Source organism: Polynucleobacter yangtzensis (assembly GCF_001595965.1).
GTDB lineage: Bacteria > Pseudomonadota > Gammaproteobacteria > Burkholderiales > Burkholderiaceae > Polynucleobacter > Polynucleobacter yangtzensis.
In genome coordinates this window covers 1-56,138 of the sequence record NZ_LOJI01000005.1, presented here as the reverse complement: position 1 = coordinate 56,138, position 56,138 = coordinate 1, and the positions used below count along the sequence as shown (strand labels likewise).

Below are 56,138 nucleotides of genomic sequence, written 5' to 3'. Positions count from 1 at the left end.
CCGTTCTGGATATTGGTGCAGCGGGTGCAGGACGAGCCGTATTTACTGGTGGGGCTGAAGGTGATGAAGGCGCTGGAGATGAACTACCCCCTCCACCACTGCCCGGACGAAACGCCAACATGCGCAAGAGCGTCATGGCAAAACCAGTTTGCTCATCTGGTGCGAGTGATAAATCTGGGCGGCTAGTAATCGTAATTTGATAAAAGAGTTGCGCTTCTTCTTTTGTTAATTGAGTGGCCAAGCGACGAATCTCGCCTGCTTCTGGCCAATCATCCAATACAGACTCTGGAACAACTTGTGCTGCTGCAATCTTTTGCAACAAGCTGGAGAGATCTTGCAATGCCAATGAGAAAGACATGCTGCGCTCACCCATTTCATTTGCAACAGAGAGAAGGCTTGCGCCATCTTTAGCAATCAAACAATCCAGAATGCGAATGAGATAAGCATCATCTAATGTGCCAAGCATGCCGCGCACAGACTCTTCAGTTACTTTGCCAGCGGCATAAGCAATAGCTTGGTCTGTGAGTGACAAGGCATCGCGCATAGAGCCTTGAGCCGCTTTAGCTAAAACACGCAAGGCATTGACTTCGTATTCGACTTTTTCTGAGGCAAGTACTTTTTCTAGATGCTCAACGATGAGCGGTACTGGCATTTGCTTGAGGTTGAACTGCAAGCAACGAGACAAAATAGTTACCGGGATCTTTTGCGGATCGGTTGTTGCCAGGATAAATTTGACGTGCTCTGGAGGTTCTTCCAAAGTTTTGAGCATGGCATTAAAGGCATGATTGGTGAGCATGTGCACCTCGTCAATCATATAAACCTTATAGCGGCCATTGCTTGGTGCGTAAGCTGCTTTTTCTAGAAGTGCAGCAATATCATCTACACCACGATTACTTGCAGCATCCATCTCAATATAGTCAACAAAGCGACCAGCATCGATTTCCATGCAGGCTGGGCATTTTCCGCAAGGCTCTGAAGTCATCTTGCCAGTACCATCGGATCCCGTGCAATTGAGGGCTTTGGCCATAATTCGGGCAATGGTGGTCTTACCTACCCCACGGGTACCCGTAAATAACCATGCATGGTGCAGGCGACCCTGATCCAAAGCATGGGTTAAAGCCTTAACCACATGGTCTTGGCCGACTAATTCAGAGAAGGTTTTGGGGCGCCACGAACGGGCCAATGCCAATGCTGTCATGTCTTACATTCTAACAAGCTAAAATGGAATTGGATGGGCCTCCCCGCATGGTGGGTTGGATAACCTGGTCAGGTCGGGAACGAAGCAGCCAAACCCAATTTCTACCAGTGCCGGGGGTTTGGCTCATCCACCCTACTTCAGTTAAGCGGAAGCGTTAATTTCGGCTGATTTAGCTTCACTGACTTGATCTCTTTAGCGTTGACGTCCAACTTTTTAAAGTCAAATACATAGATATTGGTGTTTTCATACATCTTGACGCTGTAAGTCATGTTCTTATTGTTGGCCACTACGCTCCATTCGGTTACTTCGTAACCACCAAGACCACCACCGTAAGGATTGCTTGCTGGCAATGTTACTGAGCCAGGTGGAATATCAAAACTTCCCAGAATGTGCCAAGCTGCATCACCCATTTGCGCAGTTGTAAAACTGGTTGGTACTGAATTAGATAAAAACAGTGCGCGAATAAAACGACTAGTGCTTAAGAAATCACCAGGCATCCCATGCAAGCCAGTGCCTGAGCTCGGCGCATCGAAAGTCGCACCACGAATTTTCATTGGCGGTTTCTCAACATTAGAAAGATTGACATAGTTACCAATATCACGCAGGTGGTACTCAAACGGTGGATCATTAGTCATGACGGTTGTTGGATTATCAAAAATCGTCAATTGGCCCTTAACGTATTCCACCACGATGCTTTTGCCATTGGCGTCATGGAAGGTGTAATGCACTAGTGGGGTGGCATTTCCATAGATTGCAAGCTTGGCACCATTGACTTTAATCTGCTGTAAGCCCGCCTTAATCTCATCTACAGTTGCAAAATTAGACAACGCATAAGTAAGCACTTGAACTGAGTTAATGCTGTTCGCTGACTCAGCAGAAGAAACTGCTTGGTATTGAGCGCTATTCGGAAGATTGAGTACGCCACCCATCAGACCTTTTTCATTCATACCATCAACCAACTCTGGCAGACCTAATGGATTCATTCCAGCGACAGCATATTTAGTAGTCCAGCTACGACCAGAACCATATTGACCATCAGCACCAATTCCCTTTAATGCGTAGTTCTTTGGAATCGTAATGAGCTCAGACTTGAGTGGCATACCAAATTCAAGGGTGCGACCATACACAGAGCCGCCATCACTACCCTTGAGCATGAAGCTAGTGCATGCATTGCTAATTAGTGGTGTAAATGCCAATGTGGCAGAAACTGAAGCAGCAAGAATTTGCTTAGTCCATGAATGTCTCATGTAATTCCCTTTATATATAGACTGATATCTCAGGAAATTCTAACTGAATAGCCAAGCAAAAGAACCCTACTATTTAGAAGATTTTCAAAATCCTGAAAATTCCCCAAATCATCCAAATAATGAGCAAAACCAGGACAGTTCGTGCGTCCAAAGAAATTCTAAATAGTTGTAATTGCTTATGAGAACACTCAATTGACACTCGCAAAGCAAGCCCTCCTCTATATAGAAGAGTTCAGCGTAGCACCTTAAGATCCGATCGAGTAGGGATTTATGATGATTTAAATGTAAGTAAGTTGGTAGACCAGGCACAATAGATCTACTCAATCTTTTCAAAGTCCCTATGCCCCAAGCCATTATTTTTGATGTAGAAGCAACCGATAAGAACGATGCCGTCATTATTGAAGCTGCTTCTTTGGATGTAACTTCGATCAATCCATTTGAAGTGAGTAATCCCTGGGTGCAGCGCTACAACCCAGGTAAACCGATTAGCTTGGGCGCTCTTGCTACACATCACATCATGGATGAAGAATTGGTCAATTGCCCTGCAAGCAGCTCTTTCCGATTGCCTGCTGGTACCAAATATTTAATTGGTCACAATATTGATTTTGATTGGATTGCCATTGGCAAACCAGAAGTGAAGCGTATCTGCACCTTGGCGCTTGCTCGCAGCCTTTGGCCTGAACTCGATAGCCATACTCAAAGCGCCCTGCTCTATCACTTTGAACGGAGTACGGCTAGAGATCAGCTGCGGAATGCCCATAGCGCATTATCTGATGTGTGGATTTGCTCAAAGATTGTTGGGCAAATCATTGATAAGCTTCATCCCATCTCTTTGGATGCTTTTTGGGAAATGTCTGAGAAAGCTCGCATTCCGAAGGTGATGCCCTATGGCAAACACAAAGGCGAACTGATTAGCCAAATGCCTGCTGACTACAAGCAATGGATGTTGCGTCAAGACAATGTCTCTGAATATCTACGCAAAGCCTTAGAAGCTAAATAGCCGGCAATCCTTGTTGCTTTTTCTGTTTTGCAATCTGCTGTAGTTTTTGACACTCCTCATTGATGCTTCCGTCTTCATTGAGAACGTCAAATGATCTGCACGTGCTCGAGCGCTGCCCGTAGATAGAACAGCGATAACCTTCTTCATGGGTATGGCGAAGAGCGATGCATGGTGCATGACCCTTCTCTGTGCCTTTCATACAAACCAGATGTGTAGAAACCCTGGTGGTTAACTCCTCTGGAACCGTTCCAGAGCCATTACCGGCAAGTTCTCCATGGTAAAAACTGACCCGGAAATACTGGCAGCACATGCCGCAATCAAAACAGGGATTTGTTAAATCCATCTAAATGAGAGAAAAAACTCTTCGGCCATTAATGCGGCTTATGTGCTGCGGTCACTATTTTTTCAGTATAGGCAATCGCTACAGCTGAAAGCACAAAGGTAATGTGAATTAAGGTTTGCCACATCAAGGTTTTTTCATCATAGGATGCCGCATTGATGAACGTCTTGAGCAAATGAATTGATGAAATACCAATAATCGCAGTTGCTAGCTTTACCTTGAGGACCCCTGCATTTACATGAGAGAGCCATTCAGGCTGATCGGGGTGATTCTCCAGTTCCAGGCGTGAGACAAATGTTTCCCAGCCACCAACAATAACCATGACCAATAAATTGGAGATCATGACGACGTCGATCAATCCTAAAACTACCAGCATCAAGGCAGTTTCAGTCATCGACTTATCTGCCATCATCGTAATGAGGTGAACTAGCTCTATCCAGAACTGCCAAACGTATACACCCTGGGCAACAATCAATCCCAAATAGAGTGGCGCCTGCAACCAGCGGGACATAAATATCCAACGCGGCAAAGGACGTAATTTTTTATCTAAGAAGGTTTCTTTATCTGGATTCATATCCGAATCTTAACCACTTTTTAGGGGTATTAAAGACTTAACAACCCTAGGGGAATTATCTACTCGCCCCTACTATGCAATAGGGAATAAGGAATCCGTGATTTCCTTATTCCCCCTCTGCCTACTGCTTATTTTCTACTCGCTGCTACCGCAATGTTCTTTACTGATACTTGCGATTAAAGATCTGCTTTGTTTCAACATCGTGACGCTTTGTATTTTTCAACACTGCGCAATAGGACAGGATCATGATCACTGCCAATGAGATGCCGTTAAAGTTATTCATCAAGTTGCTGATTGTGTTCATTTGCTTCTCCTTAATATGTTGTTGCGTGTTACTTATTTGTGAATACTTGCTGCTGAATTTCTTTATCTAACCACCGGCAACTCATCCCAGCGGGTGGTGTAGTTCGGCGATCTATTGTTTGATCTCATTTGCCACTCTTGTTTAGTGCTATTGGTTCCTGAAGCTGCGGATCTAATGGCCGCATTACCAAAGCGCGTATTGATTTCATCAACTGCTTTCATGAGATGAGCAGATTTGCCTTTGGTTTCGATATCGTCAAACAAGGATTGCTGGGCTGTGGGCTTATCGCCAATCAAATTGAGAATGACGCCTGCTTTCTTATAACGAAAGCTCGCTTGATAGATTTGCTTCAAGCCTGCCAGTGCAGCATTCGTTAATGTCAGTGTGTTATCTGTTGGGTCTGCCAGTGGAATCGTGACGCTTTGATGGTGTTGCGGTTCGTTTTTCTTAAACGGATTAGTCTGTATAAATACTGTGAGCGCACCCGTAGCGCTGTTTTGCGCTCTGAGCTTTTCAGCTGCACGGGCCACATGAGTGGCAACCGACTGCGCAAGCTCAGCTTGGCTAGTCACGGGTTTACCAAAGCTACGTGAGGCAATGATTTGTTGTTTGGCTGGCGCCACTTCTTCTAACTGCAGACAAGATGTGCCGCGTAGTTCGTAGCAAAGACGCTCCATAACTACACCAAACTGCTGACGCATTGCTTGTGGTGAAGCTTGCAAGAGATCAAATACGCTTTGAATATTCTGAGCTTTGAGTTTCTTGGCGATTTGTTTACCTACGCCCCAAACCTCGCCCACGTCAGTTTCACTCATCCACTGATAGAGCTCTTCTTTGGCCATCGCATTGACATCGCATACACCAGCAAACTGCTTGTGCTTTTTAGCCAAGTGATTGGCTAGCTTGGCTAAGGTCTTGCTAGCGCCAATACCTACACAGACTGGTAAGCCAGTAGTGTCTTTAACTTGTTGCTTGATCTTCTGACCCAACTCAATGGTGTCTTGGTATTGCTTGAGGACAGTTTCGATTTGCAAGAAGCTCTCATCGATGCTGTAGACCTCTAAGTTAGGTGTAAATGTTCTGAGTACCTGAACTACTCGGCTACTCATATCCCCATACAGCGTGTAGTTGGATGATTGAGCCAGGATGCCATGCTTCTTGGCAAGATCTTTCATCTGAAACCAAGGTGTACCCATCTTCACGCCAAGTGCTTTAACTTCAGCGCTACGCGCTACAGCACAGCCATCGTTATTCGAGAGCACCACCATTGGCACATCTTCTAGCTTAGGCTGGAATACGCGCTCGCAAGAAACATAGAAATTATTTACATCTACGAGTGCAAAGAGCGAATTTGATGAGCTTGATGTAGTTTGTGAATGGAGATTCATATCACTTGCCCTCTTTGCTGTATCTAGTGCTGGCGTTGCTGTACTTGCGCACCACTCCAACAACCACGCCCCAGATTTGCAACTCACTACCTTCGTTAAAGGTGATGGGTTGGTAATTGGGGTTTTCTGGTTGGAGCTCAATGCGACCGCGTAACTGATAGAGGCGCTTGATGGTGTATTCACCATCGACGACAGCCACAACAATGTCTTTGTGTTTTGGTTTGAGCGCTTTATCAACAACCACCTTGTCACCATCGCAAATGCCTGCGCCCAGCATGGAATCGCCCTTCACGGTGAACATGAAGGTGGCTGGCTTGTTCTGAACGAGGTAATGGTTCAAATCCAGGCCGTCCTCAGCGTAATCTGCTGCTGGACTAGGGAATCCAGCTGAAATCCGGTGACTTAGGAGCTTAAGCTCATAGACAGCAAAATGCCCCGCCAAGGCTTGTGGTGCCTGGCTTAGAGTTACTTTTGCGGGGTTCATTACTTGCGTCATAGTCATTAATATACTGTATGTTTATACAGTATATGTAAAAACTGTAAAAACAGGGCTATTTTTGTTGTTTTGGGGCTATTTGCTCAAAATTTAGGCAACAAAAAACCACCCGTAGGTGGCTTTCTCGATCTCATTCACTCTTAACAAAAAACAAAGGCGAGTATCGCCGGGTCATCCGCAAAGGCATTGGACAGATAAATACTAGCTCGATAAAACCAAGGCTGAGCAGTCTCTACGAATTCGACAATGATAGGGAAGCGTTCCATGCCTAAATGATAGTGCCTTATGCACTACTTCACTTCAACCATCTCACCCTTAGATGAAATCAAGTAAGCCTTGTTTGGCTTGTCTTCTCGGATGCGCGCAAGTTCGGCTTGGTAGCCTTGTAACTGCTTGCGATACTTTTCATATTTCTCGCTACCCACTTCTGGAATCGTGAGCTTGTAATCGATGATGACTAAATGATCATCCAGCTCCACTAAGCGATCCATGCGATAGCTCTTGCCATCTTCGCTAGCGATATCAAGCTCATTCCAGGCTTGAACCCATTCGCCTGATGTCAGATAGCGCTGGAGTTCTGGAGTGTCCAAGACTGTTTTAGTGCGAGTCAGTAGTGTTTTCGCATGCTCTTCATCCACACCCAACCAATTCATGAGCTCTTGCTCGCTTGGCATGGGTAGCTTTACTTGATTGCTAGAGTCTGGAGTAAGGAACTCGAGAAGCTTGTGGAAGTTTGTACCCTCTTCCAGAATTTCTAGGTCAGGCTCTGCTTTATCTTGTTCTAAGACTTTTTCTGCAAGCTCCTGCGCCAGGACTCCACTCTCAATCTTAGCAATTGAGTCTTGATAATTGCTCTTAGCTTGATCCCATGCAATCTGAAAGTGATCAATCTTAAATGGCGCACTTCCAAGCTCTAGCTGCATATCGCGCTGCTCTATTAGTATGTCTTTAAGGTCGAGGGTATTGAGATCTAGCACGGGAACACCTGCAGCCAGAGCTCTACCGTACCAAGAGCGCTCATTCAGTCCGGTCTTACTACTGCTAGCTGCGCCGCTAAGCCATAAGCCCTGCTTCGCTCTAGTCATAGCAACGTAGAGGAGATTCCAATTTTCATTCTGACTAACCTCATTCTCTTTTTTGAAGATAAGACTACGCTCGCCAGTGAGTGTCTTAGAGGTATACAAAGAGAGATGTGTCGGGCTGTCATGCTCTGGCGACCAATCTAACAGAACACCTCGATGCGGTGCACGCCACTCCGTATTATTTGCATCAAGCATGATGACAAAAGGTGACTCCAAGCCTTTAGCTCCATGTATTGTCATTAAGCGTACGCGCTGATGACGATCCTCCTCCGACATCTCGCTTTGCTCATCCAACTCACCAATATCTTCATTTGCCTCAGCCTCAACATCGCCCTCATCTGGCGTTTCATCATCATCGCCACGACGCATTGCATTCATCTCATCAATGAAGCGGCTTAAGCTGGGATAGCGACCGCCATCCTGATTTAAAGCGAGCTCCAGAAAAGCATCTAGATTCGCCAAGACTTGCGCCCTGGCTAGATTTTGAGCGGCAACGGCATAACTCACTCGCAAATTACTCTCGTGATAAATCAAATCCAGCAAATCATGAACTGGTAATACCTCGCCTAACCCACGCCAATGCTCTAAATACCTTGCCGCCTTCTGGGTTTGCGGGTTTTGACTAGCCTGTAATGCATCCCACCAGGAGCGATAACCTTGGCCATTGCCGCCAATACTCATACTGAGTTCTTGCATCTGCTGCTCGGTAAAACTAAAGATTGGACTACGTAAAATCTGGGCCAACGGCAAATCATGGCGAGGAGAAACCAATACTGTTAGTAATGCAATAAGGTCATCGATTTCTAATGTATTGAGAAGACCACCCAGGCGAGTACTGTCATAAGCCAAACCCGCTTCACGAAGAGCTCTTTCAAACTGCGGCAAATATTTACGACGCTTTACCAGCAAGATGAAGTCACTTGCTCTTGCAGGGCGCCAATAATCTTTGCCGTCTTTTTTATCCATCACTTGGCGCGTTGCAATTACATGATGAATTAATCGACTAACTTGCTTACCCTCTTCATAGCGCTGCTGCACATCGCTGGTTTGACCAGAATCTCGAATCGCAACATCAAAAGCTGAGCCATAACGTTCTGGCTGCTCGTTCTCCACTCGCTCAATGAGGGGCAATAATTTTGTCTCACCATCTACTGCATACGCTTCCGCTGGCATGCCTTGCTGCAGAGGCTTCCAGGCTGTAGCTTGCTTGGCGTATTGATAACTCTCCGGTAAAGCGCCTGCCAAGAACACCCCATTCACCGCATCATTAATAGCCGGCGCATTTCTGCGGGTGGTATTTTGCGATAAGGCAGCTGCATTTAGCTTTCTCACCAGAAAATCTCTAGCACTATCAAATAGTCTTGGATCAGCACGACGAAAACGATAAATCGATTGCTTAGGATCGCCAACAATAAAAACGCTTGGCATCGAACTATCATCGCCATAGCCATCCAACCATGAGCGTAATATTTGCCACTGCAATGGGTTAGTGTCCTGAAACTCGTCGATCAGAATATGTTTGTACTTTGCATCCAAGCGAGCCTGCAAATAAGAGGCATTGGCAGAGCTAGTCATTAATTGACTCACACCAATTTCTAAATCATCAAAGTCCCTCACACGCATGGACTCTTTGGCTTTTTCCATATGGGCAAGCATCGCCTCACTCATGGCAAACCATGCAATATTAAGATCTCGAATGAGGTGTTCGCTTTGCCATGCAAATAAGTCTTGATAAGCATCTACCCAGCCATTACGAATCTTCGCAATCTCTGTGGGCTCAATATTCTTTGCATTTAAATACTTGAGCATTGGGGCTGAAGTCTTAGCAATATCTGCTAAAGGAGTCCGTGCTTGAGTCAAAAAATAAGCTTGAAACTCATTGGCGATATCCATCACCGAGCCATTGGCGTCATGATGTTCAATCACTTGCTTTAAATACGCTGCTTTACCTACTTGGGTTGGGGTGCCATTTTGAAAACACTCATAGAGCATTTCTAGATCTTTTTTGGTGCCGGGAAGCTTCCAAAAAACTTCAAGTGGATTACTCTTGGCAAGGTGGGGCAAGATCTTTTTCAAACAATCTGCTGGCTGAGTATTTTTAGCAATACAAGTGTCTCGAAAGAAAGTCCATGCGCCTCTTTGTTTGAAGAGACTGTAATTCCCCATCAAGAACTTTTGAGTCTCACTCGCACCAAACTCTGCTAGCAATACGTCATAGTGCTTTTTTAAATCCTCTGGCAGATTGCCCCACCAATCACCCATACACTCTTCTTGTAGGCGCTTAGCATCTTCTCGCAAATTAAAGCCAGGCTGCACCTCTGCAGATACTGGAGCTGCGCCAAGCAAACGCCCAAACCAACCATGGAAGGTGTCAATCACGATAGCCTGCGGGCTAGATAGAACCTTGATGTATAGGGCTCTAGCCTGGGGTAACAATTGAATAGCCTCTTCTTTCGTTAGCCCTCTCATTTGCAATTCATGTGTAAGCGTTGCGTCATCTGCAGTGGAAAACTCTTCCAATAAACCGTAGAGGCGATCACGCATTTCTTGTGCGGCTTTACGCGTAAAAGTCAACGCCAAGATCTCTTGAGGCTTTGCACTGGCTAACAACAACCTGATCATACGAGCCACCAATAGCCAAGTCTTACCGCTACCCGCACAAGCAGAGACGATTACCGATCTTTCTGGATTACAGGCCAAGGAGTAATTGAACTCTTCGCTCACCACATCCCCTTTCTGCAAATGCCTCTAGCTTCGCAGTATTGACATACGCTATCTGGTGCAAATGCTTGCATAGGCTTACGCGCCCATAAGGTATTTAAATCTTGGGTGATCTGCTCTGAAAACTCTGCCATCAGTTCCGGCATGTTTTCTACTGCATACGCTCGGATACTTTTATCCCCCCCTTTATCTAAATCAGCCCTGAGACTTACCCATTCAGCCTGACTCACTATACGACCTAGGATATGAGCTGCAACCGCGTTTTCACTGGCAGCACGGGCATAGATTAAAAGCTGTGGGTCATCCAAGATATTCTCAGCACGATCCACAATCTTTTTCATCTTTTGATTTTTATAGTCAATCACCGCTGCCGCATTGCTATCAGACTGGTGAATATCAAATCGATCAGCGCGCCCTGCAATACGGATATCTCTTTGCACGCCATCGGGATCACTCAAACTTAATGTAAAGCCAACCGTTAGCTCGGCATCGTGATAACGCCAGCCCTCGTTTTCTCTTTGAATTTGCCAATCCACAAAACTAGGAATTTGTTTTTGCCAATCCCTTAGAGTTCCAAGCACTCTTGCATCGCCTGCAATGAGGCGCTCAAACTCATTCTCAGAACATTTCATTAAATGCTCGATCATCCATTGACGGCGCCCGTCTGCACCGTCATGAATGGGCGAGTGAGATTTTTCGTCTTCTGTTTTCAGCGCTTGAAAAAAGGTTTTGAGCAAAGCATGCAAAGTTTGACCCGCAAGAGAGGCATCAAAGCCTTCTTCGAATTCTTTTGCCTTGCGCAATCCCAATAAGCTGCTAACGTAATAGCGGTAAGGACAATCCCTCAAAGCCTTATAAGCGCTGGGCGAGACCGTTACCGGAATCGCTAAATCTTTATCGGGCACGCTCACCGACATTTGCAGTGGTTGAGATTTGCCTTCATAGGTCTCCGGCTTTACCTCTATCGCTTTCCAGTCTTTTAATTGGGTCTGTAAACGCTGAATCCATGCCGATGGACGTAGAGGTTCACCGCTTTTACTTTTACTTTGCCAGAGAAGATCTACTTGCTCACAGGAGACAAGCAACTGAGAGAGGTCTCTAGCCTGCTGTACGTACTGAGCTGCAAATGTAGAAGACTTGAGATAGCGGTTCAGCGTGTCCGAGAAAAATAATGGAGGCTCAGAAAATGCTGGTAGCTGCTGCTCATCACACCCAACCAACACTACCGCATCAAATTGTCGTAAGCGTGTCGAACTCAGAGGCAAGATGCTCAGGGTTGCTTGCGCCTCTTTACCAGCTTCCTCATAAGTTGCTTCTTCGATAACAGTTTTTAGCAAGCTTAACCACTCTGGTAGGCGCATCTTCAAATTTCTATAGACGCCACTACTGAGATTAAAACTATCGAGAACTTCTAACAGCTGCTTACCAGCAGCATCACTCTCTAGGCGCCCCGCCATACCTGTCTCTTTCAGGTTTTTCTGCAAAAGATCGTATGCACTAGAACAATCCACCGATAAGTGCTGCCAAGCGATGTGGAGGCGCCTTACAAACTTGATGAGGTCGATTAAATGCTCGTTGGGTGAGCCGCCATTTGACGCAGCATACTTATTGGCTCGCTCAATCGCCATGAGAAAAGTTTCCCACCCAGACTTGGCTTGACTCGCAATCAAAATATCTTCAAGTTGAGCAAGCAGTCCAATGCATGCCTCAGGGGGTTTATTCAGACTATACGGAAGATCAAAATAAGGGTTTTGTAAAAACTCCAACAATGCGCTTGCGCTTGGACCTTCTTTTGGTGCGCGTATCAACTCAAGCCAACCATCAAATGCAGCTGCGGCTCTAGTAGTTGATAACTTCCAACCGGTTTCATCCCGAATCCGTAGTGCGCTGCCTAGGCGACTTAATAAAGCTCGTGTCCTTCGAGCTGCTAAACGATCTTGTGCAACCAAGGCAATATTTTTCTTGCCAGCAATAAGATGGGACTCAATCGATTTCGTTGCAGCCCATGCCAACTCTTCAAAACGTCTTGCTGCTAGCAAGCGCCAATCATCATTTCTATTGGCTTGAATATTGCTACTCACTTGAGAATCTTCTGCAGGGTTTGCAGATGCGATATGTCCATCAGCATCAAGCCCACAAAGCGCCTCAGACCACAGAGCCACTGAACCCCAGTCTAAATCTCCACGCACCACTGGAGCGTATTGAGCATATTCATTAAGGTAGCGATCAATTAACTCTTGATCTACCGGCTTCGGATCCGCCGTCTGCACCCAAATGAATGGACGTACATTGCTATGCTGATTTTCTGCATTGGACTTTGCCAATTGCATATGTGCAGCCATTGCCAAATGTTTGCGTACAACTGGATCGCCAACGCTGCTTAAATAACGCCAGAAAGTGAGTAGCACTGCAGACTCTTCATCTACAACATTGCGCGAGAGTCCTACATAAGCTTTAGCAATCGCCTGATCTAAAACAAGCTCTACTTTTTTAAGCCAAGTCTCTGTATCCAAGTCATGCGTCTGTAGCAATTCATTTAACTCGCCTTGCAATTGCGGAATAACTGCCTCAGATAATGTGTCGCACGCATCGATGACTGCCTGCGCCAATCCCCATGCCCCTGCTTCGCTTTCTGCTTTAAACCATGCTTGTAAGGTTTTGTGTTTGCGCAAATTGACAAACACCGATAACCATCTCTCTAAATCTGTTTGCTTCTTTGGAAATTTCCATGCGCCTGGTGCTGCTTCTAGCCAATCCGTAAAACTAATGACTTGGGGCAAGAAGGCAATACTGCTCGGTAAGTCTTTGGGTCTGTTTTGCTCTAAAGCTGCCCTCACCCCAACTAGAGGCCCTGCGGTGCTGAGCACCACTAAGGGGCGCTGATTGGTTTGCACTGCACAATCCCAGATGCCTTTTGCCAATTGGGCAAGCGCTTGGCTATTAGGCGTGATTGCCCAAGCTTGCGGCTGCTTTTGGTCAGAAATGGTTGGGAAAGACTGAGACATGAAGTGTGTATTTATCTATTTTGAGCAGAACGTTCCGCTTATTGCTAATATAAGCGTTGTAACGACATAATTAAATAACTCGCTAAATAAGTCTAAATAAGGAATTTTCATGAGTGCCGGCATTAAATATGTAACTGACGCCTCTTTCGAACAAGACGTCCTCAAGTCCGATAAACCTGTTCTGCTCGACTTCTGGGCTGAGTGGTGTGGTCCTTGCAAAATGATTGGTCCGATCCTGGAAGAGCTCGCTGGCGAATACGGCGATAAGCTACAGATCGCAAAAATGAACGTGGATGAGAACCAAGGCGTACCTGCCCAGTTCAATATTCGCGGCATTCCTACCCTGATCCTTTTCAAAAATGGCACTGTGGCTGCTCAAAAAGTAGGCGCTTTGGCCAAATCTCAGTTGACTGCATTTATTGATAGTCATCTGTAAATAGTCTCAGACCACAGGTTCACCCGCTGAGCCTGTGGTTTTTACCGATTTACCGTAGTTGTCAGACCCGTTTTTTAGTGTAGTATTACTCAAACGCACTAATCAGTGCTCCGATTTCCAGCAATTTACCTCCCCCTTCTTTTAGCAAATTCCAAAATTCTGTTTTTCCACATCTGCGTGATCTTGATCAGCGCAGCGATACCTCAAAACAAATTTCCCTAATTCATTTTTATCTTTACCAACACCCGAGAACCACATGCAATTAACTGAACTCAAAGTCCTCCACGTATCCGCTCTGCTAGAAATGGCAGCTAGCTTGGAGATTGAAAACACACAACGGATGCGCAAACAAGAATTGATGTTTGCCATTCTGAAAAAACGTGCGAAGGCTGGTGAAACAGTATTCGGCGACGGCACTTTGGAAGTATTGCCTGATGGCTTTGGTTTCTTGCGCTCACCTGAAGCCTCTTATATGGCTTCTCCAGATGACATCTATATCTCACCTGCGCAGATCCGCCGCTTTAACTTGCACACTGGTGATAGCGTTGAAGGTGAAGTACGTACACCGAAAGATGGTGAGCGTTACTTTGCATTGGTAAAGGTCGACAAGATCAACGGTTTGGCTCCAGAGGCTCTCAAGAACCGCATCATGTTCGAGAACTTAACACCTTTGCATCCGAACCGCGTGATCAGCCTAGAGCGTGATATCAAGGCGGAAGAGAATTTAACTGGCCGCATTATCGATATGATCTCCCCTATTGGTTACGGCCAACGTGGCTTGATCGTAGCGTCACCCAAATCCGGTAAGACTGTGATGATGCAGCACATTGCTCACGCAATCTCTGCAAACAATCCCGATGCCATTCTCATCGTGTTGCTCGTTGACGAGCGCCCTGAAGAAGTTACTGAAATGCAACGCTCTGTTCGCGGTGAAGTAGTTGCCTCTACTTTTGATGAGCCAGCTGTGCGTCACGTTCAAGTTGCCGAGATGGTGATTGAAAAAGCAAAACGTTTAGTAGAGATGGGTAAAGATGTGATCATCTTGCTTGACTCGATTACTCGTCTTGCTCGCGCATACAACACGGTAGTTCCTTCATCAGGCAAAGTACTTTCTGGTGGTGTGGACGCAAATGCATTGCAACGCCCTAAGCGCTTCTTCGGTGCCGCACGTAATATTGAAGAAGGTGGTTCATTGACCATCATCGCTACTGCCCTGATTGAAACTGGTAGCCGCATGGATGACCTCATCTATGAAGAGTTCAAAGGTACCGGCAATATGGAAGTTCACCTTGAGCGTCGTTTGGCCGAGCGTCGTGTTTACCCATCTATTAACCTCAATAAATCTGGCACCCGCCGTGAAGAGTTGCTGGTTAAAGCTGAAAACCTCCAGAAGATCTGGGTATTGCGTAAATTACTGGCCGATATGGACGATATCGAAGCGATGAACTTCATCGTAGATAAGCTCAAATCCACCAAAAATAATGGCGAATTCTTCGACTTAATGCGTCGCGGAGGCTAATTTAGGGGTCCAGAGGGCTTTTTGGCCCTTTTTGGACCTCCAAAATGCGCTTTGTTGTTGATTTCATGGCATAATTTCGCCTTTACTGCTTTTAAAACCTGGGAAAGTATTTAAGTCAATTTGGCTCAAACGGCTACCCGCTCATAGGACTCATAATGAAACCTGGCATTCACCCCGAATATCGTGAAATCGTCTTTGTAGACGTTTCTAACAACTTCAGCTTCAAGACTCGCTCCACAATGGCTACTAAAGAGACCATTAAGTGGGAAGATGGCAATGAATATCCATTGGCCAAGATCGAGACTTCATCTGAATCACACCCTTTCTACACTGGTACCCAGAAAATTATGGATACCGCTGGTCGTGTTGAGAAATTCCGTCAGAAATTCGGTACCAAGGCTGTTGCTAAGGCATCCGGTGATGGCGCTGCTAAAACAGCTGAGAAAAAAGCTGCTGCTGCAGAAGCTAAAGCTGCTGAAAAGCCAGCTAAGAAGAAGGCTTAATACACTTCTATTCGCAGGGTATGTGAAATACCTGCTCTGCGAGATAATCAAGGCAGCGTTTGCTGCCTTTTTTATTTTGAACTGCACACATGGTCAAACTTACCGCCGCTGCCACTAAATCCATTCCGCGCATTATTATTTTTGCGCTGACTTTGGTTTATGGTTTTGCTGGCCTCTTCTTTCGGGATCCCTGGAAAAACGAAGATGCTATTGGCTTTGGTGGCATGTGGACACTCTTTCGCGGCGACTCTATCGACTGGATAGTCCCGCATTTAGCTGGTCGCGACATCTCACTTGGTACACCACTGCCCTACTGGATTGGGGCAACCCTCATTAAATGGTTTGGTCCGCTCATTGGCGCTGCTAATGCTGCTCGTTTGTATTCCGCAATCTGCTTCTTTGCTGCTGCATTAGCTATTTGGTATGCAACCTATTTATTAGGTCGTCGTCGTGAAGTGCAACCAATGGCGCTAGCTGTTGGCGGTCAGCCAGATTTGAAGAGCTACGGCATGACCTTGGCCGATGGCGCTCTACTCATCTTCTTAGCTTGCGTAGGTCTAGCTCAGCGTGCCCACGAGACAACGCCAATGATGGCGCAACTGATGGGTATCAGTATTGTTCTTTATGGGACTGTGCGTGGCTTAGATAAACCATGGCAAGGTGGTTTATGGACTGGTCTTGGTATTGCCATCGTCGCACTATCAAGCAACCTTACCTTGAGCTTAATCATTGTTAGCTCAACTATTATTGCGGTCATTGCTAGCAATGCAAAGTTGCGCTTTCGCTGGACACTTACTAGCACTGTCTTAGGTTTAATTGGTTTTGCAATTTGGCCTTTGGTTTGGTACTTAAGTGATCTTTCACCACAGTGGCGACATATTGCTGAAGAAGGTTGGCGCAACATGCCAGAAATGCGCGCTACTCCATCTATCGAATCTCTAGGATTCTTAAGCGTGAACTTCTGGGCTTACGCTTGGCCTGTCTGGCCACTTGCAATCGTTTCACTTGCTCACTGGGGTCGCACTAAAGAAGCCGGTGCCTGGCGCGCTCCACACCTCGCCATCCCATTGAGTTTATTTATTGGTAGCTTGATTTATGTTCTATTCCGCCTAGAGGCGAATGAGCATGACTTGATGATCTTAATTCCGAGTCTTTCTATCATTGCTGCATTTAGCCTACCCGTTCTGAAGCGTAGCGTGATTAGCTTTATTGATTGGTTTGCGATGTTTAGCTTTACGCTCATCGCTCTAGCCATCTGGATTATTTGGTTGGCAAAAGTCACTGGGTATCCAGAATCTACTGCGGCAAATATTGCGCGCCTACTACCGGGATTTGAGAGTCAATTTAATGTTCTGGCATTCATTGTGGCGCTCGTTATTACAGGCGTCTGGCTTGTAGTTGTTCGCTGGAGAACTTCTCGCGCTCCAAAAGAAATTTGGCGCTGCCTCATTATCTCAGCATCAGGCACAACACTCATGTGGGTCTTATTAATGACTCTCTGGCTACCCACCATTAACTATGCTAAAACCTATCGTCATGTTTCTGCGCGTTTAGTGCAAATGGTTCCTTCAGGGGGCGGCTGCGTTGATACCAGCAATCTCGGTTTTGCTCAGCTAGCCTCTTTTGAATACTTCTCCAAACTAAACCTGCGCGATGATCCGAATTGCCCTTGGATGCTAACCCACAGCCAATCCGAGGCAAAAGCCTACGCTCAATTGAACAATAAGAAGCTCACTCTACTATGGGAAGATCGTCGTGCCGCTGACCGCGACGAGCGCTTGCGTCTTTACGAAGTTATCCCAGAATAAATCGTGCTGCATTTTAAGTTATCGCGCCTGCGCGAGGATATCCCCTCCTTACTAAAACTGGCTGGACCATTACTTATTGGGCAACTAGCAGTTATTGCTTTTGGCGTTCTAGATACGGCAATGACAGCGCGCTACTCAGCTGATGACTTAGCAGCACTCGCAATGGCTTCGGCCATCTTCATTAGTATTTATGTTGGCTTAACGGGTGTGATTTCTGCACTTGCACCAATTGCAGGTCAACTATTCGGCGCTAAACGGTTTTCAGAAATCGGCGAAGAGGTTCGTCAAGCAACCTGGCTCGCTTTAGGGCTGAGCGTTTTAGGTTGCTTCATTTTGCTCAATGCAGATCATTTACTTGCTATCTCGCAGATGAATGCTGCCATTGAAGGCAAGGCAAAGCTATATCTCAATATCTTGGCAATCGGCTTACCTGCCAGCATGGGAATGCGCGTCCTGATGGCGCTTCACAATGCAGTGTCTCGCCCTACCGTGATTACAGTAGTGCAAATCATCGGCCTAGCACTTAAATTACCCCTCAATCTGCTCTTTATTTATGGCGGCTTAGGTATTGAGGGCATGGGTGGTCCTGGTTGCGCAGTTGCCACTGTAATCATCAATTGGTCATGGCTACTCATGACTTTAGGCTTTGTATTGTTTGACCGCTTTTACAAGCCATTTAAGATCTTTACGCGCTTTAGCTTGCCTAACTGGCACCGTATCTGGACTTTACTGAAACTCGGTGCGCCCATTGGCTTTAGCTACTTAATTGAGGTGACTTCATTCACCTTCATGTCTCTATTTATCGCTCGCCTTGGAACTACCGCATTGGCTGGTCATCAAATTGTGGCGAATATGGGGACCGTTATTTATATGGTGCCACTTTCCCTCTCGATTGCAACGATGACGCTAGTATCTCAATCCATTGGCGCCAATAAACCTGAGCGCGCTGAAGAGATCGGCTGGTCTTCCGTCTTCTTCACAACTGCACTATGCATCAGCATTGGCATTGCCGTTTGGATCTTAAGAGTTCAACTGCTCGATTTATATGATCCGCCGGCAGAAGTGAAAGCATTCTCCATCCCCCTCTTCCTGTTTATTGCGTTTTATCAAGTGTTTGATGCACTACAAATTACTGCGGCATTTATTTTGCGAGCTTACCGAATTGCTTTTTGGCCTATGGTCATCTACGCAGGCTCACTTTGGGGCGTCGGCCTTGGTGGTGGCTACCTCATGGGCTTTAATGTCTTAGGTAATACGCCTGAGTTCTTGCAAGGTGCTAATGGCTTCTGGGCGGGGAATAGCCTAAGCTTAGCTTTGGCTGCATGCTTTTTACTCTACCTGTTTAGAAGAACGGCGGAGCGCTATGAAAAAACGCATCCGCCGGTAGAGGTTTAATAAAAGGCTTACGCCTTTTACGTTTCTGCTCTGTTACTTATAAACCTTTAAAGTAGAAGCATCATCATCTAAACGTCTCTTTAGATTACGCTGCTGCCCTGGAGATCCAGGGTTATTGGTAATAAAGTTTTGATCAGCCAAATGCTTGCGGACATCTTCCGCCAAATCCAAAGAAGCTAACTTCATTAGCTTTGCGTTACTTGGTTTGTGACCAGTATCTCTGCCGTCGATCTGAACGTCCTTGCCTTCTCCTGAAGCGACAAATGAGGCAACGATTTGGGAGGTCTTGGTGTCAACAATATTGAAGTCCACTGTTACTTCAAGTGTTACCTGTTGTGAGGTAGATTTTGTACCCGGGATATCTGCCACATTATCTGTGCTGGAAATTTCAGCTAATACGCCATACAGCACATAGTCCGCATCACCAAAATCACCTGCCTTAATACGTTTAACGATATCAAAGAACTCGTCCCCTTGATTGGGCGTAGCTACCGTAGCCTTAGCTTGCACTACTTTATAGCCAGACTTAATTAACAAACCACGAATAGGGTTAGCCAAGTAACGCAATTCGCCATACTCACTATTGCTTTGATAGCCAGACTTCTTCATGCTTTGGGTGCTTGCACTCGATGAGCTTGAGCCTGGTGTCGCAGCATCGACCACTGGGGCTGGAGGTGCACCTGTGCCAGGACTTGTAGACTTTGGATCAGACAGGTCTGTGAACTTCACTGGAAACGCAGATGAATTTACGCCGCCCGTAATAGCAGAGGCATTTGCTTTATCGGCATCTACTTCAATTGTCTTTGGCACAATAGTTGAGGAGATGCTATTACCGGTAGTTGTTCTGGTTTCTTCAATAAAGGTTAAGTTCTTGCCTTCTCTTTTGAAGTAGATATCCGTCACAGCAATAGATTTCGAATCAGCTTTAAGAGCCTCGGCATTAATGACTGGATTCTTAGGTGGATCAGCGGGCCTTTGACCAATGATCGCCGATTCCGCACTTGGAGCAGGCGGCTTAGTAGCGCAGCCAGCCAAGAAGACTAGGCCAACACTTGCACAAGCCAATAAGGTACTTTTATTTAATAACATTCAATCCTCTACTGTATTGTGTGATGCATTAGCGCGTTGCAGTCTTACGAATCTCTTTTTCATCAGCCCACTCAAGCAGACCAGATTCGTTATTAATGAGATTCAGATTAAAGACGTAATAAACATCTTTTACATCCTTCGTATTCTTCACAATAGAAGCAATCGATCCCTCAATACGGTATTGAGCGCCTTGCATATTGCCAGTTTTGGCAATTGTGCTGTTCTTATAAAGGCCTGACTGATTCTGGCGCTTTAGCTCTTCTGTTTGATTTTGCATTTCAGAGACACTAACGGCAAAACGTACTTGACCACTCTTCATCAATTGCGTGCGGATCTTATCGGTAATCACGCGCGTATCAATATATTCAGAAGTCTTATTCTTCACGTCTGCCAAGGTCACAATTGGAGCATCCTTGCTTCCAGAGATTGCTTTGGACTGTAGCAATGATCTTGTCATTGCCTCGGCAATCATCTGCAGATCAGTAGATCCATAATTTGCATTGACTGTCTCAACAGCTTTGGCATCGCCGTAACGCACTTGTGGTCCTGAGCAAGCAGCTAGAGCAGCTACAGATAAAACAATGGCGGATAAATGGATAGTTTTGGTATTCATAGTCATTTTCAATCAGTCCTAATATCTTCAATAAGGTGTTTTATTTGTATTGGTTTAACTCAAAACGAAAGTCAGTAGCATCTGGCGTTGGGGCTATACCCATAATAACGGTCGTCTGACCTTTGCCAACTGTCACAGGTTTCCATGCTTCTTCATCCGTCACTGCCATACCGTTTTTACCAAGCCATTTGAAGCGATAAGAAACGAGATTGGATTTACTCTCATTCAAAATCGTCACTTGTGCAGTTAATACGCCATTGCGCACCAGACTTCGCATATCGGTAATTTGAATGCTATCCGTGTCACCCATTCGTACTGTCATATCCTTCATGGATGGTGTTGAGCTACAAGCCGCTAGTGCAAGTGCAATCAGAAGAATGGCAAGGTACTTATTCATCGAGGTCTTTCCTAATTAAAAAGCTGCTGAAAGCTGTTTAGCAGATTGGGTGGCTCATACGGCCTCACCCCTTCTATATTACTGCTTGCGGGGGTCTCAGAAGGAGCGGGAGCCGAGGTGGGATTGGGGTTTGATGCTGGTGCTGGAGTTGGCGTCGACGGCTGAGCTACAGCAGGCGAAGAAACAGTTGCTTTACTTACGGTAGGCGCCGGCAACTCTGGTGCTGACTCCTCAGGTTTTGGGTCCTGAAAGCCACCCAGCAACTTTTTGAATCCAGCAAAGGTACCTTCGGGTGGATTAGATTCTATTAATGCAGGCATAGGAGCGGTGGTAGCAACAACTGAGGTTGTAACTGGAAGTGGAGTAGCAGTGTTTATGACGGCAGCAGGATCAGTTGGTTTGGGTGGCAGAGCTGCGGGATCATTTGAGGTGAGCACTGTAGCTTTATTTCTGAACATCCGAATGTAGACCACGTTATACCCACCAACCAAATTGACTGTTTGTGACGCTGTTACACCAGATGGCAAAGTGTATTTAAGAACGGTGGGGCCAATTGGCAATCCCATTCTGGCCATATACGTTTGAGCTGGTAATGTTGACCAGTGGCGCACATCGGTCACATTGATGGCTTGCAAACCATATCCTGTGATCATTCCGGCAATAGCCCCAATAAGAGCGGCAGTGCCATTGTTTTGGTTATTCTGATTGCGCTGATTGGCGGCTTGTTGAGCGGCACGATCTGCTGCATATTGCGCAGTCAGTGATACTAACGCTCTTGAAGAAGCTCTTAAGACATAAGCCGGCATCTCATCACGTAAGTTCTTGCGAGCCATGGCATCAATATTCGCAACCAACTCAGGGTTAGCTACCCTATCACCTAACTGAATCAATGAAGGTCTAAAACGCTCAGTAGATTTTTCAATCACAGGGAAAGTTAAGGTGATGAGCTTTGAATTGCCACCGATATTAAATGTTTGGCTAATTTGATAAGGAATAATTTTAGGCATATACCCTGTATCAATCACGATCAAGGTATCAGCAAAAGATTTTTTACTGCGATTAGCAATATTTGAATCTAACTTAGCAATACTGGTTTTAAAGAAATTAACTTGTGGGCGCAACTCAATTGCAAGGCGATATCCTGGAGCAGCCAAACTAGCTTCACCTTGTGACTCATGAATAAAGCCTGACAAGTAATACGCTGCTGGATTTTGATAAGAGTTCTTGAGGCTACGCGTTTCTTCATCATCCAATAAATTAATTGGATAGCCGCTGATGTTTTCAATGCGACTGGTAGCGGCTTGAGTATTTGGATTGGCTTGTTGATCACGCTCTACTTTAGATACTGCAGTGACCTTGCTTTGAATAAGCTCTTCAATCACCTTCTCGCGCTGAGCCATCTTTTTCGCCTCTACCATGGCGTCATCCCAACGACCTTGTGAGAGATGATTTAAAGCTAAGGTCTGACTTAACAAAGTCACTTCATAAGGCTTGGGGTCGTACTCACTACTAAAACCTTCAGACAAAACATAGGAGCTAGCCCCTGAAAAAGAGCGTCTCAATTTGTCACTAGTCGTTAGCTCCCAACGACTTACCAATTGGTCGGCTGCCAATAGGTTTTGTGTGCTACTTGGGATCTGAGAAGGACCCTGTAAGCGCTGCACCTCACCCATCTCCATATAGTAGAGGGTATTTTTATCTTTGAATGCACTCTGAATGACAGCCGCAGTGTTCTGCAAGTCTCCGTTTTTGAACGGCTCCTTAGATTCATTCATCTTCAATTGCTGAGTCTGCGTTGCGCAGCCAACCAAGAAAGTGACTGTCAGCGCGATACCGAATTTAGAAAAGTCTAATGCTGAAAATTTAAGCAAATTGATAGGTTGGTGAATAGAGTAGAAAAACGATAATGCCTTTATTAAACTGTCATCCATTTAACGCCTGAAAACAGCTTGAAGCTGACATAAAAAGAGCTTATTACTCTAATTTTGCGCCAGATTGCTGCACTACCCTACCCCATTTAGCGGCTTCCGAAGCAATTAGCCTGGAAAGGTCCTTGGAGCTGCCAGGCGCTGGGTCTAGGCCACCAGCTAAAAGACGGGATTTAACCTCGGAATTACTCAAGGTATGACGCACCATTTGATTGAGTTGCTTTTGAATATGTGGAGGCAAATTCGCTGGTGCCATCAAAGAAAACCAGGAAACCGCTTCAAACCCGGTCAATCCCTGCTCAGCCAGAGTAGGAATTTCTGGGGCAGCATGAGAACGCTTGAGCGTGGTTACTCCTAGAGCCTGCACTTCCCCGGCCTTAATCAGAGTCAAAGAGGATGAAAGGTTGTCAAATAGCATAGAGATACGGCCGCTTAATAAATCTGGCAATGATTGGGCGCGACCCTTATAAGGAATGTGACGAATTTGAACGCCAGCCATTTCTTTAAATAACTCACCTGACATATGTAGTGAAGTGCCGACACCTGATGAACCAAAAGTCAATTGATCTGGCTTTGCTTTTGCCAACTCAATTAACTCATGAAGATTATTCACGCCTAATTTTTTATTTACAACAAGTACGTTGGGTGTACTAGCCAAAAAACTAATCGGTGTGAAATCTTTTACGGGATCATAAGAAAGCTTTTCATAAAGAGCGCCATTAATCGCATGAATACCAACAGTACCGATGAGCAAGGTATATCCATCGGGCTCACTCTTCGCAACTAGGTCAGCACCAATATTGCCGCCATAACCAGGTTTGTTTTCAACTAGCACTGGAACCCCTAAGCTTTGCTGCCAATTTTCAGCGAGTACGCGGGCCAAGATATCTGGTGCGCCGCCTGGAGTAAAGGTGACAATAATCCGAATTGATTGCTTAGGCCAAGCAGACTTTACTGCTGATTTAGATTGCCCATGAGCACTGACAGTCAATAGCAACGCTAGACAGAAAAGTAAGGCATGCTTAAAAGACTTATGAAAACGCATATTCGATGACTGTAGAACTAGACCGGGGTCTAAGTTAAAAGCCGAGGCGAGTGCGAAGCCACAGCCAACCCTCGTACTTCACGGGATCATCGGCGCAAGGGCCAATACCGCATTCCAGCAAAGTGGAAACAAGATTTCCGAATACCAACAAAATGAAAAGAATAACTAAAGTATTTGCGAACCAAGAACGTGAACGCACATCGCGATTAGGCAACATTAACAACACTGCCAAACCTAGCAATAAACCGGTGTAGCCAACATAAGCCCAAGTATAGAAATGCAATTCTAAAAAGGTTTTACCGAAGCCTTGATCGCCCGGCAAAATATGTAAGAATACCTGGCGCAATGAAACCATCATCCCCACTAGGCCACCAATAATGCCCCAGCCGTAATGAGAAGAATGCGCACCACAACGAATATTTAAGACCAATGCAAAACCAATAACCACAAATCCAATACGTTGCATTAAGCATAGTGGGCAAGGCAACTCACCAAAATAGATTTGATCTACAAATGCATAGGCCAGCATGCCAACAACAGCTAGCAGCGCAAGTTGATTACCCAACGCGGCTAATGAAGGAAAAGAATGTCTGCTCATAATGAATTACAGACTAATGTTGAGATGGCTACTTGCATGAAAACGGAACCAAACCAACAGGATTCCAATAGTAATTGCCAAAAGTATTAGGCCTGCAAGGCGTTTCTCAAACCAGACCAATACAAGTCCGATAAAAGCTGTCAGGAAAGGCAGGAACATATACATAGAGGAATTCTAGCGCAGGAGGGTCTACATATGGATAAAAACTCTATTACAGGGCTTGGGAAATGGTCTTTTCTCGATTTAAGAGACTTGCCTTTGATTAGAATAAGCCTATGACTGTCAACTCCACCCCACCCTGCTTGGATTTACATATCGACGGAAAAATTGCGCGAGTTATCTTTAATAATCCCGCAGCCCGTAATGCCCTTACTTGGCCCATGTATGAAGAGCTAAAACAGATTTGCGACTCACTGGCAAAAAACACCGATATTCGCGTAGTTATTTTTCGGGGAGCGGGAGACAAAGCATTTGTTTCGGGAAGCGATATTCAACAGTTTGTTGATCTCAAAGAGAATGAGGCTTATGAGGTAGCTGTCGATCACATCTTTGCCTCTTTACAACAACTACCTATGCCAACGATTGCCATGATTGAAGGATTGGCAGTGGGTAGCGGACTTTTAATGGCAACCGCTTGTGACTTTCGAATTTCTACACCCGAAGCGCGTTTTGGTATACCAGTAGCCAAGACCTTGGGTAACTGTCTATCACCAAGCAATCTGTCCTGGCTCGCTACTCACCTTGGCGTACCTACCGTGAAGAAAATGCTAATGACTGCAGAACTGATTAAGGCGCCAGAATTATTGGAGTCAGGTTTTCTGTATCAAACAATAGATGCATCAGAAATAGATGCGGCAACAACTGCGCTGGCACAAAAACTGGCATCGCTTGCGCCGATCACGCAAAAGGCAAGCAAGATGGCATTGGCGCGTCTACTCCAAAGCAATCTGCCTGATTGCACAGACCTTATGCGTGAAACCTACAACAGCAAAGACTTCAGAGAGGGAGTAAACGCCTTCTTAGAGGGTCGCCCACCCCAGTGGATTGGTAAGTAAGATCTAAAGAGCTGCTGACTTAGCTCTTAGAGTTTAAAAACTCCACTACGATTTTCACAAACTGATCCGGTACCTCAACATGAGGTACGTGACCGACATTCTCAATTGGCACTAGTTTTGCATTTGGAATAGCTGCCTGCGCTTTTTTTCCTAACTCCGGAAAGTTACCCAAAGACTTAACAGCTTCTGGCGGTGCAAAGCGACGTCCAAATACGGTGCGATCCTTTTGGCCAATAACCAACAACACCGGCATCTTCAGTTGCGGCAAGTCATTCACCACTGGTTTTTCTGCAATCATCTGATAGGTCAACACAGAAGTCTTTGCATAAGCTGGATAATCTGGGCCTTTTTGTACTCGTACATATACCTCTACAAATTTTTCGTAACTAGGCTGCCAAACTGGAAAATAGGTTTGCAGAAAACGACGGTAGCTAGTTTCTGTTTGCGCCATTTCTAACTTAAGAAGATCTTCATTCTTCTGTGGAGGAATATCTTTGCTGTAATCCTCAAGGCCCAGCGGATTCTCTAGGACCAACTTTTGCACTGTTTGAGGATATAGACGTGCAAAACGAACGCCAACCATTCCACCCATTGAGTTAGCGATGACTGAAACTCGCTGGATATTGAGAGACTTTAATAGAGCCTGAGTATTGGCAGCTAAATCATCGAAGTGGTAAGCCACATCAGGCTTGGAGGACTTGCCAAAGCCAATCTGATCTGGCGCAATTACCCGGTAACCCGCTTTAGATAGCCCAGCAATTGTCGGTGCCCAATAGTCGCTAGAAAAGTTCTTGCCATGGAACAAAACTACCACGCCCTTTTGCTTGCCCAAACCAGCAACATCCATATACATCATGCTAGCTGGCTGCCCTTGCAGCGAAGTCTTAAATTCTTTTACGGGGTAAGGGTATGGCCACTTACTTAAGCGCAAATCTAAAGGGGCTGCATCAGCATAGAGGCTAGCTGGAGGAGTAGGTTTGCTGGCTTGCTCATTATGGGCGCAAGAAATAAGAAGTAGAGACAGTGCGCCCGCTAAAAATACGAACCCTATTTTCTTAAGCAAAATATTCATCTAGCAAACCTCTTATTTATTTAGATAACTTTTGTCTTTAAATTAGGTAAGCCTGCAACACTACCTTCGAGCACATCACCTTTTTTCACAGGACCAACCCCTGCTGGCGTGCCCGAGAAAATGAGGTCTCCTGGCTCCAAAGTAAATAGAGTGGAAAGATAAGCAATCGTATCGGGTACGTTCCAGATCAGTTGGTTGAGATCGCCTTCTTGACGAACTTCGCCATTCACTAATAGTTTGACTAAACCTTTAGCTGGATGCCCACACTGGCTAGCTGGAGTAATCTCACCACAAGGCGCAGACTGATCGAACGCCTTACCGGTGTCCCATGGACGACCCATCTTCTTTGCCTCGCCTTGAAGATCGCGCCTAGTCATATCCAAACCAACGCCATAACCATATACATGCTCAAGTGCTTTATCAGCGGAGATATTCGCACCACCCTTGCCAATCGCTACAACCATTTCAATTTCGTGATGAACATCATTTGATAGCGCGGGATAAGCCATATCTTTACCATCAGTCACAATGGAATTAGCGGGCTTCATAAAAAAGAATGGCGGCTCACGATCGGGATCATGACCCATCTCACGAGCGTGATCAGCATAGTTACGGCCAACACAATAAATGCGATTGACTGCAAAGCGACGAGTATCACCCGTAACTGGCAAGGAAACTACTGCTGGGGGATCAATCACAAATGCTGAGCACATAAAAACCTTTCTATGAATTTTGCTAAATGAGTGTTTTATTTCTGATGAGTAGAAGTATGGCGCAATTTCAATAACAAGATACTGAGAGCCAAGGCAAAGGTCAATGCATTTGCCATGATCAGGGGCCACTTCTCAATAATGAGACCATAGATGAGCCACAAGCCCACGCCAACTGTAAACAAGGAATACATCCCTAGCGAAATACCCGAAAGATCCTTAGTACGCCAAGAGCGAATCGCCTGAGGCAGAAAGGCAATCGTGGTTAAGAATGCAGCGCAATAACCAATAATCTCAATTTGATGGGGCTCTAGGGTCATTTAGGCATTGTAATTAGGGAAATTTGCAAATCATTGACGCAGCGCATGAATTTGATATGCGTTCATAATGGAAAATCCTAACTCAACCCAACATTAAAAATACAAAATGAGACAACAAATTATTAATGGCCTAGGCCTACTCCTGTGCAGCAGCCTGATCAGCAGCCCACTCCTTGCTCAAAGCAATAGCGCGGCAATCAAAAACTATCCTGAAAAGCCTATTAAGTTGGTTATCCCCTATCCACCAGGAGGGGCAACTGACGTCATTGGCCGCATCATGGCACAAGAATTGTCCAAGTCACTTAACCAGCAAGTGATTCCAGACAATCGCGCAGGCGATAGCGGCAATATTGGAGCTGATATGGTGGCTAAGTCACCCGCGGATGGCTACACCCTTCTGATGGGCGCCCTCACATCGCACTCCATCAATGCCAATTTAGATAAAGACAAAATCAAATACAACTTGGAAAAGGATTTCACACCCGTGGATGTGGTGGGTGTGGTGCCGCTCGTATTTGTAGTGAACCCTTCGGTACCAGTTAAGAATATGAAAGAGTTCATTGCCTATGCAAAAGCGAATCCAGGTAAACTTACCTTTGCTTCATCTGGTGCTGGCGCCCCACAACGCCTTGCAATGGAAATGTTTCGCAATCAGCTTGGTTTAGATTTATTGCATGTACCTTACAAGGGTAGCGGCCCTGCGATGACCGACCTAGTTGGTGGACAAGTACTGACAATGTCTGAGACCGTACCGGCAGCCTTGCAATTTATTCAGTCTGGCCAACTAAGAGCCTTAGCGGTAACAACCTCTAAACGGATTAGCCAATTACCAGATGTGCCAACAATCACCGAAGCTACTGGCTTACCTAATTTCGATGTAGTCAGTATGTTTGGAATTTTGGCACCAGCGGGAACCCCTAAGCCGATTATTGATAAGCTCAGCGAAGACATTAAAGTGATCCTACAGCGCCCTGAAGTTCAAGAGCGTATGTTAGCTGCTGGCGTGTATGTGAATTACTTATCACCCGCCGACTCTGCGAAACGCATTCACAGAGAATTAGCAATGTGGGCAAAAGTAGTGAAAGATGCCAACATCAAAGCCGACTGATGCTGTTCGAATCCACCAACACTCTACTAAGAGTGTTGGTGATTAATTAATGCTTTTTTGTACCGGCTTTACGCGCTTCAACTTCTTTATTGATAGCGGCAATTGTTTTAGCGTCAGGTGATTTCCAATTGCCACCTGAGTTATTCACCATATAGACCAAAGCATCCGCAAAGCCTTGAATGCTGAGATTAGGATTGCCGCCTTTAGGAGGCATGGATCGAACGCCATAGTAGGCATGAGCAGTGAGCTCTACTTGCCCCTCGGCAATTAAAGGCGCCCACTTAGCCTTGTCACCAAATTTAGGGGCATTCAAAACGCCCGTACCGTGGCAATTAGCGCAGACTTGTTTATAAGTGCTCTCGCCAGATTGCGCGTTAGCAATTTGTGAAAACGTAGCGCCAAATAAACAAGACAAGATAAAGATAAAGGACTTTAAGCGCATCAGGGCACCCTCTTAGTAAATGGATGACTAAGAATGTATCTCAAATTGCAGAGATCTGCCTACACCCAATAAAACAATCAGGCTAGGCCGAGGGCGCTAGCAATCTGATAGGTGATAAATGCAGCAATATAGGCCAATCCAAAAAGATAGCTCAACATAATGACGGGAATCTTCCAACCCCCCGTCTCTCGCTTGACTGCTGCAATTGTAGATAGGCATTGAGGGGCAAATACAAACCAAGCCAATAAAGAAAGTGCAGTAGCAAGGGACCAGCCGCTAGAAATCAAGGGAATCAAAGCATCTGCAGCGTCCGCACTTGAGCTGGACAATGCGTATACCGTTGCCAAAGAGCTCACCACAACCTCACGCGCTGCCATACCAGGAACCAGGGCAATACTGATTTGCCAGTTAAACCCAATTGGCGAGAACACATAAGCTAAGGCTTGGCCTAACATCCCAGCAAAGCTGTATTGAATAGGTGACCCTGTTGCACCTTCTGGAGGCAATGGGAAACTAGACAGCACCCACAAACCAATTGTCATTACCAAAATAATGCCGCCGACTCGACGTAAGAATATTTCTGCGCGTTGCCATAAGCTGATCGCCAAGTTACTTAAGCGTGGCATGTGATAGCCAGGTAACTCCATCATCAGTGCGTTCATCTTAAATTGCTCACTCGTAAAGCGCTTCAGAATCCAGGCAACTGCCATCGCGCCCAAGATTCCAGCAAGGTAGAGCAAAAACAAAACTAAGCCTTGCAAATCAATGCCGGCCCAGAGCTTTTGCTCTGGAATAAACGCTGAGATTAGTAAGGCATATACCGGTAAACGTGCAGAACACGTCATCATCGGCGCAATCAGAATAGTCACCATACGATCACGCGAATTCGAGATGCTTCTCGTGGCCATGATTCCGGGGATTGCACAAGCAAAGCTAGAAAGCAGCGGAATAAAAGATCTACCGGAAAGACCAACCGATCCCATCACCCTATCCAAGAGATACGCGGCTCTTGGAAGATAGCCAGATTCTTCAAGCAACAGAATAAAGAAGAACAAAATCAGAATCTGCGGCAAGAAGATCACCACGCCACCTAAGCCAGCCAAAATTCCGTTGATCAATAAACTACGCAACCAACCATTGGGTAGTAACTCAGCAATATGGCCACCAAGGTATTCAACTGCATCCTTAATGAGATCCATCGGCACAGTTGCCCAACTAAAAACCGCCTGGAAAATGCAAAAGAGTAAGACCACCAAAATAATGGGGCCAAGAACTGGGTGAAGCAATACTGCATCTAGGCGATCACTTAACTGATCGGGAATGATGCGATCTAACTTCAGGTTTTGCAGAATTTTTTGTACTTGAACATTGTCTGATTCGGTATGCGCAATATGAGAAGCTACATTCTCCAAAGTAGCGTCACTTGTTCCAGTGCGCAAACTATCTAAGTTGCGCCAGTCTAGATTGGACAGAAACTGTTTAATCTCATCAGCACCATTGGATTGAATGCCAATACTGGTGAGCACAGGCAGGCCCAGCTCATTTGATAGCGCAGCAGTATCTATTTGCAAGCCTTGACGCTTGGCGATATCGAGCATGTTGAGCACTACGACACAAGGCAAGCCAAGGCGCTTTGCAGCTAACACCAAGCGTAAGTTACGACGTAAATTAATTGCGCTTAATACGCAGATCACCAAATCAGGACGCTTCTCACCTTCCGCCCTACCAAGTAATACATTGCAAGTTACCCGCTCATCAAGTGATCTTGGATAAAGGCTATATGCACCCGGCAAATCGAGAACACGAATATTTTTTTCTGAGTCTAGTGTCAGACGTCCTTCTTTACGCTCAACAGTAACGCCAGAATAATTAGCCACCTTTTGGCGACTACCAGTCAATAAATTAAATAGCGCTGTTTTGCCACAATTGGGATTGCCCAAAAGCGCTACGAGTGGCTCACTAGGAAAAAAGTGGACTTTGGATTCAGACATGCTGCAAAGATTCGACCAAAATCATGCGTGCTTCCGATTGGCGTAAGGCAAAAGTTGAAGCGCCTACGCGAACCATATACGGACCCTTACCAAGCAAACCTTTACGCAATACAGTGACTTGCTCACCAGGTAAAAAGCCAATATCTTCCAATTGCCCTTTAATTTGGGGCGCACCTTTGGGCACGTCCACCTCAGTAACGCGATAAAGACTGCCTAAGTCGACTTGGTCTAAATTCATTAAATATGCTTTTTAGCTTGTTTAAAGCCCATTATAGCGACAAATGAGAATGAATATCATTCGTTTAAAGGGCTGACTATCTGGCAATAATGCCTCTTTTGAGGCGCCTAAGGCTTGATCCAGAACAAATGGTGGGGGGATTAATACGCCCTTCAGTGGCTAAGGTGTGCTGTAACCATATTTTTGCAAGATGACTTTTGCTTTAGGTCCCTGCATAAAACGGTACAGGTCCTGCGCCTCTTGAGGTGCGCCTTTTATCAGCACCATACGCTGCTTAATAGGCTCATACATTTTTGTATCTACCGCAACATAACTCGTTTGCCTTAGAAGCTCCGGCGACTTTGCTAATGAAAATGCAGTAAAGCCAAGATCAGCGGCCCCACTAGCTACATACGTAGTGGCGGATCCAATATTGTCGGCATAAACAAGCTTGTCTTTTGCAAGATCCCACAGACCTTCTGCTTTTAAATACTGAACAGCTGCTCTGCCGTAGGGTGCAATTTCAGGCTTAGCAATCGCTACCTTATTGGCCTTACTGATTGCCTTGGCAATGTCTGACTTACTATCCGACAAATAAATGCCAGACGATGTTTTGGTGATGATGACTAACTTACCAATGGCGTAAATCGAACCATCATCCACTGTCTTGCCATTTTTGAAGAGCTCAAGTGGAAACTGCTCATCAGCCGCAATAAATAAGCCGAAAGGTGCTCCATTCATAATTTGCGCAGCGAAATTACCGGATGAGCCATAAACCACTCTCATCTCAGGCTTACCAGTAGATTTAAATTCAGCGGCAATCTCCGCAAAAGCATCTTTCATGTTGGCCGCAACAGCAATAGTGGCAACCTGTGCGAATACACTACCGGTAAGGGCAAAAGATACAGCGAGGAAGATAAAGATCCGCTTGGTCATGTCGAATCCATTCTAGTGGATTCATTGGTCTTTAGAAAACTATAACCAATCCTGAATTTGCCTATTGAGGCTGACCGCTTTATACCCCGGTGTTTCACCGGAGGCACTTCGAATCTTGCGTATCAGCTTAGAAGATGCTGGCTGAGCAGCCATCTCCTTATGCATAGCCACAAAGAAAATCTCATCCTTGAGAGGTACAAATCCCAGACCGTTTTCTAGGGCAATATTCTTCACCCCTAAGCCTACATCGGCCTTACCTGCAAGGATCGCATTGGCTACGGCTGAATGGGTAAATTCCTCATGGAGATAGCCGTTAATGTCTGAGGGATCGATTTCCTCCTCCATCAATAGGTTATCCAACAGTAAACGCGTCCCGGAGCCAATTTGGCGATTAATGAAGCGAACTTTTTTGCCAATCAGATCCTCAATCGTACGAATACGCAGTGGATTTCCCTTTTTCACTATCAAGCCTTGAATACGCTTCATCACAGGATAGATTTCAATATTGTTTTTTGATAAGCGCTGATAAATTGCTTTTGAGTTATCTTGATCAGAGACGTGGTAGCCAGCAATATGCGCTTCGTTACTGAGGAGTCTCTCTAGAGATTCGCCTGAACCCGCAATTTTGAGCTCAAGACCCTGAATTTCTCCAGCTGCCTTTTGAATAACTGAATCACTACTGGAGAAAAATTTCCAGCGCACGCTTTCTGACTTTTGTATTTTCTTAATTTCTTTTAATAATCTATCGTGATACTGAGCATCATGCTTTAAGTGCTCAGCCTGCATATCTTCAATAAACTGAATTAAAAAATTTCCAAATTCAGTCAACTCGGAACCATGGCCCTTGGTCCGAATAATTAGTGGCATACCTAATTCAGCTTCGACTTGATTGAGCTTGCCCCACGCTCCTCTATAGGAAGTGCCTGATTTTTTACTAGCAACTACTAGGGAGCTCCCCTGGCCGATATCTTTCAGCAGCTGAGAGAGCCAAATCAGATCGACAGAAGCCCTGCCATCAACCTTGGTATTAACAATCAACGTGGGGCGGACTTCAATTTGCATATGTAATTATTTGCATATTCATTAAGTATTAATGTATGCGATCATATTCTTTTAATCAACCCTTTCGAGTGCAAATATGAAAAAAATGCTCCGGAGACTACTTCTTGCTACCCTCGCGGCCCTATCTATTCCTGCAGCACAGGTTTATGCCCAGGAGAAAAGCATTGTGGTTTCATCTACCACTTCTACTGAGCAATCAGGCCTATTCAATTACATGTTGCCCATCTTTAAGATGAAAACTGGCATCGAAGTCAAAGTAGTGGCCGTAGGAACTGGCCAGGCGCTAGACATTGGTCGACGTGGCGATGCGGATGTCGTATTTGTTCACGATAAAGTGGCTGAAGAAAAGTTTGTTGAGGAAGGTTTCTCAACAAAGCGATATGAAGTGATGTACAACGACTTTGTTCTCATTGGACCTAAGTCAGATCCAGCGAAAATAGCTGGCGGCAAAGATATTCAAGTAGCACTACAAAAAATTGCTGCCGCACAAGCACCATTTGTATCACGCGCAGATAAGAGTGGCACTCATGCAGCTGAATTGCGTTACTGGAAAGGCGCCGGCATCTCCGTCTCCCCTGGCCCATCTTGGTATAAAGAAACCGGCTCAGGCATGGGCCCTGCCCTGAATACAGCTTCCGCTATGAATAGCTACATCTTGGCTGACCGTGGCACTTGGCTCAGCTTTAAGAATCGTGGCGATCTCGCGATCTTGGTTCAAGGCGATCCAAAGCTGTTTAACCAATACGGTCTGATGCTAGTAAACCCAGCTAAGTTCCCTCATGTGAAAAAAGTACAAGGTCAGGAGTTCATTAATTGGCTCATTTCCAAGAATGGTCAAGACGTGATTGCTAGCTACAAGATTGATGGCGAGCAACTCTTCTTCCCTAACGCAAAGCAATAAAAAAGCCCGCGTTAGCGGGCTTTTTCTTACTGGCGTAACGCCCAGTTAATTCAATAACGTGAAGTCTTTATTTCTTTGGTGTTACAAAGCCAATGGCTGTGTCGTCAACAAACTCAACCATCACGTCATCACCAGCTTTAAATTTCTCAAGACCGAGAACAGCTTGATCTACTTTAACTTTTTGCTTCTCACCGCTAGGCATTGTGAAAGTCACGATACGTGTCTTTTGGTCAATTGTTGAAATCTTTACAGTTGCATATACAGTTTCTGTAGTCTCTTCAAATGGCTTAGCAGAACCTTTGCCTGCTACTACTACTGAACGCACACCAGATACGCCAGGTTTTTGATCTTTACCAACAGCAGTCAAGCCAACAGCAACCGCTTGAGCATGCTCAACCAAGAATACGTCGCCTTTTTTAACTTTATCCAAATCATTGATAGATTTAGAAACATTCATCTGAGCCAAATTACCGTTAGCATCTTTCAATACAACGATGCGCTTCTTAGCATCTACTGAATCAACAGTAGCGCTCAAAACTACAACGTCAGCTGCCAAAGGCATCATTTTTGCAGGGAGTTGTGCAAGCACAGAGCTTGCAAGGGTAAGACCTGCTGCTGCGAATAAACCAGTCAATAAAGATTTCTTCAAGATAACTCCTAATGAGTAAAAGGTTTCAGAGGGGCTCAATACAGAGCCACAATTCATTGTAACCATGGATTGAGCCGTTTTTAGTGCGACGCCGAACTATCTACCACCCCCACTTCTTTGGTAAATTGGACGAGAAATCAAAATAAGGGCGCCCAAGATCTTGGAAATACTACTGAAATCGTGGAAAGAAGCTGAAGTAGACGCCTTTTTGGTGCGCCAGGAAGTTTTTATCCTAGAGCAACGCGTACCAGCCGAGCTTGAATTGGACGAGTTTGATTTGTCAGCAGCCCATGTCCTAGCCTATCAAGACGCGCACTGTATTGGCACAGGAAGACTTGTGAATTTAAGCGCTAAGCAGGCTCAAATTGGACGCATGGCTGTCTTAGCCAAATTCAGAGGAAAAGGCATAGGGAAGCAAATCCTGCAAAAGCTAGTAGATCTAGCAGCCTCTCAGGGGGTACTGGAGATCATCTTGCATTCCCAAGTCAGCGCGATCCCTTTCTATGGAAAACTGGGTTTTCAAGCTCAAGGGGACGTCTATGAAGAGGCCGGCATTCCACATCGTAATATGATGCTCACATTAGCAAACTCAGATTAATAAGCAATGACTACAAACACTACTTCAACCCCGTCAACTTTCACTTACGTTCATCGAGTTTGCTATTCCGATACTGATGCTGCTGGCTTTGTTTATCACGGTCGTTATTTGGAGATTTTTGAACGTAGTCGTGCAGAGTGGCTTTCCCAACGAGGCTTAAGCCCTACTAAGCTTGCAAATGAATTCACCATGGTCATGCCCTTACGTGAGCTCACCATGAACTTCTATAAGCCGGGACGTCTAGATGATTTACTTTACATAGACCAAGTGATTGAGCATCGTGGCCGCACACAAGTGACTGTTAAGCAGACAGCACAAAGAAAACTTCCCGATAGCGAAGAGTTCCAGGTTATTGCAAGTGCTGTATTGCATATCGTCTGCGTTGATACCAATACCCTCAAGCCTAAGGCGTGGCCTGATTGCGTATTCCAAGATGAGTAATGTATGCACTGGAGTAAACCATGTCTGATGGCAAACTACTGACCTTCGTAAAAGAACTTAGCCTACTGCTTGAGCAAAAGCCAAGTGAAGCTGTGATTTTTACTAAAGGAAAAAAATTACTAGAGAATCTCATTGCCGTAGATGATTGGCTTCCCGAAGAATTTACCAAGCCCCACCCCCAGTATTACCAGCAATATCTTTTATATGCAGACCCCCTGGATCGCTTCTCAGTGGTGAGCTTTGTTTGGGGCCCGGGACAAAAAACACCCGTTCATAATCACACCGTCTGGGGAATGGTTGGTCAATTGCGCGGCCAAGAAAAAGGCACGCCTTACTATCGACAAGCAAATGGTGAATTCAAACCAGGCGAATCCAGCGTTAGTCCGCCAGGACATGTAGATACCGTCTCACCTGCAACCCATGATATTCATGTAGTGGAAAACAATATGAGTGATCAGACCTCAATCAGCATTCATGTCTATGGTGGCAATATTGGACGCATTCATCGCTCCGTATTTGACCCTGTCACCGGAGCAGAAAAATCTTTTGTCTCTGGCTACGCCAATTCCGTCGCACCAAACCTCTGGAATCCCGCTTAATCAGATAATTCTCGAGCTTTGGGGTCGATGACTTAAAATAGAGGTTCTTACTGCAAACGCACTAGCGTGGCAGCTCACCCCATTGACCGGGATAGTCGATTTTTAAGTACGTTGAATACGGGTCAATACTTTATTGGTCCCTATGTTATTTACAGATCTTGGTTTATCAGAACCCATTCTTCGCGCTATTGCCGAAGAAGGCTATACCAGCCCCACACCGATTCAAGCTAAATCGATTCCTGCCGTTTTGAAAGGTGGTGATCTATTAGCTGCAGCACAAACTGGTACAGGCAAAACCGCCGGCTTTACTCTTCCAATTCTGCAGCGCTTGACTTCAAGCAAGGCAAGTTCAGGCAAGCGCTTATTACGCGTTTTGATTCTGACACCTACTCGTGAATTAGCCGCCCAAGTCCAAGAGTCTGTCGTGACTTATGGCAAATACACTGGCTTAAAGTCTACAGTCATTTTTGGCGGTGTTGGCGCCAATCCACAAATTAAAGCAATTGCTGGCGGTCTCGATATTTTGGTTGCGACACCAGGACGCCTATTGGATTTAATGTCACAAAATTGCGTGTCTCTTAAAGATATTGAGATTTTAGTTCTCGATGAAGCGGATCGAATGCTCGACATGGGCTTTTTGCGCGACATTAAAAAAATCTTAGCCGCACTACCAAAGCAGCGTCAGAATCTGCTCTTCTCAGCAACCTTCTCCACCGAGATTAAAGCACTAGCAGACGGGTTACTAAATGCACCGGAGTTAATTGAGGTAGCTCGCAGCAATAGCACCAACGAGGCAATCGCCCAACTCATACATCCAGTAGATAGAACCAAGAAGCATCCACTATTAGCTCATCTCATTAAGAGCAACGACTGGCAGCAAGTGCTGGTCTTTACTCGCACTAAGCATGGCGCTAACAAATTAGTGACGCAGCTAGAAAAAGATGGCATTACTAGCATGGCTATTCATGGCAACAAGAGCCAATCCGCCCGTACTAAAGCATTGGCTGATTTCAAGGCAGGTAAGTTAACCGCCTTAGTTGCTACCGATATTGCAGCGCGCGGAATTGATATTGACCAACTTCCTCATGTTGTTAACTACGACCTACCGAACGTCTCTGAAGATTACGTACACCGCATTGGACGTACAGGCCGCGCAGGGTCAAACGGCGTAGCAGTATCTTTAGTATGCGTTGATGAACATCAGATGCTCAGAGATATTGAAAAACTGATTAAGCAAAAACTACCGCAGGAAGTGATTGCAGGTTTTGAGCCAGATCCAAATGCAGTGGCACAACCCATTCAGCTGCGTAGTCAACAGCATCAGCAATCTAGAAAACCAAGACCTGCCGGCTCTGGTGGCGCCCCATCCAAAAAGACTCCAGCAAAGCGCGGCAGCCCACCTAAAAGAAGCTTTAACCGTTAATTTCACCTACGTTTAGAATATTTAGCATGAGCCAAAACGCAGAAACTTTACCGAACGAACCACGTCTCACCTCCCTCTCGCACGCTGGGGGCTGTGGTTGCAAGATTGCCCCTGGAGTTCTTTCTGAGATTCTGAAGAATGTTCCGCAGCTACCCTTTCCAAAAGAGTTGCTTATTGGTATTGAAACATCTGACGACGCAGCGGTTTATCAAATCAATGAGTCGCAAGCAATCGTTGCGACAACCGATTTTTTCATGCCGATCGTGGATGATCCATTTGATTTCGGAAAAATTGCTGCTACTAATGCGATTAGCGATATCTATGCGATGGGTGGCACACCTTTGTTTGCGCTTGCCTTAGTTGGCATGCCAATTAAAGTTTTATCAAACAAAACCATCGCTCGCATCTTGGAAGGTGGCGCAGAAGCTTGTCGTAGCGCTGGCATTCCTATTGCTGGCGGACACACAATTGACTCTATTGAACCTATTTATGGATTAGTGGCAATTGGCATTGTTGATCCTAAGCGTGTAAAGAGTAACGCCAGCGCAAAACCGGGTGATGTTCTCATCCTAGGAAAACCTCTAGGCGTAGGAATCCTATCGGCTGCCTTGAAAAAAGATCTATTAGGGCAAGATGGATATCGAGAGATGATCTCCAACACCACCAAGCTCAATGCTGCAGGACCTGATCTGGCTAAGCTGGATGGCGTGCATGCCCTAACTGATGTCACTGGATTTGGCTTAGCAGGTCACACCCTAGAGTTAGCGCGCGGCTCTAACTGCACTGCACATATTGATTGGAGCCAAGTGCCTCTACTCTCTAACGTACAGACACTGGCCGATGATGGCGTGATTACTGGTGCCTCAGATAGAAATTGGCTTAGCTACGGTAATGAAGTTGGCATCCCAACAGACTTCACTCCAGCTCAACGTGCTTTGTTAACAGATCCACAAACGAGCGGCGGACTACTTGTGTCTTGTAGTCCCGATAGCGTCAAGGAGGTGCTGGATATCTTTAATCAACATCACTTCTTGGGCGCCCGCGTCATTGGTCAAATGAGCAAGCGTCAAGAGAAGCCGCTGGTTATTTCTTGAGATTAAATACGCTTGAGAAATCAAGCTGACCATTTCCTGCTTTGCTGTGAGTTTCATAAAGTTGCTGCGCTAACTTTCCAAGCGGAACGCTAGCATCTAGGTTCTCGGCATTCTCAACTGCCAAGCCTAAATCCTTGAGCATAAGGTCAACTCCAAAACCGCCTGCGTACCCCTTTGAGGATGGCACGTTCTCCATAACGCCCGGACAAGGGTTATAAAGTTCCAACGCCCAATTGCGTCCCGAGCTTTTTGTCATGATGTCAGACAGCACCTTGGGATCAAGGCCATTCGCAATGCCTAAGCGCAGCGCTTCACTCGTGCCAAGCATCTGAATACCCAAGAGCATATTGTTGCAAACCTTAACAGTCTGCCCCGCCCCATTAGCACCTGCATGAAAAATATTCTTGCCCATCTTCTCAAGCACTGGCCGGGCGCACTCTACCGCCCCGGTATCACCCCCAACCATGAACGTTAAGGTGCCAGCTTGCGCACCAGCGGTACCACCAGAGACAGGCGCATCAATCATGACAAAACCTTTTGCCTTAGCTGCAGCAGCAACTGCTTGCGCAACCTTAGGTGAAATAGTTGAGCAATCAATCAGTAAAGTTTTAGGATTGGCGTTTGCCAATAAGCCCGTATCACCAAGATATAAACCTTCAACATGACGTGAAGCAGGCAGCATGCTTATCAATACATCGGCATCTTTTGCCGTGTCGTTGGCATTAGCCGCAACAATGCCCCCCGCAGTAGCAAATGCATCTAATTGACCCTTTGCTAAATCAAAGCCCGATACCTGATGACCCGCTTTTAATAAGTTAAGGGCCATTGGTAAGCCCATATTGCCAAGTCCAATAAATCCGATTTTCATAATGCTCCTAGTTTTATTGTTTTCTTGAGGCTAAGTATTTCACACCCTCAGATCCATATGATTCTGCATGAGGCTGCTTTAATTCCAGATGAAACATTTCTCCAGCCTTGTAATTCTTACTTAGACCATCAATCACGATGGTGATATCGCCTTCGACAACAAGAGCTTTCACCTCAAATGGATGCTCATGGACACCAATCTGACCATTGGGAACTTGCTGAACCTCTACCGGCTCAGGAAAGCCATCCCGACGCAGTAACTGTAAAAATTGCTCTGAATTCATGCCTCAACTATAGCGTGGATATACTCACCTGGCATTGAGCAATTTTCGTGGGGAGTCATGATGGTAAAAGTAATTGGGTTGATTGAATTAAGGGATGAAGGCGCTTTTGAGCAATACCGCTCCCAAGTAGGTCAGACCGTAGAGCTATACAAGGGCTCCATCAAAAATCGGGGCTCCGTTGCCGACGTGTTTTGGAATGAACTTGGTTGTGCGCAATTCAGCGCATTCGTAGAACTGGAATTCCCTAGCGCAAAAGATGCGAAGACGTGGGCTAATAGCCCTGAGTACCAAGCGCTTGTACCTAATCGCAACAAAGCAATGAAGTTAACCCTATTTAGCATTGCAATATAAGTAAGGTCGATTCAGTCTTTAAGTTCAGGCCCCAAAAATAAAAAAGCCTAGCTCGAAAGCTAGGCTGATCAATCAATATGGGGTAAGAATTACTTCTTCGCTTCCATTGCCTCTTTAGCAGCAGTGATTTCTTTGCGACGCTCTTTACAAGCACCGGCGATTTCTTGCAAGGCTTTGCGTGCGCGTGCAGCAGATGCCTTAATACCTTTTTCAATAAATTTTTCGTTTTCAGCTTTATATGTTTCGAAAGCAGTCAACAATGTACCGTGTTGTGACATCTCGTCTCCTATGAACAAATGAATATTTATACTGACAGCGAAATCAGTATATCCCCATAAAAACCACTGGAAATCACCCCTTAAATCAGGGATAACTCTTATATTGGTGGCTTCAGCCAAAATAGGCGAATAATTAAAAACAACTCGGAGACAGACAAAAATGATCAGAAATATCTTTCTATTGGTTTTTGGCGCCCTCATTGGGCTCTCAGCCAATGCACAAACCACCTCCTGGCCCAATCCCAGCAAGCCAATCACGTTTATCAACCCCTTCCCTCCTGGAGGGGCTGTAGACGCCTTTGGACGCCCTCTTGCCAAGCAACTATCGACCCAACTGAATGACTCCATCGTGGTTGATAACCGTGGGGGTGCTGGTGGCACAGTTGGTGCTGCAGCTGCAGCAAAAATGGCGCCGGATGGCTACACCTGGCTTCTTGGTGCAGTGCATCATTCAATTGCGCCAAGCATGTACACCAGCCTCTCTTATGACATCACTAAGGATTTTGAGCCAATCGCGATTATTGGCAGTGTTCCCCATGTCATTGTTGTGAACCCTACTAAGTTTCCGAAGAACGATCTGAAGTCCATCATGGAAGAGATCCGTAAATATCCAGGCAAATACAACTATGCATCTACAGGTAACGGTACCTCACAACATTTAACGGGTGAGCTCTTTAAGATGCAGAACAAATTGTTCATTACGCATATTCCTTACCGCGGTACTGGGCCCGCTCTTCAGGACCTCGTTGCGGGTCAGGTTGACATGATGTTTGACACGCTAGCGGGTGCTGCACCTTTCATCAAGAATGGACAACTCATTGCAGTGGCAGTGGCAACCTCCAAACGAGTAGATGCGTTTCCAAATGTACCAACCGCTCAAGAATTGGGGATCTCCAATTTCATTGTGTCTAGTTGGTACGCCATGTGGGCTATCAAAGGCACGCCTAAGGAAATCGTTGAAAAGATGAGTGCCGAAGTGCAGATAGCACTTGCTTCACCTGAAATTAAAGAGCGCTGGGCAAACATGGGAGCTACCGTTCCCAAGATGACACGCCCTGAGCTTGCTGCCTATATCAATCAAGAAATTACGCGTTGGGGTGATGTAGTTAAAAAGTCTGGCGCTAAATTAGACTAAAAAAATAATACAAATTTATCAAGAGACAGCATGACCATTCAGACCAAAAACCATTCCTTTGTTCGCAACAAGCTTCTCAACAAAGAAGAGATTGCATTCATAGATGTGCGTGAAGAAGATCCTCACGCACAAGAGCATCCTCTTTTTGCTGCAAACCTACCCCTATCAAGGATTGAGATTGATGCATACGCCAAGCTCCCAAAAAAGAGTGTGCCCATTGTCACTCTAGATGATGGTGAAGGATTTGCTCAGCTTGCAGCACAGCGCTTAGTGAATTTAGGATTTACTGATGTTTCCGTATTTGAAGGAGGCGTCAAGGGTTGGAAGGCAGCAGGTGGAGAAGTATTTAAGGATGTGAATGTACCTAGTAAGTCTTTTGGTGAATTTGTGGAATCGAAGCGCCATACCCCCTCTTTATCAGCTCAAGAGGTGAAGCATTTAATTGATAGCAAAGAGGATGTTGTAGTTGTAGACGTTCGCCGTTTTGATGAGTACAACACTATGAGTATTCCAACTGGGATTAGCGTGCCTGGTGCCGAGCTTGTTCTCCGTCTTCCTGAATTAGCCCCTAACCCTAAGACTAAAGTGATTGTGAACTGCGCCGGTAGAACCCGCAGCATCATCGGCACCCAATCGCTCATTAACGCTGGCATCCCCAATGAAGTGAATGCCCTTCGCAATGGCACGATTGGGTGGACGCTAGCAGGTCAAGATCTTGATAAAGGCCAGAGCAGAAGATTTCATGAGGTGAGCGATGACACCAAAAATGAAGCAGCGATTCGTGCTCGCAGTGTTGCCGATAGAGCGGGTGTCAAGCGCGCTAGCCTTGCTGATGTCCAGACTTGGAAAACGCAATCTGATCGAACCACTTATTTCTTCGATACGCGCACTCCAGAAGAATATGAGGCGAGCCACCTTCCAGGATTTCGCTCTGTACCAGGCGGACAGCTTGTACAAGAGACTGAGATGGTTGCTCCAGTACGTGGCGCCCGTGTAGTCCTAGTAGACCCTAGCGGTGGTGGAGTACGCGCCAATATGCCAGCCTCTTGGTTGGCGCAAATGGCCTGGGATGTCTATGTGCTCGATGATGTCCACAGCTCTAATCTCATAGAAAAAGGATCATGGCAGGCGCCTTTACCGGACCTTCCAAGCATGGAAGCTGTCGATGCAGCCACAGTTTCCAATTGGCTCAAAAATGACAGCAATACCATTGCAATTGATTTCAGCACACATGCTAATTACGTTAAAGGACATATCCCAGGAAGTTGGTATGCCCTGCGCTCTGAACTTGCGGCAGCGATGAAAAAAATCCCTCAAGCAGATCGCTACGTCATCACAAGTTCGCCAAGTGAGTTAAGTCTTTTTGCTGCCCAAGAATTGCAAACCCTCACTGATGCAGAGGTGCTTGTTTTGGAAGGCGGAAATCCAGCCTGGGTAAAGGCAGGGTTAGAGCTTGAGAAAGGCCCAAGTCATTTGGCCTCACCCCCGCTTGACCGCTATAAACGCCCTTATGAAGGTACCAACGTTGACCCGGCAGCTATGCAAGCCTATCTAGACTGGGAGTTTGGTTTGGTGGAGCAACTTGGTAAAGATGGAACCCACCACTTCTGGGTTCTATAACTCTTGATGGCCATTCCTCAATCGTTTTCGCCTTTTCGACTGCTAGCCTGTGTTGCTATTTTTTTAGGGCTTGGCGCTTGCGAACGCGAAACTTATACAAGCTGGAATTGCAACTCTGTAACTGAGACCAAGATCCCCATGGTGCTTCGAAAAGCCCAAATGGAACTACAGGGGAATACATTTGACTACTGCGGAAGTCTTGGAAATCAAAGTTACTTTGATCAAAAATGTCCTGCTCAGATTAATCAATCCAACATTACATTTACACCCTCTACTGGACTGCTTGTGAATAAAGATCAGGAGCTGCAATGTGCAGCGTTGTAACGGTAACCACCCATAATTAACTCATGAACCGTCTCAGCCCCAAAAAATTACTTCTCACTAAATGGACGGCTGTAAAGCCGATTGCCAAACAGAAGCATTTCCTAGTTAGCAAGGTGATTCTTCCCGAGCCGCCAAGCGAGAAGATTGAATTCGTTGAAATTGAGGCTGTCTATTCTAAGAAAACGACACTCATTGCTTGGCGTGATCTCACCAATAGCGAGCTATGGTTGCAGGGCTGGCAATAAAAAACCGCCTCGGAAGTGAGGCGGGTTTTGTAGTGCGCTAGTAGGGATGATTGGTAATCAGCCTACTTTTTGCCTCCTGATTTTTTGACTAAGTCATCAATATTCTTTTCAGCAGCATCAGCCACTTGATTCACGATGCGACGACCCTCTTTAAACATCTTCTGCCCCGTTGTAGACATTTCATTTACAACTTTAGATAGCTTATCGGCATGACTTGGTATTTTATTTTCAGCATCCTCCAACCAATTGACTAATGAACTGCGAACTTTCTCAAGATGCTTCTCAGTTTCATCGGCAGCACTCTCACCGATATCTTTAAGAACGGATTTCACCTTCTTTTGATAAACCGTAGCTCGCTTAGCAGCTTCTTTTGCAGCTTCTTCTTGCAGGTCTTTTAACTTAGCCAAATCATTTTTCGCAGCTGACTTAGCGCTATCAAGGGCATTTTTCATACCCCACTCCATTTCAGCAATGTGATGCTCGCTTAATTGTTTGGCAGCATCCAATAACTTGTGAGAGTAATCAAACAATTCCTTGGCTTTTTCTTGTTGCCACTTTTGTAGATCTTTTGCATCCATTTTGTCGCTCCTATGATCAAGGGTTAATGAGATTCCTATGCTTAACTCTATACCGAATTGGGTGGGCTGCCAATTCCCCCGCTTTCAGGCATTAAAATCAAGGAATGAGTGAGAGAAAATCTGTTTATGACAATATTGGCGGGATAGACAAAATCGATGAATTAGTCGATCGCTTTTACGATTTAATGGCTTTAGAGCCAGTTTTTCATGATTTACGAGCAATGCACCCGCAGGATCTATCGACCTCACGAGAAAAGCTGAAGTTTTTTCTCGTTGGTTGGATGGGCGGCCCTGATATTTACTCGCCGAAGTACGGCCACCCTATGCTTAGAGCCCGTCACCTGCCATTTAAGATCGGCGTAAAAGAACGCAATCAGTGGCTGGCTTGTATGTATAAAGCCATGGAAGAGTGTGGCATTGAAGGCAATATCGCCAAACAGCTAGAGGAATCATTTTTCAATACCGCTGACTGGATGAGAAATCAGCCCAACTAGAGCCTCATCAGCAATTCAGAGGGCTTGTGCGCAAGCAAATCCACTCGCCCACGCCCACTGGAAGTTATGGCCGCCTAAATGGCCAGTGACATCAACACATTCACCAATAAAGAATAATCCCGGGTGATTACGGGACATCATGGTCTGCCCATCCAAATCTTTAGTGTCTACGCCACCCAACATTACCTCAGCCTTTTTCCATCCCAGGGTACCCGCCGGCTTGACCGACCAGTTTGTGATGAGTTCTTTGAGGGCTTGACGATCTTTTTTAGAAACTTCAGCCCACTTACGACCCGTTAAACCTTTTTGATCGGCAAATGCTTTAGCTAAGCGCTGCGGCAAAACAGAGGCCAGAATAGTTTCAGTAAGTTTTAAGCGATTCTCTTCATTGTTAAAGAGTTCATCACAGTTAAATCCACCGGGACGTTCAATTGCCCCTAACCAATCAATATGAATCGGCTCGCCCTCTTCCCAATAGCTACTTGCCTGGAGAACTGCTGGGCCTGATAAGCCTTTGTGAGTAAGAAGCAGGTCCTCATTGAATCTACAAGCACCATAACGATGTCCTTTGGATCCTGAAGCTATTCTGATGGGAACGCTCAAACCAGCCAATTCATTGAGATTCCCAAAATTATCAGCAGTAAATGAAAGCGGCACTAGAGCAGGTCTTGGGTCGACTACCTTTAACCCAAACTGCTTTGCAATATCCAAAGAATAGGCAGTAGCACCAATAGCGGGAACAGGCAAACCACCCGTAGCCATCACCACAGACTTTGTCTTTTCAACACCCGTGTTGATATGCACAGCCCACTGATCACCATCCTGCGCAATGGATACAACTGTCACAGGATTGCGAATAGTGACTTTGCCCTTGGCGCATTCAGCAAACAGCATCTCAATAATTTGCTTGGCAGAGTCATCGCAGAACAATTGGCCTTGGTGTTTCTCGTGATAACCAATTTTATAAGTGGTAACTAGCTTGATGAATTCTGAGGATGGATACCTGGCAAGCGCACTTTTAACAAAATGTTGATTGAGGGATAAGAAATTGGCTGGACTGCTGTGTAGGTTTGTGAAGTTGCAACGGCCGCCCCCGCTAATACGTATTTTTTCACCCAATACTTCTGCGTGATCCAGTACCAGCACCCTCTTTCCTAATTGACCTGCAACGCCCGCACAAAATAGGCCTGCTGCACCGCCGCCGATAACGATGGCATCCCAAGTTTTACTCATACATCACTCGAAACGATCGATGATGTCAGATGAGATATTCAGTTTTCTCATATGAAGCTTGGTATAGGCCTGACGGAAGTTTTTAGTCATTGAGATCATGACGGATGCAGTCCATGCAAAAGAAAACATTCCAGAAAAAGCGATGATGACTGCCAACATTTTCCAGCCATCCGGAAGAATGTCCTCCATAAAGCCCATCGCGGTATAAGTGCTACCGCTAAATAAAATGCTTTGACCTAATGCTGGCAGCAATTTGAATGCGTATAACGCAATACCCCAGATGAGTATTTCGGCAATGTGCGTTAGAAATAATAGGAATACGCTGATATAAAAACACAGCGCTACAGAAGAGTATTTTTTCTCAGCCAAATACAAAAATGTTTTTACCTCATAGCGCTTAGCAATCTGGAGCAACATTACGCCATGAAACACCATGACTAATAAAAGCATAGCCCCGCCCAGAAGATAGCCGGGAAGATCAAGAGATGTAGCGAGATTGGCTTGCGAAGGATTCATATGGGGATTTTACAGGCGCCCTGTTAGCCCAGCTGATACCAGTCTCGAATCACCTGCCAAGCCTCTTCTGCCGTTTCGCAAAAATGAATACTCTCCATATCTACTTGATCAATCACGCCAAACTCTACCATCCCATTAAAGTTCAGCATTTCATTCCAATAGCTTTTGCCCACCAATATGACTGGTATGGGGACAACCTTCTTAGTTTGAATGAGGGTCAAGACTTCAAATAGCTCGTCAAATGAACCAAAGCCTCCTGGATAGGCGACGATTGCCCTTGCCCTTAACATGAAGTGCATCTTGCGCAGCGCAAAGTAATGAAAGCGAAAACTTAATCCGGGACTGATGTACTCATTTGGATGCTGCTCCCTGGGAAGGCTAATATTAAAACCAATGGTTTTGTCGCCAGATTCAAAAGCACCACGGTTAGCGGCCTCCATAATGCCAGGGCCGCCGCCTGTACAAATATGTAGCTTGTTAGAGTCTTTTTTCTGTGTTGAGTTATATGAAGCCACTAGAGCACCAAACTGACGAGCAGATTCGTAATATTGACTATGTAATAACGCTTTATTAGCAGCTGCTATCTCGTCTGAAGTCTTGGCCTTTTCTTTGAGGGCTAATGCTTCTGCCTCACTCAGAAAACGCGTTGAACCAAAAACGGTAATCGTATGATCAATGCCCTGTTCTTTAAGAAGCACTTCGGGCTTTAGTAACTCCAATTGGAAACGTATCCCCATAGTCTCTCTTCGAGCCAGAAATGCTTCATCATCAAATGCGAATTTATAAGAGTCTTGCGAGTCCTCCTCTGAAATTTGACTTTGATGAAGATTTAAAAACTCAGTGATCGTTTGTGAGTTATGAATGGGCAGCTTTGGACTCATATGGCAACCTTTTGGGGTAATTTGGACCATCTTAACTCGCGTCCAAAATAAGTGTTAATACCTAGTTCAACCAAGGATAGGGGGCCTCTAGGGATTATTGGGATTTACCCAGAGCCCATCCCGAGTTAATATTGAGCTAATTTCAATCCAATCGAAGGAAAAGCAATGAGCAACCGTGCAATTATCATTATGGTACTAGTCTTAATTGGTGCCACCGCCTATTTACTAATCAAAGGCGACGGCGACATTGATATGGGCGGTGAAAAGCATGGTGCTGAAGCTGCGCATATGGAAGATGCAAAGAAAGATGCGCCTGCCGCTCCTGCAGCAGCCCCAGCAGCTCCTGCAGCTGACGCTAAGAAGTAATTCTTTCTTCTGTATATAAAACCGCGGTCCGCCGCGGTTTTTTTTCTCCACTTTTTATGGACATGAAAACCATCGATTCTTCTACCCTCTCTTCCTTTGCCCCAACTGCAACTTTGCGTGTTGGCATCAATCTGGGAAACCCAATTCTTGCAAATGAGGAGCCCAATACAAAACGTCTTTATGGCGTAACGATTGATATTGCTAATGAGATTGGCAAGAGAATTTCTCTACCGGTGCAACTCACGCCCTTTAAAACTGCTGGCGCTACTGTGGATGCAGTCAAGGCTGGAGAAATCGATTTGGTATTTGTAGCAATTGATCCAGTGCGTGGTGCAGATATTAGCTATACCCCGGCCTACATTCAGATTGAAGGCGCTTACATGGTCAAAGCCAATTCAACCATCAATAACAATGAAGAGGTGGATGCTGTTGGTAATGAAATCGTAGTTGGTAAAGGCAGCGCCTATGACCTCCACCTGTCCCGCGAGATCAAGAATGCCACCCTGCTCCGTGCTGCCAGCTCACAAGCTGTCGTGGATGACTTCATGTCAGGTCAGGGCAATGTCGCGGCAGGGGTAAAACAGCAACTAGAGAGTGATGCAAAACGGTACCAGGGTTTGCGCATGCTACCTGGCCGTTTTATGGTGATCAATCAGGCAATTGGTATTCCGAAGGCTCGCACTCACTATGAGGGCACTACCACCTACTTAAGTCATGTCATCAACGAGCTAAAACAATCTGGCTTCATTGCTGACGCTATGAAGCATCACAACATTCAAGGCGCTAAAGTAGCTGAATAAATTGATACCTATCTAGCACTGATAGGTATGTAAACGCTCAGGGATGATGACATTACTCCAATGCAACTCATCCCTAATGCATTCTGCTAGTACCGAAGAAGACTCTGGCTCTCCATGCACTACGAAGACAGTGCTCGGCGCCTTTTCAAATCCCCTCAACCAATCTAGCAACCCTGCCTGATCGGCATGAGCCGATAAACCGCCGATTGTATGAATGGAGGCCTTGACCGGAACCTCCTCGCCAAATAAGCGCACTTTCTGCACCCTATCTACTAAGCGCCTACCAAGGCTGCCGTATGCCTGAAAGCCAGTAATCACAATTGCGTTTTGCGAGCGCGGCAAATTACTAGCCAAGTGATGAACAATGCGGCCAGCATCACACATGCCACTAGCAGAAATAATAATGGCACCGCCCTTAAGCTTATTCAACGCTTTGGATTCTTCTACATCGGCAATAAAGCGAAGATCTACTGCATCTGGATTATTTTTGTACCACTCAAAGGTCGTTTGCGACTGACCATCTAATTGCGCAAAAAAATGTTGTGTTAGATGAGTTGCAGCAGTAGCCATGGGCGAGTCCACCCAGATACTTAGATGGGGTAGGCGCCCTCTTCTCACCAGGTCAATTAACAAAAAGAGTATTTCTTGAGTTCGTCCGACCGCAAAAGCTGGCATCACTACATTGCCATGCGCAGTCATTGTGGAGGCAATAACCTCAACCAACTCATCTTCTGTCTCTTGGAGGCTACGATGGAGTCGATCTCCATAAGTTGACTCAACCACAACAACATCCGCCTTCCGAATTAAATCAGGATCAGGCATGAGGACTTTACCCTTCATACCAATATCACCTGAAAACACACAGCGTTTTTTCTCGCGCCCATCTTCAGCGATATCCATGACTGCTATAGCCGAACCTAATATGTGCCCAGCATTACGGAACTCCAGTTGTACACCCGGCGCTATTTCCACTGACTGCCCATACTCCAAAGGCTCAAACTGGGTCAGCGTCATCTCAACTTCTTCCCTTGAATACAGTGCAACCGGCATTTCCCCATGCCACTTACCCGCTTTTTTCTTTCTCTCCGCCCGCTCCACATCGGCACGCTGTAAATGAGCGCTATCCAACAAAAGAATTTTTAACAACTCAAAGGTAGCGTTAGTGCAGTAGATCGACCCGGAAAAGCCTTGCGCGCACAAACGAGGTAGCAAACCACTATGGTCAATATGCGCATGTGTGAGTACAACAAAGTCGAGGTCTTTAGGTGCGAATGGCAAAGGCTCAAGGTTCTTATTGGTTGCCTCGCGGCCACCCTGGAACATGCCGTAATCAACCATGAAACGCCTTGGCTTCCCAGAAAGCATAACTTCAACCGAATGACGTGAGCCCGTTACCTCACTCGCCGCACCAAGAAATTGAATCTTCATATGATTAGCATACTCTTTCCTATAATTAGCTCAAGAGCTTTGCAATCAGAGCGATACTATTCCAATGAACCCTATACCAGCCACACTCGATACACTGAAACTGATTAAGTTTCTCAAGCGTGAGCCTGCAGAACATAAAGGCAATGCCGGTAAAGTTGTTTTAATTGGCGGCGCGCCTGGCATGGCTGGCGCACTGATTTTGGCAGGAAATGCCTGCTTACATTTGGGTGCAGGCTGGACAATTCTAGAAATGCTAGACCCAGCATCGGCACGTGCTGATGCAAGTCAACCCGAACTCATGATTCGTCTTGCTAGATTGGATATTCAGCAAAGCCTTACTACTACCAAACCTGATGTGATTGCTATTGGCCCAGGCCTCGGAAAATCGGAGTTGGCATCATGCTGCTTGCATGCAGCACTGGCATACCCAAGCATTCCATTAGTAATTGATGCTGATGCCCTCAATCTTATCAGTAAATCTCCTGAGTTACTTAAGCAACTTCAGACTCGTAATCAACAATTTCCTGGCTCTACCGTTCTTACACCACACCCCGGGGAAGCTGCAAAACTCTTACAGTCGACGACCGAAAAAGTGCAGTCAGATCGCATGAAATCCATCCAACAACTTGTTGAATTAACGCAATCGATCGTCGTACTCAAACGACAACATACTCTGATTGCCTCTCCAGCACATCCTACAGTGCAATGCTTGGAAGGCAATCCCGGCATGGGAACCGGAGGTATGGGCGATGTTCTGACAGGAAGTATTGCTGCTATAGCCGGTCAGGGTGTACGGCATCAAATCAATTTATGGCAGGCAACCGGGATTGCGGTTGAACTCCATGCTAGCGCAGCAGATAGCTTGGTGACCAAAGGGGTTGGCCCTATTGGCCTTACCCCCTCCGAGACCATTTTAGAAATGCGGTCCTTACTAAATAAACTGTTATAAATCTTTATGCATTCAGTAAGTGCAGCACATCATCACCGACGTTACCTTTATGGCATCTTAATGGCCGGGATTGGCTCGATGCTTTTCTCAGGCAAGGCGATTTTGGTAAAGCTCGCTTTTGGTTATGACGCAAATGCAGAAACGCTTTTAGCTTTACGCATGCTCATGGCTCTTCCATTATTTTGGGGGATCTTCTGGTGGGAGTCTCGTCGCAAGACGATGAGCCCAATTACCTGGCTTGATCGTGGCAAGTTATTTTTCTTAGGGTTCTTGGGCTACTTCCTATCAAGCTATATTGATTTCTTGGGTCTGCAATACATCTCTGTTGGCCTGGAGCGCATCGTCCTCTATCTGACGCCAACGATTGTTCTACTCATCTCTTACTTTGTATTAAAAAAACCAATTTCCAAGCTGCAGTGGTATTCACTGATAGTTGGTTACATTGGGGTATTTGTCGTATTCATACAGGATGCTAGCTCTTCAGGACTAAGCGCCTGGCTTGGAATGTTTTTAGTGTTTGGTAGCGCCTGCTCTTACGCGGCCTACATGATAGGCGCAGGAGAGATGGTCAAGCGTATTGGAAGCGTTCGCCTTGTTGTATATGCCAGCTCAGCCTCAGCCATCTTAAGCATATTGCAATCAACTATTCATAACCCGACTGCCATATTCGAGCAACTCCCACAGATTTATTGGTATAGCCTACTGAATGCGAGCCTATGCACAGTCATTCCAATGCTACTCATCATGATTGCCATCAATCGCATCGGATCACCATTGGTGGCGCAAGCGGGAATACTCGGCCCTGTATCCACTATTTTTATGGGATATTTAATTCTGGCTGAGCCAATCACTTGGACGCAAATTAGCGGAATGACTTTAGTGATTGCAGCTATGTGGCTGTTAGTGCGTAATGATGCGCCAACAAAAAAGTCACCAGATCCAAAAAAATCTGATGACTTAGATAGTACAGAACCCCTCAATTAGGGGAAGTGAATTTACTGAGCTGCTGCGTCGGCAGCTGGTTTAGATTTCTTCTTGGATTTCTTTTTAGACTTTTTCTCAGCCTTCTTTTCTTTCTTGGCTTTTTTCTTAGCTTTCTTTTCAGCAGATTTCTCGCTTGGGGCAGGGGTCGGTGCAGGAGTTGGTGCAGCAGCTGGGGCAGACGCCGGCGCTGGATCGGCAGCCATCACAGAAGTTGGGGCAATACCGATAGCAGCAGAAATCAGACTAGCTAGGCTCAAGCGCGCAATACGAGAAATCATGTAATTCTCCGAGACAGTTTGTGGATAATTTAATAATACTCAAAAAATTGAGATTAATGCTTCATTTTTATAAGGCTGGACATGAGTGATTTTCCGAGCGACATCTTTACTGAACCACAAGGCTATTCAGTAAATACCCTAGAACAGCTGGGACCTTTGACTGGCATGGCAGGCATCTGGGAAGGCATTCGTGGTTTAGATGTGAAGCCTAAAGCCGAGGGGCCGAAGAAGCAAGCCTATGTAGAGCGCATTGAACTACAACCTATTGATCCTCAAACTAATGGTCCTCAATTATTTTATGGCTTGAGATATCACACTCACATCACCAAGCCCGACCAAGTAAAAACCTATCATGATCAGGTGGGTTATTGGCTATGGGAGCCAGCGACTGGCAACATCATTCATACCCTCTCGATACCGCGAGGCATGATCACGATGGCAACTGGTAAAGCAGCATCCAGTGCCAAGAAATTTGAGTTACTCGCCAAAGAAGATGATCGATGTGCGGGCATCTCATCGAACCCCTTCCTAGATTATGCGTTTAGAACGGTCGAGTTTCGTATTCAGGTTTCGATTCATGATGATGGCACTTGGTCTTATGAGCAAGATACAGTCATGAAAATCAAAGATCAGGAAGAGCTATTCCACCACGTAGATAACAATACGCTACACAAGATTGGAGAGGCAACGCCTAATCCTCTAGCCAGATGATTTGTTAGATGAATCTGAATTTGATTTCGGTAGATGTAATAATAAAGGCCATCACGTGATGGCCTTTATTGATATTACTTAACTCCCGAAGACTTTACGCAGGCTGCGCTTCAGTCTCAGTAATTTTTTCTAGTGCTGCCTCAAGATGACCAACAGTGCGATCAATATGAGCCAGCTTTTCTAAGCCAAACAAACCAATACGGAAAGTGCGGAAGTCTGGGCGCTCATCACACTGCAAAGGAACCCCTGCTGCAGTCTGTAAACCGAGGGCAATAAACTTCTTGCCAGACTGAATGTCCGGGTCCTTGGTGTAACTCACCACAACGCCAGGAGCTTGGAAGCCCTTAGCCGCTACAGAGTCATAACCTTTAGAAACCAATAGGTTGCGTACTTTTGTACCTAACTCTACCTGTTTGTCTTTAAGCGCCGCAAAGCCGAGTGATTGAGTTTCCTTCATCACATTACGCAAAACTTTTAGAGCATCTGTAGCCATGGTGGTGTGATAAACGTGCCCACCTTTTTCATAGGCCTCCATGATCTGTAGCCACTTTTTCAAATCCATCGAAAAGCTACTGCTTTGTGTAGCATCAATACGCTCGCGTGCACGATCACCCAAGGCGATCAGTGCGCAACATGGTGAGCTACTCCATCCTTTTTGGGGCGCAGTAATCAGCACATCCACATTACAAGCTTTCATATCAACCCACATCGCACCAGAGGCGATGCAATCCAATACAAATAGGCCATTTACTGAGCGCACTGCCTCGCCTACTGCCTTGAGGTAATCATCTGGAAGAATGATGCCGGCTGAAGTTTCTACGTGCGGCGCAAATACTACCGCTGGCTTTTCCTTCTTGATATATGCCACTACTTCCTCAATCGGAGCAGGAGCAAATACGCCTTGTGCGGAATCTTCTAACTGGCGACCTTTAATCACGGTGACATCCTTGGTGATATTGGCCAAATCAAAGATTTGTGTCCAACGGTAGCTAAACCAACCATTGCGCAAAACTAAACATTTTTCATTATTGGCAAACTGACGAGCAACCGCCTCCATACCAAAAGTGCCGCTGCCAGGAACGATCACTGCTGAACTAGCGTTATAAGCATCTTTCAGGACGCTTGAAATATCAACCATCACGCGCTTAAATTCTTCAGACATGTGATTTAAAGAGCGGTCGGTATACACAACCGAGAACTCCAATAAACCGTCTGGATCAACGTTGGGAAGTAAGCCTGGCATAGTAGTTTCCTAGGGATTTCAATGATTAGCCCTAAATGATACTGATTTAAGTCTTTTTTGGGGGCTTGTGGGCAAAACCCCGTTTAAAAGGGCTTTTTGCCCGTTTTCCTTCGGCTACTTTCCAGTTTTGGAAGAAATAGCGATTCCGGCAACGATTAAAGCAAAGGCAAGGCCATGGAATAGTTGCGGTGGCTCACCCAGCATGGCGGCCGACAATAGCGCCGTAAACAAGGGAATGAAATTCGCAAAAAAAGCAGCAACCGTAGGTCCAGCTCCATTGACGCCTAAACCCCAGCAACGATAGGCAATGAGGGATGGGCCAATAGCAACAAACAAAATTAATGATGCCGTCCACCAATTTAAGTCGAGGTAAGCATGACCGGTGGCAATTTCAAAACCATCAAAAAATCCTGTCCACAAAAGACCAACAGTCACTTGCGCCATTAAAAACTCAGCCCATGGCCATTGGCGCTCAGAACTCGATCCAGGGCGACTAAGCATCCAACTATAAAAAGCCCACAAGATAGTCGCCAGCATAATTAAAAGATCACCGATCACCATCTCCATTGACAACAGCGCCGCTAAATCACCGCGCGTTAATACAATACCGACGCCAAGCAAACTCACTACTGCGCCAATCATTTGCAGGATGCTCGGCTTTACTTGATAAAACACTGCGCCAATAAATAGCATCCAGATCGGCATGCTGGCACCAATTAAGGTGACATTGATGGCAGTAGAAGTTTGCAGCGCAAGGTACAGGAGTACGTTATAGCTCCCCACCCCAAATAAACCTAAGAGTAAAAAACGTTTTTTGTTTTGCCATAAAGCACTTCCAGGTATGAAAACACGCCAACCCAATGGAAGCAGAAGCAAAGCAGCCAACCCCCAACGAACTGCGCTTAAAGTAATTGGAGAAATGCTCCCCACCAATACACGGCCAGCAATGGCATTACCAGCCCACAAAGCAGTAGCCAATAATAAGTAGGTAATAGTTGCAAGATTAAGCTGGGGCATAGGGAGATTTATGATGGGGAACGGTTATTTAGCGTCCCCAAACAAGGGATACCCTAGCATTGTAGAAACAAATCTCCCGGTATTGCTAAGATAGAGCTTAAATTAAGCTTTTCTCTAACAAAATAGCATCAGATAGAAGGATTTATTGTGGCAATTATTACCAATATTGAAGACTTGCGGGTCCTCCACAAAAAACGCACCCCCAAGATGTTCTATGACTATGCGGACTCTGGATCATGGACCGAGTCCACA

61 protein-coding genes and 1 other RNA gene (1 of these 62 running past the window's edge) are annotated in these 56,138 nt (G+C 45.7%); 26 read left to right on the top strand and 36 right to left on the bottom strand.

The features are described from left to right. Positions 1-1,198 carry the 5' portion of a DNA polymerase III subunit gamma/tau gene (gene dnaX / locus JaK3_RS04230; protein WP_068321081.1) on the bottom strand. Its footprint begins 476 nt before the window's first position, so the window shows 1,198 of its 1,674 coding nt (coding positions 1-1,198); its start codon is at positions 1,196-1,198; its stop codon lies beyond the left edge, outside the window. 32 nt (positions 1,199-1,230) lie between these two features. On the opposite strand from dnaX, the gene ffs reads away from it, so the two are divergent. After that, positions 1,231-1,329, top strand: an RNA gene (ffs, locus tag JaK3_RS04225) — signal recognition particle sRNA small type. A gap of 6 nt (positions 1,330-1,335) precedes the next feature. Here the strand turns inward: ffs and JaK3_RS04220 are convergent. Then, positions 1,336-2,445 (bottom strand): linear amide C-N hydrolase, encoded by a 1,110-nt coding sequence (locus JaK3_RS04220; protein ID WP_068321079.1) that lies wholly within the window; start codon positions 2,443-2,445, stop codon positions 1,336-1,338. 340 nt (positions 2,446-2,785) lie between these two features. On the opposite strand from JaK3_RS04220, the gene JaK3_RS04215 reads away from it, so the two are divergent. Then, complete coding sequence (locus tag JaK3_RS04215; protein WP_068321077.1) at positions 2,786-3,445, top strand: putative quorum-sensing-regulated virulence factor; 660 nt, start codon at positions 2,786-2,788, stop codon at positions 3,443-3,445. Here the strand turns inward: JaK3_RS04215 and JaK3_RS04210 are convergent. From JaK3_RS04210 to JaK3_RS04185, 7 genes are all read right to left on the bottom strand, one after another. Next, positions 3,438-3,788: a YkgJ family cysteine cluster protein gene (locus JaK3_RS04210; RefSeq protein ID WP_082786366.1), complete on the bottom strand. Its 351-nt coding sequence runs from the start codon at positions 3,786-3,788 to the stop codon at positions 3,438-3,440. The two genes, JaK3_RS04215 and JaK3_RS04210, sit on opposite strands and share 8 nt — an antisense overlap. A gap of 28 nt (positions 3,789-3,816) precedes the next feature. Continuing rightward, positions 3,817-4,359, bottom strand: a complete 543-nt coding sequence (locus JaK3_RS04205; protein WP_068321073.1) for a TIGR00645 family protein — start codon at positions 4,357-4,359, stop codon at positions 3,817-3,819. A gap of 160 nt (positions 4,360-4,519) precedes the next feature. After that, on the bottom strand, positions 4,520-4,663 hold the full coding sequence (locus JaK3_RS10730; protein WP_167345988.1) for a hypothetical protein: 144 nt from the start codon (positions 4,661-4,663) through the stop codon (positions 4,520-4,522). 62 nt (positions 4,664-4,725) lie between these two features. Then, entirely contained in the window at positions 4,726-6,051 is a 1,326-nt protein-coding gene (locus tag JaK3_RS04200) for a Y-family DNA polymerase (protein ID WP_068321071.1), read from the bottom strand. Position 6,052: 1 nt separating this feature from the next. Further along, positions 6,053-6,553 (bottom strand): LexA family protein, encoded by a 501-nt coding sequence (locus JaK3_RS04195; RefSeq protein ID WP_068321069.1) that lies wholly within the window; start codon positions 6,551-6,553, stop codon positions 6,053-6,055. A gap of 284 nt (positions 6,554-6,837) precedes the next feature. Then, the gene (locus tag JaK3_RS04190; protein WP_240480883.1) at positions 6,838-10,353 is read right to left on the bottom strand and encodes a UvrD-helicase domain-containing protein; all 3,516 of its coding nucleotides are present in this window, start codon (positions 10,351-10,353) and stop codon (positions 6,838-6,840) included. Next, positions 10,350-13,355, bottom strand: a complete 3,006-nt coding sequence (locus tag JaK3_RS04185) for a PD-(D/E)XK nuclease family protein (RefSeq protein WP_068321065.1) — start codon at positions 13,353-13,355, stop codon at positions 10,350-10,352. Before JaK3_RS04185 ends, JaK3_RS04190 begins: the two co-directional genes overlap by 4 nt. Before the next feature lie 109 nt (positions 13,356-13,464). On the opposite strand from JaK3_RS04185, the gene trxA reads away from it, so the two are divergent. From trxA to JaK3_RS04160, 5 genes are all read left to right on the top strand, one after another. After that, positions 13,465-13,791, top strand: a complete 327-nt coding sequence (trxA, locus tag JaK3_RS04180) for a thioredoxin TrxA (RefSeq protein WP_068321063.1) — start codon at positions 13,465-13,467, stop codon at positions 13,789-13,791. A 256-nt stretch (positions 13,792-14,047) separates the two neighbouring features. Then, positions 14,048-15,310: a transcription termination factor Rho gene (rho, locus tag JaK3_RS04175; protein WP_068321061.1), complete on the top strand. Its 1,263-nt coding sequence runs from the start codon at positions 14,048-14,050 to the stop codon at positions 15,308-15,310. 155 nt (positions 15,311-15,465) lie between these two features. Then, positions 15,466-15,813: a type B 50S ribosomal protein L31 gene (locus JaK3_RS04170; RefSeq protein ID WP_068321059.1), complete on the top strand. Its 348-nt coding sequence runs from the start codon at positions 15,466-15,468 to the stop codon at positions 15,811-15,813. An 89-nt stretch (positions 15,814-15,902) separates the two neighbouring features. After that, positions 15,903-17,621 (top strand): ArnT family glycosyltransferase, encoded by a 1,719-nt coding sequence (locus tag JaK3_RS04165; protein ID WP_068321057.1) that lies wholly within the window; start codon positions 15,903-15,905, stop codon positions 17,619-17,621. A 3-nt stretch (positions 17,622-17,624) separates the two neighbouring features. Then, positions 17,625-19,016, top strand: a complete 1,392-nt coding sequence (locus JaK3_RS04160; protein WP_068321054.1) for an MATE family efflux transporter — start codon at positions 17,625-17,627, stop codon at positions 19,014-19,016. A 33-nt stretch (positions 19,017-19,049) separates the two neighbouring features. Here the strand turns inward: JaK3_RS04160 and JaK3_RS04155 are convergent, their stop codons facing one another. The 7 genes from JaK3_RS04155 to JaK3_RS10840 form a co-directional block, all read right to left on the bottom strand. Then, positions 19,050-20,105, bottom strand: coding sequence for a hypothetical protein (locus JaK3_RS04155; protein WP_068321052.1), 1,056 nt, complete (start codon positions 20,103-20,105; stop codon positions 19,050-19,052). Positions 20,106-20,133: 28 nt separating this feature from the next. After that, entirely contained in the window at positions 20,134-20,724 is a 591-nt protein-coding gene (lpoB, locus tag JaK3_RS04150) for a penicillin-binding protein activator LpoB (RefSeq protein ID WP_068321042.1), read from the bottom strand. 34 nt (positions 20,725-20,758) lie between these two features. After that, entirely contained in the window at positions 20,759-21,115 is a 357-nt protein-coding gene (locus JaK3_RS04145; protein ID WP_068321038.1) for a YcfL family putative periplasmic lipoprotein, read from the bottom strand. Positions 21,116-21,126: 11 nt separating this feature from the next. Continuing rightward, entirely contained in the window at positions 21,127-22,986 is a 1,860-nt protein-coding gene (locus tag JaK3_RS04140; RefSeq protein WP_240480882.1) for a COG3014 family protein, read from the bottom strand. 103 nt (positions 22,987-23,089) lie between these two features. Further along, positions 23,090-24,088: a Bug family tripartite tricarboxylate transporter substrate binding protein gene (locus tag JaK3_RS04135; RefSeq protein WP_068321034.1), complete on the bottom strand. Its 999-nt coding sequence runs from the start codon at positions 24,086-24,088 to the stop codon at positions 23,090-23,092. 34 nt (positions 24,089-24,122) lie between these two features. Further along, positions 24,123-24,686 (bottom strand): disulfide bond formation protein B, encoded by a 564-nt coding sequence (locus tag JaK3_RS04130; protein ID WP_082786365.1) that lies wholly within the window; start codon positions 24,684-24,686, stop codon positions 24,123-24,125. Between the two features lie 6 nt (positions 24,687-24,692). Further along, positions 24,693-24,845 carry a DUF5993 family protein gene (locus JaK3_RS10840; protein ID WP_240480881.1) on the bottom strand — a complete coding sequence of 51 codons (153 nt, stop codon included), beginning with the start codon at positions 24,843-24,845 and terminating at the stop codon, positions 24,693-24,695. Positions 24,846-24,961: 116 nt separating this feature from the next. On the opposite strand from JaK3_RS10840, the gene JaK3_RS04125 reads away from it, so the two are divergent. After that, positions 24,962-25,741 (top strand): enoyl-CoA hydratase/isomerase family protein, encoded by a 780-nt coding sequence (locus tag JaK3_RS04125; RefSeq protein ID WP_068321032.1) that lies wholly within the window; start codon positions 24,962-24,964, stop codon positions 25,739-25,741. 19 nt (positions 25,742-25,760) lie between these two features. Here JaK3_RS04125 and JaK3_RS04120 read toward each other — a convergent pair whose 3' ends face one another. The 3 genes from JaK3_RS04120 to JaK3_RS04110 are packed head-to-tail and all read right to left on the bottom strand — an operon-like array spanning position 25,761 to position 27,843. Continuing rightward, entirely contained in the window at positions 25,761-26,813 is a 1,053-nt protein-coding gene (locus JaK3_RS04120) for an alpha/beta fold hydrolase (protein WP_082786364.1), read from the bottom strand. A 20-nt stretch (positions 26,814-26,833) separates the two neighbouring features. After that, positions 26,834-27,526 carry a fumarylacetoacetate hydrolase family protein gene (locus JaK3_RS04115; protein WP_068321029.1) on the bottom strand — a complete coding sequence of 231 codons (693 nt, stop codon included), beginning with the start codon at positions 27,524-27,526 and terminating at the stop codon, positions 26,834-26,836. Positions 27,527-27,561: 35 nt separating this feature from the next. Beyond that, a complete protein-coding gene (locus JaK3_RS04110) occupies positions 27,562-27,843 on the bottom strand; it encodes a SemiSWEET transporter (RefSeq protein WP_068321027.1) in 282 nt (93 codons plus the stop codon). A gap of 106 nt (positions 27,844-27,949) precedes the next feature. On the opposite strand from JaK3_RS04110, the gene JaK3_RS04105 reads away from it, so the two are divergent. Further along, positions 27,950-28,951, top strand: coding sequence for a Bug family tripartite tricarboxylate transporter substrate binding protein (locus tag JaK3_RS04105; protein WP_068321025.1), 1,002 nt, complete (start codon positions 27,950-27,952; stop codon positions 28,949-28,951). 46 nt (positions 28,952-28,997) lie between these two features. On the opposite strand, the gene JaK3_RS04100 is transcribed toward JaK3_RS04105, so the two are convergent. The 5 genes from JaK3_RS04100 to JaK3_RS04080 all read right to left on the bottom strand — a co-directional run bounded on the left by JaK3_RS04100 (position 28,998) and on the right by JaK3_RS04080 (position 33,599). Continuing rightward, a complete protein-coding gene (locus tag JaK3_RS04100; protein WP_068321024.1) occupies positions 28,998-29,393 on the bottom strand; it encodes a c-type cytochrome in 396 nt (131 codons plus the stop codon). A 77-nt stretch (positions 29,394-29,470) separates the two neighbouring features. After that, a complete protein-coding gene (gene feoB, locus JaK3_RS04095) occupies positions 29,471-31,384 on the bottom strand; it encodes a ferrous iron transport protein B (protein ID WP_068321022.1) in 1,914 nt (637 codons plus the stop codon). Beyond that, the gene (locus tag JaK3_RS04090; RefSeq protein WP_068321020.1) at positions 31,377-31,622 is read right to left on the bottom strand and encodes a FeoA family protein; all 246 of its coding nucleotides are present in this window, start codon (positions 31,620-31,622) and stop codon (positions 31,377-31,379) included. The genes feoB and JaK3_RS04090 overlap by 8 nt, the downstream gene beginning before the upstream one ends. A gap of 159 nt (positions 31,623-31,781) precedes the next feature. After that, positions 31,782-32,537, bottom strand: a complete 756-nt coding sequence (modA, locus tag JaK3_RS04085; protein ID WP_068321018.1) for a molybdate ABC transporter substrate-binding protein — start codon at positions 32,535-32,537, stop codon at positions 31,782-31,784. A gap of 39 nt (positions 32,538-32,576) precedes the next feature. Next, on the bottom strand, positions 32,577-33,599 hold the full coding sequence (locus JaK3_RS04080) for a substrate-binding domain-containing protein (protein WP_068321017.1): 1,023 nt from the start codon (positions 33,597-33,599) through the stop codon (positions 32,577-32,579). 85 nt (positions 33,600-33,684) lie between these two features. On the opposite strand from JaK3_RS04080, the gene JaK3_RS04075 reads away from it, so the two are divergent. After that, entirely contained in the window at positions 33,685-34,500 is an 816-nt protein-coding gene (locus JaK3_RS04075) for an ABC transporter substrate-binding protein (RefSeq protein WP_240480880.1), read from the top strand. 67 nt (positions 34,501-34,567) lie between these two features. Here JaK3_RS04075 and JaK3_RS04070 read toward each other — a convergent pair whose 3' ends face one another. Continuing rightward, positions 34,568-35,149, bottom strand: coding sequence for a hypothetical protein (locus JaK3_RS04070; RefSeq protein ID WP_068321595.1), 582 nt, complete (start codon positions 35,147-35,149; stop codon positions 34,568-34,570). 160 nt (positions 35,150-35,309) lie between these two features. On the opposite strand from JaK3_RS04070, the gene JaK3_RS04065 reads away from it, so the two are divergent. The 5 genes from JaK3_RS04065 to selD all read left to right on the top strand — a co-directional run bounded on the left by JaK3_RS04065 (position 35,310) and on the right by selD (position 39,304). Next, positions 35,310-35,747 (top strand): GNAT family N-acetyltransferase, encoded by a 438-nt coding sequence (locus JaK3_RS04065; protein ID WP_240480879.1) that lies wholly within the window; start codon positions 35,310-35,312, stop codon positions 35,745-35,747. Between the two features lie 6 nt (positions 35,748-35,753). Then, positions 35,754-36,188: a YbgC/FadM family acyl-CoA thioesterase gene (locus JaK3_RS04060; protein WP_068321010.1), complete on the top strand. Its 435-nt coding sequence runs from the start codon at positions 35,754-35,756 to the stop codon at positions 36,186-36,188. Between the two features lie 20 nt (positions 36,189-36,208). Further along, positions 36,209-36,787, top strand: a complete 579-nt coding sequence (locus JaK3_RS04055; RefSeq protein WP_068321008.1) for a cysteine dioxygenase family protein — start codon at positions 36,209-36,211, stop codon at positions 36,785-36,787. 142 nt (positions 36,788-36,929) lie between these two features. Next, on the top strand, positions 36,930-38,210 hold the full coding sequence (locus JaK3_RS04050) for a DEAD/DEAH box helicase (RefSeq protein WP_068321007.1): 1,281 nt from the start codon (positions 36,930-36,932) through the stop codon (positions 38,208-38,210). A 26-nt stretch (positions 38,211-38,236) separates the two neighbouring features. After that, on the top strand, positions 38,237-39,304 hold the full coding sequence (selD, locus tag JaK3_RS04045) for a selenide, water dikinase SelD (protein ID WP_068321005.1): 1,068 nt from the start codon (positions 38,237-38,239) through the stop codon (positions 39,302-39,304). Here selD and mmsB read toward each other — a convergent pair. Both mmsB and JaK3_RS04035 read right to left on the bottom strand, forming a co-directional pair. Next, entirely contained in the window at positions 39,294-40,175 is an 882-nt protein-coding gene (gene mmsB / locus JaK3_RS04040; RefSeq protein ID WP_205627496.1) for a 3-hydroxyisobutyrate dehydrogenase, read from the bottom strand. The two genes, selD and mmsB, sit on opposite strands and share 11 nt — an antisense overlap. Positions 40,176-40,185: 10 nt before the next feature. Then, positions 40,186-40,455, bottom strand: a complete 270-nt coding sequence (locus JaK3_RS04035) for a cupin domain-containing protein (RefSeq protein ID WP_068321000.1) — start codon at positions 40,453-40,455, stop codon at positions 40,186-40,188. A gap of 57 nt (positions 40,456-40,512) precedes the next feature. On the opposite strand from JaK3_RS04035, the gene JaK3_RS04030 reads away from it, so the two are divergent. Next, positions 40,513-40,806, top strand: coding sequence for a DUF1330 domain-containing protein (locus JaK3_RS04030; protein WP_068320998.1), 294 nt, complete (start codon positions 40,513-40,515; stop codon positions 40,804-40,806). An 89-nt stretch (positions 40,807-40,895) separates the two neighbouring features. Here the strand turns inward: JaK3_RS04030 and JaK3_RS04025 are convergent, their stop codons facing one another. Further along, the gene (locus tag JaK3_RS04025; protein WP_068320996.1) at positions 40,896-41,084 is read right to left on the bottom strand and encodes a hypothetical protein; all 189 of its coding nucleotides are present in this window, start codon (positions 41,082-41,084) and stop codon (positions 40,896-40,898) included. Between the two features lie 160 nt (positions 41,085-41,244). Between JaK3_RS04025 and JaK3_RS04020 the strand changes: the two genes are divergently transcribed. From JaK3_RS04020 to JaK3_RS04005, 4 genes are read left to right on the top strand one after another with little or no spacing between them, the layout of a single operon-like run. Next, the gene (locus tag JaK3_RS04020; protein WP_068320994.1) at positions 41,245-42,219 is read left to right on the top strand and encodes a Bug family tripartite tricarboxylate transporter substrate binding protein; all 975 of its coding nucleotides are present in this window, start codon (positions 41,245-41,247) and stop codon (positions 42,217-42,219) included. A gap of 30 nt (positions 42,220-42,249) precedes the next feature. Beyond that, entirely contained in the window at positions 42,250-43,839 is a 1,590-nt protein-coding gene (locus JaK3_RS04015) for a rhodanese homology domain-containing protein (RefSeq protein ID WP_068320987.1), read from the top strand. Positions 43,840-43,842: 3 nt separating this feature from the next. Continuing rightward, positions 43,843-44,163, top strand: a complete 321-nt coding sequence (locus JaK3_RS04010) for a hypothetical protein (RefSeq protein WP_161484697.1) — start codon at positions 43,843-43,845, stop codon at positions 44,161-44,163. Positions 44,164-44,186: 23 nt separating this feature from the next. Further along, complete coding sequence (locus JaK3_RS04005; RefSeq protein ID WP_068320981.1) at positions 44,187-44,408, top strand: TIGR02450 family Trp-rich protein; 222 nt, start codon at positions 44,187-44,189, stop codon at positions 44,406-44,408. A 62-nt stretch (positions 44,409-44,470) separates the two neighbouring features. Here the strand turns inward: JaK3_RS04005 and JaK3_RS04000 are convergent, their stop codons facing one another. Continuing rightward, positions 44,471-44,986, bottom strand: a complete 516-nt coding sequence (locus JaK3_RS04000) for a hypothetical protein (RefSeq protein ID WP_068320980.1) — start codon at positions 44,984-44,986, stop codon at positions 44,471-44,473. A gap of 104 nt (positions 44,987-45,090) precedes the next feature. Here JaK3_RS04000 and JaK3_RS03995 point away from each other — a divergent pair, with 104 nt between their 5' ends. Then, positions 45,091-45,480 (top strand): group II truncated hemoglobin, encoded by a 390-nt coding sequence (locus JaK3_RS03995; RefSeq protein WP_068320978.1) that lies wholly within the window; start codon positions 45,091-45,093, stop codon positions 45,478-45,480. A gap of 15 nt (positions 45,481-45,495) precedes the next feature. Here JaK3_RS03995 and JaK3_RS03990 read toward each other — a convergent pair whose 3' ends face one another. From JaK3_RS03990 to JaK3_RS03980, 3 genes are read right to left on the bottom strand one after another with little or no spacing between them, the layout of a single operon-like run. After that, positions 45,496-46,713, bottom strand: a complete 1,218-nt coding sequence (locus tag JaK3_RS03990; protein WP_068320977.1) for a BaiN/RdsA family NAD(P)/FAD-dependent oxidoreductase — start codon at positions 46,711-46,713, stop codon at positions 45,496-45,498. Between the two features lie 3 nt (positions 46,714-46,716). Beyond that, entirely contained in the window at positions 46,717-47,229 is a 513-nt protein-coding gene (locus JaK3_RS03985) for a hypothetical protein (protein ID WP_068320976.1), read from the bottom strand. Positions 47,230-47,252: 23 nt separating this feature from the next. Beyond that, positions 47,253-48,110: an LOG family protein gene (locus JaK3_RS03980; RefSeq protein WP_068320975.1), complete on the bottom strand. Its 858-nt coding sequence runs from the start codon at positions 48,108-48,110 to the stop codon at positions 47,253-47,255. Between the two features lie 165 nt (positions 48,111-48,275). Here JaK3_RS03980 and JaK3_RS03975 point away from each other — a divergent pair, with 165 nt between their 5' ends. Beyond that, a complete protein-coding gene (locus tag JaK3_RS03975) occupies positions 48,276-48,476 on the top strand; it encodes a hypothetical protein (protein ID WP_068320974.1) in 201 nt (66 codons plus the stop codon). Positions 48,477-48,538: 62 nt separating this feature from the next. Then, the gene (locus JaK3_RS03970) at positions 48,539-49,276 is read left to right on the top strand and encodes an ABC transporter substrate-binding protein (protein WP_068320973.1); all 738 of its coding nucleotides are present in this window, start codon (positions 48,539-48,541) and stop codon (positions 49,274-49,276) included. Positions 49,277-49,288: 12 nt separating this feature from the next. Here the strand turns inward: JaK3_RS03970 and JaK3_RS03965 are convergent, their stop codons facing one another. Further along, the gene (locus JaK3_RS03965; RefSeq protein WP_068320972.1) at positions 49,289-50,704 is read right to left on the bottom strand and encodes an MBL fold metallo-hydrolase RNA specificity domain-containing protein; all 1,416 of its coding nucleotides are present in this window, start codon (positions 50,702-50,704) and stop codon (positions 49,289-49,291) included. 64 nt (positions 50,705-50,768) lie between these two features. Between JaK3_RS03965 and JaK3_RS03960 the strand changes: the two genes are divergently transcribed. Both JaK3_RS03960 and JaK3_RS03955 read left to right on the top strand, forming a co-directional pair. After that, on the top strand, positions 50,769-51,653 hold the full coding sequence (locus JaK3_RS03960; RefSeq protein ID WP_068320970.1) for an NAD(P)H-hydrate dehydratase: 885 nt from the start codon (positions 50,769-50,771) through the stop codon (positions 51,651-51,653). Between the two features lie 6 nt (positions 51,654-51,659). Further along, a complete protein-coding gene (locus JaK3_RS03955) occupies positions 51,660-52,637 on the top strand; it encodes a DMT family transporter (protein ID WP_068320969.1) in 978 nt (325 codons plus the stop codon). 11 nt (positions 52,638-52,648) lie between these two features. Here the strand turns inward: JaK3_RS03955 and JaK3_RS03950 are convergent, their stop codons facing one another. Further along, entirely contained in the window at positions 52,649-52,915 is a 267-nt protein-coding gene (locus JaK3_RS03950) for a protein tyrosine phosphatase (protein WP_068320967.1), read from the bottom strand. Between the two features lie 81 nt (positions 52,916-52,996). Between JaK3_RS03950 and JaK3_RS03945 the strand changes: the two genes are divergently transcribed. After that, positions 52,997-53,626, top strand: a complete 630-nt coding sequence (locus JaK3_RS03945) for an FABP family protein (protein WP_068320965.1) — start codon at positions 52,997-52,999, stop codon at positions 53,624-53,626. A gap of 94 nt (positions 53,627-53,720) precedes the next feature. Here JaK3_RS03945 and JaK3_RS03940 read toward each other — a convergent pair whose 3' ends face one another. Next, positions 53,721-54,869, bottom strand: a complete 1,149-nt coding sequence (locus JaK3_RS03940) for an aminotransferase class V-fold PLP-dependent enzyme (protein ID WP_068320964.1) — start codon at positions 54,867-54,869, stop codon at positions 53,721-53,723. A 114-nt stretch (positions 54,870-54,983) separates the two neighbouring features. Beyond that, positions 54,984-55,886 carry a DMT family transporter gene (locus tag JaK3_RS03935; RefSeq protein ID WP_068320963.1) on the bottom strand — a complete coding sequence of 301 codons (903 nt, stop codon included), beginning with the start codon at positions 55,884-55,886 and terminating at the stop codon, positions 54,984-54,986. Between the last annotated feature and the right edge of the window lie 252 nt (positions 55,887-56,138).

Bases quoted from the DNA above. Each gene is read 5' to 3' on its own strand.
- JaK3_RS04210 (WP_082786366.1), bottom strand. From the start codon at position 3,788: ATGGATTTAACAAATCCCTGTTTTGATTGCGGCATGTGCTGCCAGTAT.
- JaK3_RS04130 (WP_082786365.1), bottom strand. From the start codon at position 24,686: ATGAGCAGACATTCTTTTCCTTCATTAGCCGCGTTGGGTAATCAACTT.
- JaK3_RS10840 (WP_240480881.1), bottom strand. From the start codon at position 24,845: ATGTTCCTGCCTTTCCTGACAGCTTTTATCGGACTTGTATTGGTCTGG.
- JaK3_RS04035 (WP_068321000.1), bottom strand. From the start codon at position 40,455: ATGAATTCAGAGCAATTTTTACAGTTACTGCGTCGGGATGGCTTTCCT.
- feoB (WP_068321022.1), bottom strand. From the start codon at position 31,384: ATGTCTGAATCCAAAGTCCACTTTTTTCCTAGTGAGCCACTCGTAGCG.
- JaK3_RS03975 (WP_068320974.1), top strand. From the start codon at position 48,276: ATGAGCAACCGTGCAATTATCATTATGGTACTAGTCTTAATTGGTGCC.
- JaK3_RS04215 (WP_068321077.1), top strand. From the start codon at position 2,786: ATGCCCCAAGCCATTATTTTTGATGTAGAAGCAACCGATAAGAACGAT.
- JaK3_RS03935 (WP_068320963.1), bottom strand. From the start codon at position 55,886: ATGCCCCAGCTTAATCTTGCAACTATTACCTACTTATTATTGGCTACT.
- JaK3_RS04165 (WP_068321057.1), top strand. From the start codon at position 15,903: ATGGTCAAACTTACCGCCGCTGCCACTAAATCCATTCCGCGCATTATT.
- JaK3_RS04120 (WP_082786364.1), bottom strand. From the start codon at position 26,813: ATGAATATTTTGCTTAAGAAAATAGGGTTCGTATTTTTAGCGGGCGCA.
- JaK3_RS04020 (WP_068320994.1), top strand. From the start codon at position 41,245: ATGATCAGAAATATCTTTCTATTGGTTTTTGGCGCCCTCATTGGGCTC.
- JaK3_RS04050 (WP_068321007.1), top strand. From the start codon at position 36,930: ATGTTATTTACAGATCTTGGTTTATCAGAACCCATTCTTCGCGCTATT.
- JaK3_RS04000 (WP_068320980.1), bottom strand. From the start codon at position 44,986: ATGGATGCAAAAGATCTACAAAAGTGGCAACAAGAAAAAGCCAAGGAA.
- JaK3_RS03970 (WP_068320973.1), top strand. From the start codon at position 48,539: ATGAAAACCATCGATTCTTCTACCCTCTCTTCCTTTGCCCCAACTGCA.
- JaK3_RS04185 (WP_068321065.1), bottom strand. From the start codon at position 13,355: ATGTCTCAGTCTTTCCCAACCATTTCTGACCAAAAGCAGCCGCAAGCT.
- JaK3_RS04025 (WP_068320996.1), bottom strand. From the start codon at position 41,084: ATGTCACAACACGGTACATTGTTGACTGCTTTCGAAACATATAAAGCT.
- trxA (WP_068321063.1), top strand. From the start codon at position 13,465: ATGAGTGCCGGCATTAAATATGTAACTGACGCCTCTTTCGAACAAGAC.
- JaK3_RS04170 (WP_068321059.1), top strand. From the start codon at position 15,466: ATGAAACCTGGCATTCACCCCGAATATCGTGAAATCGTCTTTGTAGAC.
- JaK3_RS03950 (WP_068320967.1), bottom strand. From the start codon at position 52,915: ATGATTTCTCGTATTGCGCGCTTGAGCCTAGCTAGTCTGATTTCTGCT.
- JaK3_RS04200 (WP_068321071.1), bottom strand. From the start codon at position 6,051: ATGAATCTCCATTCACAAACTACATCAAGCTCATCAAATTCGCTCTTT.
- JaK3_RS04105 (WP_068321025.1), top strand. From the start codon at position 27,950: ATGAGACAACAAATTATTAATGGCCTAGGCCTACTCCTGTGCAGCAGC.
- JaK3_RS04110 (WP_068321027.1), bottom strand. From the start codon at position 27,843: ATGACCCTAGAGCCCCATCAAATTGAGATTATTGGTTATTGCGCTGCA.
- JaK3_RS10730 (WP_167345988.1), bottom strand. From the start codon at position 4,663: ATGAACACAATCAGCAACTTGATGAATAACTTTAACGGCATCTCATTG.
- JaK3_RS04125 (WP_068321032.1), top strand. From the start codon at position 24,962: ATGACTGTCAACTCCACCCCACCCTGCTTGGATTTACATATCGACGGA.
- JaK3_RS03945 (WP_068320965.1), top strand. From the start codon at position 52,997: ATGAGTGATTTTCCGAGCGACATCTTTACTGAACCACAAGGCTATTCA.
- lpoB (WP_068321042.1), bottom strand. From the start codon at position 20,724: ATGACTATGAATACCAAAACTATCCATTTATCCGCCATTGTTTTATCT.
- JaK3_RS04100 (WP_068321024.1), bottom strand. From the start codon at position 29,393: ATGCGCTTAAAGTCCTTTATCTTTATCTTGTCTTGTTTATTTGGCGCT.
- JaK3_RS03965 (WP_068320972.1), bottom strand. From the start codon at position 50,704: ATGAAGATTCAATTTCTTGGTGCGGCGAGTGAGGTAACGGGCTCACGT.
- JaK3_RS04135 (WP_068321034.1), bottom strand. From the start codon at position 24,088: ATGCGTTTTCATAAGTCTTTTAAGCATGCCTTACTTTTCTGTCTAGCG.
- JaK3_RS04195 (WP_068321069.1), bottom strand. From the start codon at position 6,553: ATGACTATGACGCAAGTAATGAACCCCGCAAAAGTAACTCTAAGCCAG.
- selD (WP_068321005.1), top strand. From the start codon at position 38,237: ATGAGCCAAAACGCAGAAACTTTACCGAACGAACCACGTCTCACCTCC.
- JaK3_RS03980 (WP_068320975.1), bottom strand. From the start codon at position 48,110: ATGAGTCCAAAGCTGCCCATTCATAACTCACAAACGATCACTGAGTTT.
- JaK3_RS04115 (WP_068321029.1), bottom strand. From the start codon at position 27,526: ATGTGCTCAGCATTTGTGATTGATCCCCCAGCAGTAGTTTCCTTGCCA.
- JaK3_RS03985 (WP_068320976.1), bottom strand. From the start codon at position 47,229: ATGAATCCTTCGCAAGCCAATCTCGCTACATCTCTTGATCTTCCCGGC.
- JaK3_RS04080 (WP_068321017.1), bottom strand. From the start codon at position 33,599: ATGCAAATTGAAGTCCGCCCCACGTTGATTGTTAATACCAAGGTTGAT.
- JaK3_RS04090 (WP_068321020.1), bottom strand. From the start codon at position 31,622: ATGAATTTAGACCAAGTCGACTTAGGCAGTCTTTATCGCGTTACTGAG.
- JaK3_RS03990 (WP_068320977.1), bottom strand. From the start codon at position 46,713: ATGAGTAAAACTTGGGATGCCATCGTTATCGGCGGCGGTGCAGCAGGC.
- JaK3_RS04145 (WP_068321038.1), bottom strand. From the start codon at position 21,115: ATGAATAAGTACCTTGCCATTCTTCTGATTGCACTTGCACTAGCGGCT.
- JaK3_RS03955 (WP_068320969.1), top strand. From the start codon at position 51,660: ATGCATTCAGTAAGTGCAGCACATCATCACCGACGTTACCTTTATGGC.
- JaK3_RS04155 (WP_068321052.1), bottom strand. From the start codon at position 20,105: ATGTTATTAAATAAAAGTACCTTATTGGCTTGTGCAAGTGTTGGCCTA.
- JaK3_RS04015 (WP_068320987.1), top strand. From the start codon at position 42,250: ATGACCATTCAGACCAAAAACCATTCCTTTGTTCGCAACAAGCTTCTC.
- JaK3_RS04205 (WP_068321073.1), bottom strand. From the start codon at position 4,359: ATGAATCCAGATAAAGAAACCTTCTTAGATAAAAAATTACGTCCTTTG.
- JaK3_RS04055 (WP_068321008.1), top strand. From the start codon at position 36,209: ATGTCTGATGGCAAACTACTGACCTTCGTAAAAGAACTTAGCCTACTG.
- JaK3_RS04060 (WP_068321010.1), top strand. From the start codon at position 35,754: ATGACTACAAACACTACTTCAACCCCGTCAACTTTCACTTACGTTCAT.
- JaK3_RS03995 (WP_068320978.1), top strand. From the start codon at position 45,091: ATGAGTGAGAGAAAATCTGTTTATGACAATATTGGCGGGATAGACAAA.
- JaK3_RS03940 (WP_068320964.1), bottom strand. From the start codon at position 54,869: ATGCCAGGCTTACTTCCCAACGTTGATCCAGACGGTTTATTGGAGTTC.
- JaK3_RS04005 (WP_068320981.1), top strand. From the start codon at position 44,187: ATGAACCGTCTCAGCCCCAAAAAATTACTTCTCACTAAATGGACGGCT.
- JaK3_RS04030 (WP_068320998.1), top strand. From the start codon at position 40,513: ATGATGGTAAAAGTAATTGGGTTGATTGAATTAAGGGATGAAGGCGCT.
- JaK3_RS04220 (WP_068321079.1), bottom strand. From the start codon at position 2,445: ATGAGACATTCATGGACTAAGCAAATTCTTGCTGCTTCAGTTTCTGCC.
- JaK3_RS03960 (WP_068320970.1), top strand. From the start codon at position 50,769: ATGAACCCTATACCAGCCACACTCGATACACTGAAACTGATTAAGTTT.
- JaK3_RS04075 (WP_240480880.1), top strand. From the start codon at position 33,685: ATGCTCCGGAGACTACTTCTTGCTACCCTCGCGGCCCTATCTATTCCT.
- rho (WP_068321061.1), top strand. From the start codon at position 14,048: ATGCAATTAACTGAACTCAAAGTCCTCCACGTATCCGCTCTGCTAGAA.
- modA (WP_068321018.1), bottom strand. From the start codon at position 32,537: ATGACCAAGCGGATCTTTATCTTCCTCGCTGTATCTTTTGCCCTTACC.